We start from the raw sequence: 56,657 nt of genomic DNA on the forward strand, positions 1-56,657 counted from the left end.
TCAGCTTCTCGTCCAGGTGCAGCGGGCCCTCGGCCGACGCCGTGATGTACGGCAGGTTGATCGAGGTCTCGGTGGACGAGGACAGCTCGATCTTCGCCTTCTCGGCGGCCTCGCGCAGGCGCTGGAGCGCCATCTTGTCCTTGGAGAGGTCCACGCCGTGGCCGGACTGGAACTGCTTCACCAGGTAGTCGACGACGCGCTGGTCCCAGTCGTCACCACCGAGGTGGTTGTCACCGTTGGTGGCCTTCACCTCGACGACGCCGTCACCGATCTCCAGGAGGGACACGTCGAAGGTGCCGCCGCCGAGGTCGAAGACGAGGATCGTCTGGTCGTCCTTGTCCAGGCCGTACGCCAGGGCCGCCGCGGTCGGCTCGTTGACGATGCGCAGGACGTTGAGGCCCGCGATCTCGCCGGCCTCCTTCGTCGCCTGACGCTCGGAGTCGTTGAAGTACGCCGGGACGGTGATGACCGCGTCGGTGACCTTCTCGCCGAGGTAGGCCTCCGCGTCCCGCTTCAGCTTCTGCAGGATGAAGGCGCTCATCTGCTGCGGGTTGAAGGTCTTGCCGTCGAGGTCGATCTTCCAGTCGGTGCCCATGTGGCGCTTGACCGAGCGGATGGTCCGGTCCACGTTGGTGACGGCCTGCCGCTTGGCGACCTCACCGACGAGGACTTCGCCGTTCTTGGCGAAGGCGACGACGGACGGCGTGGTCCTGGCGCCTTCGGCGTTGGTGATGACGGTGGGCTCGCCGCCTTCGAGAACGCTGACGACGGAGTTAGTCGTGCCCAGGTCGATGCCGACCGCACGTGCCATTTTCGATTCCTCCAACTGACATCTTGAGTGGAACTGACTCAAGGATGCATGACTCGCCCCGAGCAGTCAACAGAGCTGAGTCGAGGAGGCTCAACTTTTATGTGCGGCTTATGTTGGCGCCCGGTCTCCGACCGCAGGTGGGCGGGCTTCTCACGGCCTCCGGGGGCGTCAGTCGGCGGGTGCCGTCTGGGGCGGGACCTGCTCCGACGGGGCCGGGGCGTCCTCCCGGAGCAGGATCAGCTCGCACTGGAGCAGGCGGCCGTCCCGAGGGTCCACGAGCCCCGGCCGCACCGACATGAGCGAGAGCCCGAGCTCCTCGCGCGCGTGGGCCAGCACGTCGTCGAAGCCCGCGCCCCCCTCGTACAGCGGCACCAGCGCCGCCCCCGCCTGGAGCCCGACGATCTCGTCCGCGTACGCCCCCGCACCGCGCAGCACCTCGTGCTCGTACCCCTGCACCGCGAGCCGTACGAAGACCCGCTCGCCGGGCGCGGTGACGCCCTCCCACAGGGCGTCCAGACGGTGCGCGTCGACGCTGCGCCTGCCGGTGTACGCGGTGTGCGGCGCGGCGGCGCGATGGCGGGGCAGCATCGGCAGCGCCGAGCTGCTCACGCCCGCGTCGCCCGCGATGTTCAGCGTGAGCGGCCCACTGCGGTCACCGAGCGCGTACGGCAGCACCGACCAGAAGGGGTCCTCCGCGGCCCGCAGCCGCAGCTCGGCGCGGGGCTCGCGCAGCGGCTCGAAGGAGACGATCCGCCCCTCGTAGCCGCAGCGCCGCAGCATCGTGCCGTACGCCCCGCTGTAGGCGCCCACGTCCAGCACGAGGTCGATCTCGTACCGCCGCAGCAGCCGCACCAGGCGCGCGCCGTCGTCGTCGGCGGACCGGCCGGGCGCGCCGAGCGGGCGGGCGAGGCGGCGCAGGGCCGTACGGGCGCGGTCGCCCATCGCGATCATGTCGATGCTCACGCCGGTGCTCCTTCGCGGGCGGCCCCGGGGGCCGGTTCGGTACGCAGGGCCGCGTCGCCGTAGACCGGCACCCGCAGCAGGGCCACCACCGCGACCGCCGTGCCGAGCACCAGCGGCAGCACGGCGGGCGGGGCGAGGCGGCCGTCGTGGACGAGCAGCGAGGTGACGGTCCCGACCAGCGCGCCGAGCCCGAGGACGACGGCCGTGCCCTGCACGGTCAGACCGCCCCGGCGCAGCCGGTGCGCGATGTGGTCGGCCGCGCCCTCGGCCAGCGACCGCCCGGCCAGCCGGCGCGACACCAGGACCAGCACCGCGTCGGCCAGGACCACGGCGGTGAGGGCGAACAGCGAGGCGGTGGCCCGGGCCGGTTCGGCCTCGGTGTGGACCAGTACGGCGGCGCAGGCGAGCAGGAACCCCGTGAAGAGCGAGCCGCAGTGGCCGAGGACGATCCGGGCGGGGTGCCAGTTGTGCACCAGGAACCCGGTGAGGGAGGCGGCCAGCACGCTGAGCAGCAGCGCGAGCCCGGGGAGCGCGTCCTCGATGGCGCAGACGGCGAGTCCGAGCGCGATGACCGCGGCCACCGTCCCCATCGCCCCGTCGGAGGCGTCCAGCAGGCTGAAGGCGTTGGTGACGAGCACGATCCACAGCACGGCGAGGGTGCCGGGCCCCGGTGAGAGCCCCGACGCCAGGGCGACCACCACGGTGGCGGCGGCGGTCTGCACCCCGATCATGACCCGGGCGCCCAGCGGGCGCAGATCCCCGGCGAGCCCCAGCAGCGCCACGGCCCCCGCGGCCCCGATCAGCGGCCCCACGCCGTCCCCGAGCTCGGCGAGCCCGAGCACCGGCCCGCCCCCGACCGCGGCGAGCGTGCCCACCGCGACGGCGATCCCGCCGATGTGCGGGGTCCGGGCGGGGTGCGGGGTCCGGGTGGGATGCGGGGTGCGGGCGGGGTGCGTGCCCCCGGCCCCGGCGCGCAGGACGGCCGCGCGGACCACCGCTGCCAGCAGGGCGGTGCAGAGCAGGGCGGCGACGGCGGCGGTGAGCCCGGAGATCATGCGAACCAAGTTAGATTGTTATGTCCGTGTATGGGCTGAATAACACGATGGACATTTCAAAAGAACCGAAACCCCGTCCAGACTGAGGGCCGCCTGAGCGACACAGATCACCGCGTGCGCGGCTACAGCGCCGCCGGATAAATGGGTACGCTCAGACGAGCTCGATAAGTTACTGCTTAGTAATCCCTGGCAGGCCCGAGGAGCCCCCACATGCAACTCGCCGCGATCATCGTGTCGCTGGTCCTAATCGCGGTCGGCGTAGCGCTGTTCGGCCGTGCAATCTGGCAGATCTACCGGTTCGTGCGGCTGGGCCAGCCGGTTCCCGCGGGCACCCGGACCGACGAACCCGTGCAGCGCACCGTGACCGTGGTCAAGGAGTTCCTCGGCCACACCCGGATGAACCGCTGGGGCATCGTCGGCGTCGCGCACTGGTTCGTGGCGGTGGGCTTCTTCTCGCTGCTGCTGACGATCGTCAACGCGGTGGGCCAGCTCTTCCAGGCCGACTGGCTGATCCCCGTCATCGGCGACTGGCTGCCGTACGAGATCTTCGTCGAGTTCCTCGGCCTGATGACGACGCTCGGCATCCTCACGCTGATCACCGTCCGCCAGCTGAGCAAGGCCGACAGGCCGGGCCGCAAGTCCCGGTTCGCCGGCTCCAACACCGGCCAGGCGTACTTCGTCGAGACGATCATCCTCATCGTCGGCGTCTGCATCATGACCCTGCGCGCCCTGGAGGGCGTCCAGCACGGCGTGGACAGCTACGAGCCCGGGTTCTTCGCCTCGTACCCGCTCATCCTGGCCCTCAAGGGCCTGAGCCTGACGACGATCCAGAACCTGACCTACGCGGTCGCGGGCCTGAAGATCGCCGCCTCCTTCATCTGGATGATCACGGTCTCCCTCAAGACCGACATGGGCGTGGCCTGGCACCGCTTCCTCGGCTTCCCCAACATCTGGTTCAAGCGCGAGGCGGACGGCTCCACGGCCCTGGGCGCGCTCCAGCCGATGACCTCGGGCGGCAAGGCGATCGACTTCGAGGAGCCGGGCGACGACGACGTCTACGGCGTCTCCCAGATCGAGCACTTCTCCTGGAAGGGCATCCTCGACTTCTCCACCTGCACCGAGTGCGGGCGCTGCCAGTCGCAGTGCCCCGCCTGGAACACCGGCAAGCCGCTCTCCCCCAAGCTCCTGATCATGTCGCTGCGCGACCACGCGCACGCCAAGGCGCCGTACCTGCTCGCGGGCGGCGGCAAGGACATGGAGGGCAACGAGAAGGCGACGCCCGAGCAGCTCAAGGACGTCCCGGCCGCCGCCATCGCCGAGGCCGAGCGCCCGCTGATCGGCACGCTGGAGGAGAACGGCGTCATCGACCCGGACGTCCTGTGGTCCTGCACCACCTGCGGCGCCTGTGTCGAGCAGTGCCCGGTCGACATCGAGCACATCGACCACATCGTCGACATGCGCCGCTACCAGGTCATGATCGAGTCGGCGTTCCCGTCCGAGGCGGGCACGATGCTCAAGAACCTGGAGAAGAAGGGCAACCCCTGGGGGCTCGCCAAGAAGCAGCGCGTGGAGTGGACCAAGGAGGTCGACTTCGAGGTCCCGATCGTCGGCAAGGACATCGAGGACCTCAGCGAGGTCGACTACCTCTACTGGGTCGGCTGCGCCGGCGCCCTGGAGGACCGCGCCAAGAAGACCACCAAGGCCTTCGCGGAGCTGCTGCACATGGCGGGCGTCAAGTTCGCGATCATGGGCGGCGACGAGAAGTGCACCGGTGACTCGCCGCGCCGCCTGGGCAACGAGCCGCTGTTCCAGCAGCTCGGCCAGGAGAACGTCGCGATGCTGAACATGGCGTTCGGCGAGACCCTCGACGAGGACGGCGGCGTCGAGCCGGAGACGAAGAAGCCCAAGTCGTCGAAGAAGATCGTCGCGACCTGCCCGCACTGCTTCAACACGATCGCCAACGAGTACCCGCAGCTCGGCGGCGAGTACGAGGTCATCCACCACACCCAGCTGCTCCAGCACCTCATCGACGAGGGCAAGCTGATCCCGGTGACCCCGGTGGAGGGTCTGATCACGTACCACGACCCGTGCTACCTGGGCCGTCACAACAAGGTCTACACGCCCCCGCGCGAGATCATGGACAAGGTCCCGGGCCTGCGCCAGCAGGAGATGCACCGCCACAAGGAGCGCGGCTTCTGCTGCGGCGCCGGCGGCGCGCGGATGTGGATGGAGGAGCGGATCGGCAAGCGCATCAACAACGAGCGCGTCGACGAGGCCCTCTCCCTCAACCCGGACATCGTCTCCACGGCCTGCCCGTTCTGCCTGGTCATGCTGACCGACTCGGTCAACGGCAAGAAGAACGACGGCCAGGCGAAGGAGTCCGTCCAGGTCGTGGACGTGGCGCAGCTGCTGCTCGACTCGGTGAAGACGCCGGCGGACCCGACGGCCTCCGAGGACGCGGAGTCGGCCCCGGAGCCCGAGCCGGTGAAGTGACCGGCCCGAGCCGGTGAGGAACCGCCCCGAGCCGGTGAGGTAACCGGCCCGCGACGGCCCGCACCACAGCGCCACCCACAGCGGCCGGTCTCCGCCCCCGAGGCGGGAACCGGCCGCTGTCGTGTACGCGAGGACGCCGCTGTGGCGGTCCGCGTCCACCTGGGCGAGACGCGCGACCTGGTGGCGGTGTACGCGGGAGGAGACCCCGGCGTACGGGAGAAACCCCTGGTCACGTTCACGACGGGCGGCTGGGGCTGAGCCCGCCGGGCCGCCCGCCCGCCTCCCCTCCGGGACCCCCTAGGGGATGTCACAGCTCAGCCGCAAAGACGCCCCGTTCCCCCCGCCCCGGCTTGGCGCCCCGTCAGAACAGGTACGTTCGAAAGCGTGGCAGGATTCAGGATGGGGCGCGGCCGGGACGACCGGAACCCGCGACGGCGACCGCAGCAGGGGCAGGGACAGGGACACGGCCAGGGAGGCCAGTGGCCCGGCTCTCCGCAGCAGCGCGCACAGCAGCAGTACGGATACGGGCAGCAGCGACAGCAGCCGTACCCGCAGCAGGGCGAGCCGGAGTACTTCGGCGACCCGTACGGCGGGCAGGGCCAGGGCGGGCAGGGCCAGGGCGGCCACGGCCCGAACGGGTACGGCCCGAACGGATACGGCCAGGGCGCACCCCAGGGGTACACGCCCGCCCAGGACCCGTACGCCAACAACCCGGGCCACACCCAGGCCTTCAGCATCGACGAGGACCCGTACGGCCAGGGGGCGACCTATCGCGCCGGCGCCGCCGCGGCACCCCCGTCCGGCCCCCGGCTGCGCTGGAAGGAACTGCTGCACGGCATCGTGACGCGGCCGGGCCCGACGTTCTGGCAGATGCGCGACTACCCCGTCTGGGGCCCGGCGCTGATCATCACGTTCCTCTACGGAATGCTGGCGATCTTCGGCTTCGACAAGGCCCGCGAGGACGTCATCAACACGACGCTGAGCAAGGCCGTCCCGGTGGTCCTCACCACGGGCGTGGTCTTCGTGCTCGGCGGCATGATCCTGGGCGCGGTGACCCACACGATGGCCCGCCAGCTCGGCGGCGACGGCTCCTGGCAGCCGACCGTGGGCCTCTCCATGCTGATCATGTCCCTCACGGACGCGCCCCGGCTGCTGCTGGCGCTGTTCCTGAGCGGGGACAACGGCCTGGTGCAGGTGGTCGGCTGGATGACCTGGCTGGCGGCGGGCGCGCTGTTCACGTCGATGGTGAGCAAGTCGCACGACCTGCCGTGGCCCAAGGCACTGGGCGCGAGCGCGATCCAGCTGGTGGCGCTGCTCAGCCTGATCAAGCTGGGCACGATCTAGCGGTACGCGGGTACGCGGGTACGCGTGTTCAGCGGGTACGGGAAGGGGCCCGGGGTTCTGTGAACCCCGGGCCCCTTCGCCATACGCACTGCCGGCCCAGCGGCTGCTCTACGCGTCGAGGACCTGGCCCTCACGGCGCACGACGGGCGGCTCGACGCTCCACGGGAAGTTGATCCACTCGTCGGTGCGCTTCCAGACGTACTCGCACTTCACGAGCGAGTGCGACTTCTCGTAGATGACCGCGCTGCGGACCTCGGCGACGTGGTCGACGCAGAAGTCGTGGACGAGCTTGAGGGTCTTGCCGGTGTCGGCGACGTCGTCCGTGATCAGGACCTTCTTGCCGGAGAAGTCGATCGCGTTGGGGACGGGCGCGAGCATGACCGGCATCTCCAGGGTGGTGCCGACGCCGGTGTAGAACTCCACGTTCACGAGGTGGATGTTCTTGCAGTCCAGGGCGTAGGCGAGACCGCCCGCGACGAAGACGCCGCCGCGCGCGATGGAGACGACGATGTCGGGCTCGTAGCCGTCGTCCGCGATGGTCTGCGCGAGGTCGCGGATGGCGCCCCCGAACTTCTCGTAGGTCAGGTTCTCGCGTACGTCGCTCATGTCACTCACACCTGGGTCCGATGGAAATTGAGGAAGGACCGCGAGGCGGTCGGTCCGCGCTGGCCCTGGTACCGGGAGCCGTACCGCTCCGAGCCGTACGGCGACTCGGCGGAGGAGGTCAGCCGGAAGAGGCACAGCTGCCCGATCTTCATGCCCGGCCAGAGCTTGATCGGGAGGGTCGCGAGGTTGGAGAGCTCCAGCGTCACGTGCCCGGAGAAACCGGGGTCGATGAAGCCGGCCGTGGAGTGCGTGACGAGGCCGAGCCGACCGAGCGAGCTCTTGCCCTCCAGCCGGGAGGCGAGGTCGTCGGGGAGGGAGATGACCTCGTAGGTCGAGGCGAGCACGAACTCGCCCGGGTGCAGGATGAAGGCGTCGTCGCCGTCGGGCTCGACGAGCCTCGTCAGGTCCGCCTGCTCGACCGCGGGGTCGATGTGCGGGTACCGGTGATTCTCGAACACCCGGAAATAGCGGTCGAGCCGTACGTCGATGCTGGACGGCTGGACCATGGATTCGTCATACGGATCGATACGGACGCGACCCGCGTCGATCTCGGCCCGGATGTCCTTGTCTGAGAGAAGCACGTCCCGAGGATACGCAGGGTGCGCGGGCCTGCCGTAATCGGACAGACCCGCGCGCGCCACGGCACCCGCCGGGCAGGCCCTACCTCTGCTCGCCCGCCACGGGGACGGCGTGCCGCAGCCGGGCGCAGCGGGGGCACCGGAGCAGCCGGCCGGGCCCGATCCGCTCGGCCCCGAGCTGCTGCATCGGGAACATATCGGTGGTGAAGACGTGCCCCTCGGCACAGCGGACGACGGTGCGCTCCAGCGAGTCCATCAAGTGGCTCAAGTCCCTTCCCCAACAACAAGCATGGACGGAGAAACCACCACATTAAGGGATGAACGGGACGCCACTCCAAGCGGCACTCCGACACCGCCCCGGCCCACCCGGACCCCCAGCACCGTACGCCCCAACTCCGGCCCCCGGCACCCGAATCCCGCCACACGGCACACGAGAAGCCCCCGGGCGGATACGCCTGGGGGCGGGGATGGGGTAAGGTGAGCAACGATGCGAGTCCCCCTCGGGGGGTCGTTGCGCGAGTGTAGTTTAATGGTAGAACATGAGCTTCCCAAGCTCAGAGCGCGGGTTCGATTCCCGTCACTCGCTCCATGAGAAAGCCCCAGGCCATCGGCCCGGGGCTTTTGCGGTTCAGTTGTGCTGCCGCCCCCGCTCGAACCGCTCCCGCGCCTCCCCCAGATCGACCAGCGGACCGGGGTACCCCGTGGCCGCCGCCTCCGGCGAGGGGAGTTTCCAGGGCTCGTGGACGTGGCGGTCCGCCACCCCCGCGAGTTCGGGGATCCAGCGGCGTACGTACGTACCGCGTGGGTCGAGGCGTTTGCCCTGGGTCACAGGGTTGAGGATGCGATTCGGACGGGTGTCGGTTCCCGTTCCCGCCGCCCATTGCCAGTTCATCTGGTTGTTGGCGACGTCCCCGTCGACCAGGAGGTCGAGGAAGTGGCGGGCGCCGATGCGCCAGTCCGCGTACAGCGTCTTGGTGAGGAAGCTCGCCGCCAGCAGCCGGCCCCGGTTGTGCATCCAGCCCTCGTGGGCGAGTTGGCGCATCGCCGCGTCCACGAGGGGATAGCCGGTGCGGCCCGTCCGCCACGCCTCGATTTCGCGCTCGTCGTCGCGCCAGCGGTCGCCCCGGGGGCGGTAGTCCCTGCTCGCTGTCTCGGGGCGGGCCGCGAGGACCTGGTAGTGGAAGTCCCGCCACGCCAACTGCCGTACGAACGCCTCCGCGCCCGGCGAGGGCCGGCTCCTCGCCAAATGGACCAGCTCCGCCGCCGACACCGCGCCGAAGTGCAGGAACGGGGAGAGGCGGGAGGTGGTGTCGGCCGCCAGGTCGTCGTGGCCGTCCTCGTAGCCGTCGAGGCCGGACGCCAGCCACGACCGCAGCCGCTCGCGGCCGGCCCGCTCGCCGCCCCGGGCCAGTCCCGGCGAGGTCCCGCTCACCTCCCTACGCGGACGCAGACGCTCGGAGCCGACCTCCGGGACCGGCACCCGGCGAGGCAGCGGAACCACGTCCCGTACGCCCTCCTGGGTCCAGCGGCGCAGGTACGGGGTGAATACGGCGTAGTGGTCGGCGCCCGCCGGGGTCACCGCGCCGGGGGCGAGCGCCGTCACCACCGCGTCGTGGACCACCAGCGCGCCCCCGGGCAGCGCGTCGCGCAGCGCCGTCTCGCGGCGTACGGCGTACCGGCTCGGGCCGCCCGCCAGGTGCACCCGGCGCGCGCCCGTCTCGGCCACCACCGCGCACACCTGCTCCACCACGTCCCCCGAGCGCACCACCAGGCGCCCGCCGCGCTCGCGCAGGCCGGTGTCCAGGTCGGCCAGGCAGTCGGCGAGGAAGGCCCGGCGGTTGGGCGCGTCGAAGCCCACGGCGCGCACGCCGTCGTCGTACACGAACAGCGGCACGACCTCGTCGGCCTCGCGCACGGCGGCGTGCAGGGCGGGGTTGTCGTGCAGCCGCAGGTCGGCGGTGAACAGCACCACGGAGACGGTCATCCGTTCATCCTCCGCGAGGGCCGCCCCGGAGCAGCGCAGGCGCGACCGGAGGCACCCAGGCACGGCCGGTGGGCCGAACGGGGGCCGCCCGTCCCCCTCGAAGGAGCGCAGGCGCGGCCGGTGGCCCGCACCGCACCACGGTCGGTCTCAGCCGCGCCGCCCCACGACCCGCCTCAACTCCGCCCCGCCTCCCTCACCCCCGCCACCCCTGCTCGCGCAGCACCGCCGACACGTCCGGCGCCCGGTAGTTCTCGCCCTTGAGTACCTTGCCGTCGGCGCGCAGCACGGGGCGGCCGTCGGGTCCCAGCTTGGTCATGTTGGCGCGGTGGATCTCCGCGATCACCGCGTCGAGGTCGATGCCGTGGACCAGGGCGGTGCCGTACGCCACGTACACCACGTCCGCCAGCTCATGGGCCAGGTGGTTCAGGGGACCCGCCACCGAGACCTCCGCCGCCTCGGCCGCCTCCTCCATGAGGAGGTCGCGGCGGTGGGCGGCCAGGTCCGCCGGGATCTCGGTCGGGGTGGTGCGGGCGTCCAGGCCGAAGGTGGTGTGGAATTCCCGGACGAGGGACGCGGGGCTCGGCACGGTGGCGGAAGCGGAGGCTTCGGTTCGTTGTACGGGGGTGCTCATTCGCCCCACTTTACGTTCCCCGTCCGGCCCCAACCCGCCCTGCCCGTACGCCCGTTACCGCCTGGCCAGGGACGAGTGGATCTGTGCATCTGCTATCGGTGCGGGGCGCCCCGCACCGTCCGCCGATGCCCGGGTCGGTGGGCGGGGGAAAAGGACGGCCACGTACACACGTGCGCATGCGCTATCGGCGGGGCGACTGTTCCTGACGCCTGACTCGGTGTCATAATGTATGGGTAGCCCTTCGTGCATCCCCCGTCGCGAAGGGCTACATCCCTGTCCGGGCCCGTCCGGACCCCTCCGAGCACGGCCGCGGGCGCCCCTGCCCGGCCCCGGGCGCCCCCCTGCCCGGTTGCGGGCATGGCGTGGCCTTCACACGGGCAAGGGACTCCCCTCGTGGCCCCCTGCCCGTGTTTTTTCGAGTTAACAGTGACGTAGAGTGTTTGTGCAAGCCCAGTTCCGACCAGACGGGGTGGGGGAACAGATGGAAGACCACACGCCTGAGCTGACGACCCTGCAGCAGAAGGTCGCCTACATGGTGGAGAAGACCTTCCCCGGCGAGAACGTCTCCGGGCGGGCGTTCTCCGACCTGGTGAAGGAGCGCGGCGGACAGCTGTCGCACAGCTACTTCTCCAACATCCTCGCGGGCAAGGTCACCCACCCTTCCGAGGACATCCTCAAGGCGCTCGGGCTCGGCTTCGGAGTCGACTGGCGCTTCTTCAAGGAAGAGTCCGAGGTCGTGGACGACGTGGTGGCCGGACTCCAGTTCCTGGCCAAACGGCGTACGGGCGAGATCAGCGGCCTCGCGGGGCGCGGGCTCGACGACGACGGCCTCTCCGCCGAGCTCCTCCAGTTCGCCCTCTCCCTCCTTGAGGAGACCAAGGAGGGCAAGGACGGTAAGGACGCTGAGCACGGCAGAGAGGGCTGAGGGGGCTGAGGGGCTGAGGGTGTCCCACAGGGGGTAAGGGGCCGCGTCGGCCCCGGGGTCAACCGGACGCGGAAGCGCCGGGGGCGCACGTCCGGCCGGCCCTGCCGCAGCCGCCCCACCCTCCCGCGAAGACTTACCTCCGGTCACCTCGTCCTGGCCGTGGCCGTGTTCACGCCCGTTCGTTAAGATGCGCCGATCCATCGATCCATCGCATGCCAGACGACCGCGTGACCACGCCCCAGAGGGACCCAGAGGCACACATGTCCATGCGCGCGTTGCGGAGAGAGTGCGAAGCCGGGCTGGCGGATCTGCCGATCCCCGCCCCGTTCAGCATCCCCGCCCTCGTCGCGAACATGGAGGAGGCCCGGGGCCGGACCATCGTGCTGCGGGAGCTGCCCGAACGCCTCGCGCGCGTGAACGCCGCCTGCGGACTCCGGCTCAAGGCCGGCGGGACCAGTCTCGTCCTCTACCGGCGCCGCCCCACCGACTACCAGACGCAGCACGTCATCCTGCACGAGCTGTGCCACGAGTGGTTCGACCACGGCACGTCCCTCGACGCCGACCAGCTCGCCGCACTGCTCCCGGTCTTCGACAGTTCGCTCGTCGGCCGGATGCTGCAGTCCGGCGCCACCGTCCAGGCGCGCGCCCAGTACGACACCCACGACGAGCGCGTGGCCGAGTTCGGCGCCTCCCTCATCCCACGGATGGCCCTGGACGTGACCAGCGACGACATGGTCGGACGGCTCTCGGACTCGCTCTCACGGCCGGTCGCCCACCGCCGCCGGGGCTTCTTCCGCCGCGACTGACCCGCCGATTGACCCGATACCGGCCCCGCGACGGCTCTCCCCCGCCCGTCCCCCCACGAAGGAACCCGTGAGCCCCCTCGACCTCGCCGGCTACCTCATAGCCGCGCTGATGACCGCCGTCGCCCTGTGGCGTATGCCAGCCGCCCTCTGGGGCGACGAGGAGGACAAGCGCCGACGCGCCCTGTGGGGCTGTTACGCCGGGTTCGCCGTCGCCCTGTGGACGAAGACGAAGTTCGTACGGATCACGCTCAACGACAGCGAGGTCACCGATCTCGCCGTCCTCATCAAGCACTACACCGCCACCATCGCGATCCTCGCCATCCTCAGCTACATCGTGGCGATCTACGGCCACTTCCCGGACGAGGGCGCCGTCCCCCGCCACGTGCGGTTCGCGCGGACCGTGCAGCGGGTCGCCGCCAAGGCGTCGGCGGCCACGCTGGTCCTGCTGACGGTGCTGTTCTTCACGGTCGTCGACCGGTCCGTGCCCTCCGACCGGTTCGTCTCCGACCACGCCGGCCAGTGGGGCGCGACGCTGTACATGAGCGTGTTCTACCTGTACTTGGGCGCCTCCTCGGCCGTCTGCGCCTACCAGTGGGCGCTGGCCACCGGCAACGCCAAGGTGCGCCATCTGCGCCTGGGGCTCGGCATGATGACGTTCGCCATGTTCATCGGCGTCGCCTACACCCTGAGCCGGACGCTGTTCCTCTGGGTGAGCGTGGCCGATCAGCCGAGCAAGTCCTTCGCGCTGGAATTCGACGAGATCACCGAGGCCTCGCAGATCGTGCTGTTCGCGTTCTTCGCGCTCGGCGCGTCCATCCCGGCCTTCAGCAAGGGCTGGCGACGGGTGCGGCTGTGGCGGGCGCAGGCGCGGCTGCACCCGCTCTGGTACGAGCTGATGACGGCCTTCCCGGACCAGCCGTTCGAGCCGCCCAGGTCCCTGGCGCGGGAGCTGACGCGCTTCGACGCCCCGGCCGACCTGCGGATCGACCGGTGGGCCGCGGACATCGCGGACGCGGTGGAGAAGCTGCGCCATTACGTGCCGGACGAGCTCCTGGAGGCCGCCAAGCGGGCCGCGGGGAGCGAGAGAGTGGGGAGCGAGGCGGCCGGGTACGAAGTGACCGGGAGCGAGGCCGCCGGGCCGCTCGCCGACGCGCACTGGATCAAGGCGGCGCTCGCCGCCAAGGCCGAGGGCGCCCCGGCCGGCCGGGCCGCCGCCATCGAACCGCAGCACGCCACCGACCAGGACGGCGAGGTCGCCTGGCTGGTACGGGTGGCCGCCGCGTACCAGACGATTCCGCACGGCCGGGCCCGCGAGGTCCTGGCGTCGGCGCGGACCGAGGCCCGGGAGACCACAGCGTGACCAGCACCACCCAGAACCGCACCACCCAGAACCGCACCACCCAGAACCGCACCACCGAGAACCGCACCAGCGGCCTCGACGACCCGACCCGGCGGCCCGTCGCCCTCGCCGTCACCAACGTCCTCCAGCCCCGCAACTGCCTGCTCGCCGGCATGCTCGGCATCGGTTTCGCGGCGACGGGCGACTGGACCGGGCTGCTGTGGGGGTTCCTGGGCGCGCTGTGCGCGGGGCTGATCCCGGCCGGGTACATCGAGTGGGAGCGCGGGCGCGGCACCTGGGGCGACCGGCACGTCGTCGACCGTACGAAACGGGCGCCGATCTTCTTCGTCATCCTCGGCTCGATCGGCACCGGCTCCCTGGTCATGGTCCTCGGGAACGCACCCCTCGGCATCCTCGCGTCGATGCTCGCGCTGTGGGTGATGACGATCGGGCTGCTCGCGGTGAACACGGTCTGGAAGATCTCGGTGGACGCGTCCGTGGCGTCCGCGGTGGTGGCGCTGCTCGCCGCCGTCACGCACCAGCCCCTGTGGCTGCTCGGCTACGCGCTGACCATCGCCGTGTGCTGGTCGCGGGTGGCCCTGAGCTACCACACCGTGGCCCAGACGGTCGCGGGCGCGGCGCTGGGGGCGGCGACGGCGACGGCGTTCCTGTTCGTCTGAGCCGCCGGGCACCCCGGTGGCTCGGAGGCCCGGGGCGCCCCGGGCGGTTCCGAGCCTTCCGGGGCGCCCGCCCCTTCGCCCTCACATGTGGATCGGGCCCGCGTCCGCGCCGTCCGTCGGGGGCGGCCGGGGCGGGCCCTTGCGGTAGAGGATCACGGTGACCAGCAGGCCGAGGGCGAAGAAACCGGCCGACCACCAGTAGGCGGTGGCGTAGCTGTGCAGCTGGGCCTTGGCGAGGACCTGCGGCGTCGGCCGCCTGCCGACCAGGTAGTGGGTGGCGGCGCTGGTGGCCAGGGTGTTCAGGAGCGAGGTGCCCACCGAACCGCCCACCTGCTGGCTGGTGTTGACCATCGCGGAGGCCACGCCCGCGTCGTGGGCGGCGACCCCGGCCGTGGCCAGGTTCATCGCCGGGGCGAAGATCAGGCCCATGCCGCAGCCCATCACCAGCAGCGGCGGCAGGACGTGCGGCGCGTACGTACTGTCCACGTCCAGCGCCGTCATCCACACCAGCCCCGCCGCGCCCAGACCCATGCCCAGCGGCACGATCGGTTTGGCGCCCAGTCGGGGCACGAACCGGTTCTGCGCGATCACCGAGGACGCGATCATGATCACGACCATGGGGATGAAGGCGAGTCCGGTCTTCACCGGCGAGTAGCGCAGCACCTGCTGCAGGTAGTACGTGAGGAAGAGGAACACCCCGAACATCCCGGCACCGGAGATGAACATCGCCAGGAACGAGGCGCCCCGGTCCCGGTCGAGGACGACACGCAACGGCAGCAGCGGGTGCGCGGCGCGCCGCTGCCACAGGACGAACGCCACCAGCAGGACGCCGCCCGCCGCCAGGAAGCCCCAGGTCTGCGGGGAACTCCAGGAGTGCTTCTCGGCGTTGGAGAAACCGAAGACGATGCAGAACAGGCCCGCCGAGACGAGGAGCGTGCCGGGGATGTCGAGCTTGGGACGGTCGGCCGGGGCTCCCGGGTGCAGCAGCCGCAGGGCGCCGAGGAAGGCGATGGCCGCGAAGATGAGGTTCACGTACAGGCACCAGCGCCAGTTGAGGTACTCGGTGAGCAGACCGCCGAGCAGCAGACCCACCGCGCCGCCGGTGCCCGCGATCGCGCCGTAGATCCCGAAGGCCTTGGCGCGCTCCTTCGGGTCGGTGAACGTCGTGGTGAGCAGGGAGAGCGCGGCCGGTGCGAGCAGCGCGCCGAACACGCCCTGGAGGGCGCGGGCGAGGACGAGCACGGTGAAGCTGGGCGCGGCGCCACCGATCGCGGAGGCCACCGCGAAGCCGACCAGACCGGTCAGGAAGACGGCCTTGCGGCCCACGAGGTCCGCGACGCGCCCGCCGAGCAGCAGCAGCGAGCCGAAGGCGAGGGCGTACGCGGTGACGATCCACTGACGGTTGCCGTCGCTGAAGCCGAGATCGCTCTGCGCGGAGGGCAGAGCGATGTTCACGATGGTGGCGTCGAGCACCACCATGAGCTGGGCGAGGCCGATGACGGCGAGGACCAGCCAGCGGTGTTCATGGGCGGCGCCCTGGTGGCCGGTGCGCCCGGCAGCGGCGGCTGCGGCCGTGGCCGCGCCCGCACCGCGCCGGGGCGGCTCGCCGGGACTCGCCCCCGCCGCCGCTCCGGCACTCTCCTCCGGTGCCGAAGCGGCGGCGATGCGCTCCGCCCTGCCCTCTTCGACGGCGTCCTTGGTGTGACGTCCCATGGCGTACGTCTCCTTACGAGGGGATACGCGCCCTTCATCACGCTAAGGGGAGGTACGGGGTTCCGCCACGCGAGTGACGCGTGGGGCCGGAAGGGTGAACGCTGCGCGGACGGGGTTTCTGGCGTGGGGCGACGACGGGGCGACCTCGGGGGCCACGGGGACGTTACGGCGTCGACTGTGGACGGGTGCCCTGCACGCCCGAGTCTGAGCCGGAGCCGGAGCCCAGGCCTACCGCTCCCGAACCCGGACCCGGACCCGCCGGTCCCGAACCCAGGGAGAGCGGTCCCGAACCCGGACCCGCCGGTCCCGAACCCAGGGAGAGCGGTCCCGAACCCGGACCCGCCGGTCCCGAGCCCCCGGAACCCGACCCCGGGCCCAACAACCTTGCCCGCAAAGCCACTTCGAGCTCAAAGCGCGCGTCCGGGTCGTCGAGCGCGGACCCGAAGAGCTGCTCGATCCGGCGCAGCCGCTGGCGTACGGTCTGCGGGTGCAGCTCCAGCCGTTCCGCCACCTCGGGAGCGCTGCCCCGGTGGCACTGGAGCCACACCAGGAGGGTGGTGGCGAGCCGGGTGGCCTGCTTGGGCGTGAGGTCGTCCAGCGGGCGGAGCCGGCGGGCGCCGAAGAGCCCGACCAGCGCCCGGTCCCCGAGGAGCAGCAGCTCCGAGAGCCGCTCCTCGCAGCGCACGATCCCCTCGGGCCGTTCCAGACGCGCCAGCAGGGTGCGCGCCCAGCGCAGCGAGTCCGCCGCCATCGCGAGCGGCACGGTCGGCCCGACCACCGCGCCGCGTCCGGCCAGCGCCGCCGCGAACACCTGGTCCCGAAAGGCCGTCCCCGGCTCCGGGACCAGCAGGAACGGCTCGGGCCCTTCCAGGTCCGCGAGGACGGCGGGCGGCAGCCTGCGGTGGATGCGGTCACGTTCGGCGGGCGGCCCGAGCGCGACGCACGCCACCGTGCCGGGCAGCGTCCACCCGGCCGCCACGGCCGCCTGTTCGAGCGCGGGGCCGGTGGCACGGGAGACGATCAGCTCCAGCAGATGGTGGCGCCGCCGTCCGAGCGCGCCCGCCTTGTCGGCCTGGGCCTCCGCGTAGCCGCGCACGGAGACGGCGGAGATCTCGTCGATGTGCGCGAACACCGCTTCGGCGAGCAGGACGACCTGGTCGGCCCCGACCCCGGCGCGCCGGGCGGCCCGCGCGTACCGGCGCCAGGCGACGCGGGCCCCGAGCCGGTACGCGGCCTGGAGCGCGTCCAGGCTGCGGCCCTCCGCGAACTCGCCGCGCCCCAGCACCCAGTAGACCCGCCACCGCTCGCCGCCCCGGTCGGCGGACGCGCTGTCGCCGCCCTCCACCAGGTCCGCGAATTCGGCGAGAGCGGTTTCCACGCCCATCTGGATTCCGTGCCCGAATTTACCGTGCAGCGGCCTGGAGAATTCCGGCACGTGCTGTCTTATCTGCCGGATTACCTCGGCCGCCGTGGAGTGCTGTTCCTTTCGCAGCTCCGCGGCGAGAGTACGCGGCAGAGCGGCCCATGGCCCGGCCATGCGTGCGAGTATGAGCGGTTGTTACTCACCAGTCAATGGTGGCGGCTTGGGCGCCCTGGGCGCCGTTGACGCCTTTCCACAGTGCGACTTCACGGGGGTGGAATTCCGGAATCAGCAGGTGAATGCCTGTCCACTAGCGGAAACCGCCCATGGCGGCGCGTACCTCGTCGAGGGTGGCCTCGGCGACGGCGTTGGCGCGTTTGTTGCCCTCGTGCAGGACCTCACGTACGTACGAGAGGTCGCGCGCGTACTCGGTCCGGCGGGCCCGGATGGGGGCCAGACGGGTGTTGACGGCTTCGGTGACGGTCCGCTTGAGCGCGGCGGCGCCGCCGTCACCGATCTCGGCGGCGACGGCGTGCGGATCGCGGTCCTGGCAGAGCGCGGCGAGCTGGAGCAGCCCGGAGACGCCGGGACGGGCCGAGGGGTCGTAGGTGATACGGCGGTCCGCGTCGGTGGTGGCACGGCGGATGAGGGCAGCGGTCTCGTCGGCGGTGGCGGAGAGGGGGATGGAGTTGGAACGGGACTTGCTCATCTTCGTACCGTCGGTGCCGAGGAGGACGGGGGCGGCGGAGAGCATGGCCTCGGGCTCGGGGAAGACGGACCCGTAACGGTCGTTGAAACGGCGGGCGATGGTGCGGGTGACTTCGAGGTGGGGGACCTGGTCCTGGCCGACCGGGACTACATCGGCCTTGCAGAAGAGGATGTCGGCGGCCTGGTGGGCCGGATACGTGAACATCAGCCCGCTCACGGCCGACTGTCGGGAGTGCGCGATCTCGTCCTTGACGGTGGGATTGCGGCCGAGCTCGGCGACGGAGACCAGGCTGAGGAAGGGCAGGAGCAGCTGGTTGAGGGCCGGCACGGCGCTGTGGGTGAAGACGGTGGCGCGGGCGGGGTCGATACCGGCGGCGAGGTAGTCGAGGACGAGGCCGTGGGTGTGGCCGAGGAGGTCGTCGGCGATGTCGCGGTCGGTGATCACCTGGTAGTCCGCGATGACGACGAAGATCTCGGCGCCGCTGTTCTGGAGGCGGACGCGGTTCTGGAGGGTGCCGAAGTAGTGGCCGAGGTGGAGGGGGCCGGTGGGGCGGTCACCGGTGAGCATGCGGGTCATGGGTCCGGGCCCTTCTGGGGAGGTGGGTGGAGGCCGTCGTCCGGGGCGGACGGCCGTCTCCCTGCCTCCCTGCCTGCCTCCCTCCGGCGGGGGGGGAGAGGCGAGCGGGGCGGGACATGCGAAAGGGCCGTCCGATGTCGAACGGCCCTTGGGGATCGCGCGTGCGCGCAGGTCTGGTGGCCGCTCCTAGGAGGAGCGCCACCAGGTGGAGTGCTGCGCGGAAGTCATGGGGGGAGTGTAACGGGGGCGGCGCCTGATGGGTAAGGCCTTCCGGCTCCGCCCGCCGCTTCACTTCCTGGGCGCCACGGGGGGGGCGGCCCGTGCCCGGATCGCACTGTCCTTCGGCTGCGGGCCGTGGAGGGTTGCTCGCGCAGTTCCCCGCGCCCCTGGGGGGGACGTGGCCGAGCCGGGTATTCCGGTTGCGGCGGAGCCCCCTCAGGGGCGCGGGGAACTGCGCGGATGCCCCCCCCACCGGCCCGCAGCCGGAGGACAGTCCGATCCGCGCAGCGGAGCCGACGCCGACGGTGGCGCGCCAGAGGGGAGAGGCCGGTGGTTGCCCAACCCCGCCGAACGGGCGGGCGGGTGGGTAATTTGGGCGCACCACCCACCGGCGGACCGACGCCCGTGGCGCGGGGCACCCGACAGAGGCCCGGGGCTCCCCAACCCCGCCGAACGGGCGGGCGGGTGGGCCCTAACCCCCCGGCGAAGCAATCGCGCGAGCCGCTCGGACCTCCTGGCGCAGGGGGCCGAGCACGCTCTCCTCCGGGCCCGTCAGCGATGCCCGGACCTCCACCAGCGTGGACGACGCCCGCAGCCCGGCCGCCAGGCCGCGCAACTCCCGTACCGCTGCCGCCACTTCCGGCGCCGAAGGGGGCTCCGCGCCGTGGTTCACCCGTACCCGCGCCGCCGTCGTCGCGTCCACGATCCGCTCCACCGCCACCACCAGCGGCCACCACGCCGCCGCCCGCGCCCCCATCGGCGGCGGCTCGGTCAGCGCGCGCTGGAACTCGGAGCGGACCACCGACAGGTCGCGGTAGATGCGGCGGCGCCGCCGGACGCGTTCCGCCTGGTCCCGGCCCTCCCCCGCGAACGCGCACTCCACGTACCCCGCCGCGTCCTCCACCGCGTCCGCCAGCCGGTCCCCGATCCGGGTGTGCCAGCTCTCCGGCCACAGCAGATAGCCCGCCACCAGCGAGATCCCGCAGCCGATCAGGCTGTCCCACAGGCGCGGCAGCACCAGGCCGAAGCCCTGGTGGTTGAGGAGGTCCGACAGGAGCAGGATCACCGGGGTGATCGCCGCCGTCTGGAAGACGTACCCCTTCGCCGAGAACGCCGGGATCAGCGCGGCCAGCACCACCATCACCGGCACGTCCCACCACCCGCGCGGCACCTCCGCAAGCACGGCCGCGGCCGTCACCAGGCCCACCGCCGTGCCCAGCGCGCGCAGCACCGCCCGCGAGAACACCGAACCGAAGTCCGGCTTCAGGACGAACGTCACGGTCAGCGCCACCCAGTACGAACGCTCCACCGCCACCAGCGACACCAGCGCCTGCGCCAGCCCGATACAGAGCGCGAGCCGCAGCCCGTACCGCCAGGACGCCTGGGAGAACAGCACGTTGCGCGCGCCGCGCCGCAGCCGTATGCGCAGCGCCGCCGGGCGTCCGAGGCGGTCGTCGACGTTGTACGGGTCGGGGTCCGGCTTGTGGACCACCACGGCGGCGTGCCGCAGCGCCGCGTCCACCGCCCGCTCCGACGGCCTGGCCGCCTCCGGGAGCGCCAGGTCCGGCACCGGTCCGGTGTGCGCCCGCTCCACCGCCGTCGCCAGCTCCCGTACGGCCGAGGGGATCTCGGCCGGCAGGGTGCGCCCGCTCAGATGTGCCGCCGGGGCGGCCTCCACCAGCGGGATCACCACGTTCAGCTGGGCCAGCAGCCGTACCAGCGGGCTGCGCCGTCCGTGGTCGCGGGTGCGGCGGGCGAGGACCAGGTCGTACGCCGTGTTGAGCGACTGCGTGACCGCCTGGCGTCTGGCGTCGTACGCGGGTGTGCCCGCCGCTTCGAGGAGGTCGGCCACCGCCCGGTAGGTGGCGGCGACGGCCGTCCGCTCCGGGACGCGGTTGCGCAGCGGCCAGCCGAGCAGGGTGAGCAGGAGGACGAAGAGCCCGCCGAGGGAGAGCAGCAGGGGCGCCTTCCACCACGGCGAGGGCATCGGGAGTCCGGCGCCGACCACGGTGTTCAGCAGGAGCAGCAGCCCGGACACGGACGCCACCGCGCCGATGGACGAGATCATTCCGGAGACGAGGGCGACCAGGGTGAGCGCGGCGACCGCGAACCAGCCCTCGCCGTACACCAGGGTGCCCAGCGTGACGCCGATCGCGCCGAAGAGCTGCGGCACGGCGATGTTGAAGACCCGCATCCGGTACGCGTCGGCGGTGTCGCCGATGACTCCGGAGAGGGCGCCCATGGACACCAGCGCACCGTACGCCGGCTGGTCGGTGGCGAAGCCCACGGCGAGCGGGGCCGCGAGCGCGGCGCCGGCCCGGGCGACGCCCGGCCACACGATCGGGGTGCTCTGCGGGCGCAACCCGCCGACCAGCCACTGCGGCGGCGCGAGCCGCACCCGTCCCCGGCCGCCCGGGCCCTTGTCCACGTCATCCACGTCGAGCTGTGCACCCATGGCATCAGTATGCGATCACGGCGAATCGAACCTTTTGGGTGGGTCTACCCCGCCGGGAGAGAACCGAGGGCCATGTAGCCGTGGCGCGGGGCCTCCGTGCCGCGGTGTCTCCGTGCTGCCGCGCCTCCGTGTTGCCGAATATTTATCCACACCCTGTGGACAAACTTTTCCGTTCACACCGAGGAAACGGACATCTACGGCACGAACAGCGTTTTCCCCCGCGCCCCGCCCGCCCGGTTCCGCTGCATCGCCTCCGGCACCTTCTCCAACGGGTATTCCGCCTCCACGGGCACGTGCACCTCACCCGCCAGTGCGGCGGCGGCCAGCGCGTCGAGCAGCGCACCCGACGCCGTGAGCTGGAAGTTCACGCCCTTTCCGGTCGGCGCCGCGCCCCGGGTGCTCAGCGCCGCGCCACCCGGACGCATCAGCCGCGCATACGCGTCGAAGGCCTCCGCGTCCGCCGACACCAGGTCCACCACCGCGTCCACCCCGCCCGGCACGGCCCGTTCGCACGCCTCGCGCACCGACTGCTCGGTGGAGTCGATCGCCAGGGCCGCGCCCAGCGCCCGCATCCGCTCCCGCTCGTCGCCCCGCACCACCGCCACCACCCGGATGTCCCGCGCCGCGGCCAACTGGGTCAGCGCGCTGCCGACCCCGCCCGCCGCGCCCACCACGAGCATCGAGTCGCCCGGTTCCAGGGCCACGCCGGTGCGCAGGATCTGGAGCGCGGTCATCCCGGCCGTGGGCAGCGCCGCGGCGGCCCGCAGCGCGAGCCCGTCGGGCACCCCGGCGATGGTCGAGTCGTGCGGCACCGTCACGTACTCCGCGTACGTACCGGTCCCCACCGGCGGCCGGGCCGCCTGGCCGTACACCGCGTCGCCCACCACGAACCGGTTCTCGCCGGGCCCGACCACGTCCACGCGGCCGGCGAAGTCGACGCCGAGGACCAGGGGGAAGACGTGCGGGGCGCGGCCGTCGAGGAGGCCGTCCGCGACCTGCCAGTCGAACGGGTTGAGAGCCGCGTACGCGACCTTCACCAGCACTTCGCCGGGGCCGGGCTCCGGCTTGGGGACGTGGACGACCTCCGGCATGGCCCTGAAGGCCTGGACCGCGACAGCGCGCATACCTTGACGCCTCCTGCTCGGCCCCCCTGCAACCGGGCTTCCGGACGGTCCGATCCTCACCCAGGAGCGCGCCGCCCGCACCCCGGGAAACCCGCCCCGCCCCTCGAAGGGATCCTCCCGGCCGACCGGTTCGCCGGTACGGCCGACGCGTTCGCCGGTACGGCCGACGCCGGCCCGCGTCCGCCGCCGGGGGGCAACGCGCTCAGCCCGTCAGAAGGGCGCGCAGGGCCGCGTTGAACTCCTCGGGCCGCTCCAGATTGGGCAGATGGGCCGCCCCCTCCACGACCACCAGGGCGGATCCGGGGACCGCGGCGTGCATCGCCTCGGCGTCGGCGACCGGGGTGTACGTGTCGTCGCGGCCCACCACGATCAGGGTGGGCACGGTGACGGTGGTGAGCAGTTCACGGTAGTCGGGCCGCTCGGCGCGCCCGCGCAGCGCGGCGGCGGCGCCCTCGGGGTCGGTCGCGGTCATCATCCGGTGCACCTGCGCCTTGACCGCCGCGTCCGCGCACGGCGCCACCATCTTCTCCAGGACCTCGTCGGCGTACGGCCCCATGCCCTCGCGTACGAGCCGGTCGGCCGTGTCGCGGCGGGCGGTGCGGCCGGCCGGGGTCTCGGCGGCCGGGAGGGTGTCCGCCAGGAGCAGAGCGCTGATCCGCTCGGGGAAGAGGCGGTAGCACTCCATGACGATCTGACCGCCCATGGAGAGGCCGCCGAGGGCGAAGCGCGCGATGCCGAGCCGGTCGGCGAGCGCCCGGACGTCCTGCGCGAAGTCCGAGAGGAGGGTGGTGCCGGGGGTGACGGGCGCGCTGCCGTAGCCGCGCAGATCGGGGGCGACGACCCGGTGCGTCCGCGCGAACTCCTCGATCTGGGGGCCCCACATCGTGCGGTCGAAGGGGTGGCCGTGGACCAGGAGCAGGGCGTCGCCCGTGCCCCGGTCGGTGTAGGTGGTGGGCATGTCAGGAGGCTAGGCGGGCCCAACTGCTCGGTGCAATAAGATCTTTGCTCTCGGTGCAATGTGGCGCGGTGGGGCTCTGGAGGCGGGGATGGACTACCTGCGGCTGGCGGACGGCGTCGCGGCGGCGATAGCCGAGGGAAGGCTGCGGCCGGGCGACCGGCTGCCGCCCCAGCGGACGTTCGCACGCCGCCACCAGGTGGCGGTCTCCACCGCGATCCGGGCGTACGGGGAGCTGGTGCGGCGGGGCCTGGTGGTGGGCGAGGTCGGGCGCGGCACGTTCGTCCGGGCCGCTCCGCCGCACCCCGGGTCGGTGCTGGCCGAGGACAGTGGCCGCACCCCGGTGAACCTGGAGCTCAACTACCCGGTGGCGGACGGGCAGTCGGAGCTGATGGGGCGCGCTCTCCTGGGCCTGGCCCGCCCGGACGTCCTGCTGGAGGCCACCCGCCCGGCGGCGGCCGACGGCACGCCCGGGGCGCGGGCGGCGGCGGCACGGATGCTGGCCCGCCCCGGCTGGCGTCCGGACCCGGACCGGCTGCTGTTCGCGGGCAACGGCCGCCAGGCGATCGCGGCTGCACTCTCCTCGCTGGCCGGGCCGGGGGCCCGGGTGGGCGTGGAGGAGCTGACGTATCCGCTGGTCAAGGCAGTGGCGGAGCGGCTGGGGATCTCCCTGGTGCCGATCGCGACGGACGGGTCGGGGATGCTGCCGACGGCACTGGAGGCGGTCCACCGGCGTACGCCGCTGAGCGCGGTGTACGTACAGCCCACGCTCCACAACCCGCTGTCGCTGACGATGCCGGGGGCGCGGCGGGCGGAACTGGCGGTGGCGCTGCGGGAGTCGGGGCTTGCCGCCATCGAGGACACGACCTGGGCGTTCCTGGCGGACGGACCCGGGACGCCCGCACCACTGGCGGCGTACGCGCCGGAGCGGACCCTCCTCGTCGACAGCCTCTCCAAGCGGCTGGCGCCCGGCCTGACGGTGGGATTCCTGAGCGTGCCCGAGGCGTACGGCGAGAAGGCCGCGCGGGCGCTGCGCTCGGGGGCGTGGACGGCGGGCCGGTTCAATCTGGAGGCGGCGGCGCGGTGGGTGGACGACGGGACGGTCGAGACCGTGGCGGCGGCGAAGCGGGCGGAGGCGGCGGCGCGGCAGGCGCTGGTCGCGCGCCACCTGGGCGCTTTCTCCGTCGTCACGGACCCCCGGTCCTTCTACTGCTGGTGGCAACTGCCCGAGCCGTGGCGGGCGGAGACCTTCACGGCGGCGGCAGGGGAGCTGGGGATCGCGGTGACGCCCGGGTCCGCGTTCGCGGTGGGCGCGGGGTCGGCGCCGGACGCGGTCAGGGTGGGTCTGGCGTCGCCGCCACGGCCGGTGCTGGATGCGGCGCTTCGTCGGCTGGCGGAGCTCGCCGCAGGCGACCGCTGAGCCACGCCGTCAGCGCCAGGGCGAGACCGGCGGCGACGGCGGCCCAGGAGGTGGTGCGCAGGAGGGCGGTGAGCGCGTCGTACACGCCCGCCGCCGTACCGGGGTCGGCGCGGGGCGGGAGGTCGGCGAGGGTCAGGATCCGGCCGAGGGCGACGAGCGCGCGCAGCCCGAGCCCGCCTGCGGCGATGCCGAGGCCGACGGCGGTGACATGGGAGCGCACGGGTCCAGCCAACCCCGGGTTGCCGGGCGGGGCGCGCGGGTGTGGGCTGTATGGGGGAAGTGTCGTGGAAGGAGTCCGCCATGTCCTCACACGCAGCGATGCCGAGGAGGCAGCCCTCGTCGAGGCCGAGCCACGTCTCCGGCCGGCCGACCCGGCTCGGCCTGCCGGCCGCCCTGATCGCCCTGCCGATCGTGATCGGCGTCTTCTACGGCTTCTGGGCCGCGTCCATCAGCCGCAGGGGCGGCGAGGTGACGGGCGGGAACATCGCGCTGGGCCTGGTGTCCGGGGCGGTCATCGCCGCGCTGGGCCTCGGCCTGCTGCTGATCCAGGGCCGCCTGCCCCGGGAGCTGCGGGCGCTGGCCTTCGGAACGCTGTTCGGCGCGGGCACGGGGTTCCTGTACGCCCAGTCGGGCGAGAGTGTGCTGGGGGCGTCGGGGATGGGGGCGGTGCTGGGGGCTGCGATGGGGCTGGCGGCGTTCTACGTGTTCTACACGCGGGAGTAGGGGCGGCTGCCCTTGGCCCGGGGTTCGTCTGCGGGCCGGTGGGGGCGCCTGCCCTTTGGCCCGAGGCTCGTCTGCGGGCCGGTGGGGGCGCCTGCCCTTTGGCCCGAGGCTCGTCTGCGGGCCGGTGGGGGCCGGTCGCGCAGTTCCCCGCGCCCCTTGGGGGGTCCTGGTCAGCCGGGAAACAGAGCTCGGCCACAGCTCCCAGGGGCGCGGGGAACTGCGCGACCAGCCACCCCCGCCCCGCGGAAGAGCGGCGGCCGAAACCGCCCCCCCTCAGAACAGGGGCAGCTGCCCCGGGAACGGGGCGACCTCGTAGCCGTCCAGGGTGGCCTGGCCCACCCCCGGCGGCGCCGCCCGCTTCGACCCCGGGCACAGCGTCAGCTCCCCCCCGCCCGCCACCCGCGCACGCGGATCATGGCGTACGTACCGTCCCGCCACCACGGCCACGGCACGGCCGCACGACGGACACGAACGGCGGGGAGAGACACTCGGCATGCGGCCATGCTGCCAGAGGGGTACGACACCCGGGGCGCACCCGGGTCCTACCCGCCCGCCCGGCCGCATGCCGGCCCGAAGAACCTACGCCGCGGGCTTGAACGCCGACGCCAGCCCGTTGCGCCACAGGCTGTTCACCCGGGACCGCTCCGTGCTGTTCGGGTACGCGTTCCGGCACGACGTGCCCGGCCCGCCGCCGGACATCAGCTCGCTGCACGGACCCGAGTAGTGGTCCGGCAGCCCGAGGACGTGGCCGGTCTCGTGCGCGACGACACGGACCGAGTAGTACTGCTGGTTCTGCTGGTAGTCCAGGAAGATGTACCCGCCGCCGTGCCCGTCCGTGGACGCGTACGAGCCCTGCGGGTCGTTGCCCTCGTAGTACGAGAAGTCCGCGCCGGAGGACGACTCGGCGAGGCGTACGTTCTGCACCGAGGAGTTCCAGATCTGCGCGGACTGCGATATCTGCGAACGGAAGCTCGGCGCGTTACGGGTGCTGTAGTAGACGGTGACGGAGGCCGCCAGCGGGTTCGCCGCCCGCTTCTTGGCCACGGACTTCATCACGGCGTCGTAGAACGCCTTGTTGTTGGCCGCCTCCTTGGCGGACCCGGCGTACGACGCGCCGTGCACGTACGCGGAAGCGGCGGAGGGGGCGGAAGAGGAAGCGGAGGGGGCGGCGGCCGTGGCGGGGATCGCGCCCAGGCCGGCGAGCGCCAGACCCAGGGCGGTGGACAGGACGACAGTCCTCTGGTGTCTCATGGGGGGCTCCTGCTCGTTCATTCGTGGGGGTGTCCCCGGTGGGTTGCCGGGGGCAAGGGCGAGTGTCGGGGAGCCGGATACGCCCGGGGATGATGACAACCGGCGATAACTCCGCGTTATCGGCGGGGAATCGGCCGTCTAGTGCGGGACATGACAAGCCCTTTACCCTCGGGCCATGGAGCTCGACGTGAGGCACCTCCGCGCCCTCTGCGCGATCGCCGACACCGGCAGTCTGCACAGGGCCGCGCGGCAGCTCGGAACCAGCCAGCCGGCCCTGACCAACCAGCTCCGGCGGATCGAGCACTCACTGGGCGGCCTGCTCTTCTCCCGGGAGCGCACCGGCTGCCGTCCGACACCGCTCGGCCGGACCGTCCTCAGCCGCGCCCGGCCGCTGCTCGCGGGGATGGACGCGCTGGTCACGGAGGTACGGGCGGCTGTCGACGGGGTCGACGGGCGGCCCCGGCTGCGGATCGGGTCCACCGCCAGCCGGGCCATTCCGGGGTGGCTGCGGCGGCTGCGGGAAAGGCTCCCGGGCATGGAGACACAGCTCCATGTCGACGTCTCCGCCCACGCGTTGCTCGGCCTGGTCGCGGCGGGGGAGCTCGATGTGGCCTTCGTCCACCAGGTGGAGGGGTGCCCGCTGCGGGTGCCGGAGGGGCTCGATGTGCGGGTGCTCGTCGAGCGCGAGCCGCAGTTCATCTCGCTGGCGGCGGACCACCCGGCGGCCGGGGAGGACGTGGTGGATCTGGCCGATCTGGCGGGGGACCGGTGGATGGTCGATCCCAGTGTGGACGGGGAGTGGGACGGTTTGCGGCGGGTGTTCGCGGCGGCGGGGGTCAACCCCCGGGTGCTGCACGGGGATTACCTGACGGCGGCGTCCCTGGTGGCGTCCGGCGAGGTCGTCACCCCCTGCCAGCCGACGTCCCGGCCCCGGGCGGACATGGCGATCCGCCCGCTGCGGGGGGACCCGCTGGCGGTACGGCTCCTGCTGGCGGCGCGGGCGGGGGCGTACGAGTCGGGGGTGTACGGGACGGTGCACTCCGCGCTGGACTCGGCGTACTGGGAGGCGGCGCGGCAGTCCGCGCCGTACCGCACCTGGCTGTCGGGCCCGCTGGCCCTGCGCCCCTGACGGTGCCCGCGGTTCCCGCGCTCCACGGGCGCCCGCCGGGCCGGTCCCGGGGGTGTGCGCGGGCGATCCGGGGCAGCAGATCATCCGGTGACGGATCCGTCCGGGGCGTAAGCGGTACGGCGTCGTCCGCCCCCTGCCGAGGTTGACCGGATCGGATCGCTAACCTTACGTGTCCACGCTCGTGCTCCCGCTCACGCGGCGTGGGTACGCAACGCCCTGCACCACCCTGCACCGCACATCGCACCCAACTCATGCGAAAGGCCTCGCCCATGGGCATTCGGAGCTTGCTGCGCAAAGTGTTCGGACGCGATCGCGACGCGGAGAGCGCCGACCTGACGGCGGCTCCGACGGAGGAGTCGGCCCCGGCCGCGGCGGCCGTACCGGCCCCCGCCGACGAGTCGGCGCCCGCCGCGTCCACGACCCCGACCGTTCCGGCGCCCGCCCGGCGCGATCTGTCCCCCGCGGAGGAACTGGTCGCGGCGGCGTTCGACGCGACCCCGCGGGCCGCCGTGCCGGCGCCGACGCGACCGGTGGAGGACGTGTCCCCGGCCGAGCCGTCGGCGCCGGAACCGGAACCGGAGCCGGAGCCGGAATCGGCCGCCTCCGAGGTGCCGCAGCCGCGCGCGGAGTCCCCGCTGACGGAGAAGACCGCGAAGCCGGAGCCGGCCCCGGAGACCGAGTCGGAGCCGGCGACAAAGGCCCCTGCCCCGGAGCCGGAGCCGGAGGCCGCCGAGGCGAAGCCGAAGGCTGTCGAGCCGGAACCGGAGACCGCCGAGGCGGAGAAGCCCGAGCCGGAGGCGAAGGCCGTCCAGCCCGAGGCGCAGGCCGCCGAGCCCGAGCCCGACCCCGAGCCCAAGGCCGCCGAGCCCGACCCCGAGCCCGTACAGGCCGAAGCCGACCCCGAGCCGCAGCCCGAGCCCGAGCCCGCTGCCAAGGCCGCCCCCGCCGTCACCCTCGCCCGTCTCAAGTCCCGCGCGCCCGGTCTCGTCGACCACTACAAGGCCGCCGGCGCCCAGCTGCGCAAGGCCGGGCTGAACGGGGCGCGGGCCACCGTGTACCTCGTGCTGGACCGGTCCGGGTCGATGCGGCCGTACTACAAGGACGGCAGCGCCCAGCACCTCGCCGAGCGGGTGCTCGCGCTCGCGGCGCACCTCGACGAGGACGCCGCCGTGCACACCGTGTTCTTCTCCACCGAGCTCGACGGCACCGCCGACCTCTCCCTCACCTCGTACGAGGGCGTCGTCGACGAGACGCACGCGGCGCTCGGCCACATGGGGCGCACCAGCTACCAGTGCGCCGTCGAGGCGGTCGTGGAGCACTACGAGAAGAGCGACGGCGACGGCCCCGCGCTGGTGGTCTTCCAGACCGACGGCGCCCCGGACGCCAAGGTGGCGGCCCGGGAGGCGCTCGCCGACGCGTCCGGCAAGGACCTGTTCTGGCAGTTCGTGGCGTTCGGCGAGGACGACAGCAAGGCGTTCGACTTCCTGAGGAAGCTGGACGCGCCGAACGCGGCGTTCCTGCACGCGGGGCCCGCGCCCAGTGACGTGCCCGACACCGCGTTCTACAAGGGTCTCCTCGCCGGGTTCGCCCAGCGGGACTGATCCCCGCGGCCCGGGAGCGCGGGAGGACCGGTCGCACGGTCCCCCGCGCCCCGAGGCCGGCCCCCGCCCGCCCCCGGCGTTCACGCGGGTGAGTGGATCTTCCCGTGGCCGTTAGGATTTCGACCATGGCGGCCACTGGATCCGAGAAGCAGGGGGCGAACGACGTGAAGTCCTTCTACGTATCGACCCCCATCTACTACGTCAACGACGCTCCTCACCTGGGCCACGCCTACACGACCGTCGCAGGCGACGTGCTCACGCGCTGGCACCGTCAGCGCGGCGAGAAGGTGTGGTACCTCACCGGCACGGACGAGCACGGTCAGAAGATCATGCGCACGGCCGACGCGAACGGGGTCACCCCGCAGGAGTGGTGCGACAAGCTCGTCGAGGAGGCCTGGAAGCCCCTCTGGGAGCACCTGGAGATCGCGAACGACGACTTCATCCGTACGACGGAGAAGCGGCACACCGACCGGGTGCAGGAGTTCGTGCAGGACCTGTACGACAAGGGCGAGATCTACAAGGGCGGCTACGAGGGCCCGTACTGCGTGGGCTGCGAGGAGTACAAGCTCCCCGGGGACCTCATCGAGGCCGAGGACGGCACCAAGCTGTGCCCCGTCCACAAGAAGCCGGTGGAGATCCTCAAGGAGGAGAACTACTTCTTCAAGCTGTCCGAGTACGGCCCGAAGCTCCTGGAGTTCTACGAGGCGAACCCGGGCTTCATCCAGCCCGAGTCGGCCCGCAACGAGGTCCTGAACTTCGTGAAGCAGGGCCTCCAGGATCTGTCGATCTCCCGGTCGGCCTTCGACTGGGGCGTCCCGATCCCGTGGGACGACAAGCACGTCATCTACGTGTGGGTCGACGCGCTCCTGAACTACGCCACGGCCGTCGGCTACGGCGCCAACCAGGAGAAGTTCGAGCAGACCTTCCCGGCCAACGTGCACCTGGTCGGAAAGGACATCCTCCGCTTCCACGCGGTCATCTGGCCCGCGATGCTGATGGCCAACGGCCTGCCCGTGCCCGGCCAGGTCTTCGGGCACGGCTGGCTGATGGTCGGCGGCGAGAAGATGTCCAAGTCGAGCCTCACCGGCATCAAGCCGCAGGACCTGACCTCGCACTTCGGCGTGGACGCCTACCGCTGGTACTTCCTGCGCGCCATCGCCTTCGGCCAGGACGGCTCGTTCTCCTGGGAGGACTTCACCGCCCGGTACACCTCGGAGCTCGCCAACGACTACGGCAACCTCGCCTCGCGCGTGGCGGCCATGGTCGGCAAGTACTTCGGGGGCACGCTGCCCGCGGCGACCGCCGCCGGCGAGGCCGAGCGGGCCATCGCCGACGGCCTGGTGAAGGCCGTGACCGTGGCGGACCGGAAGATCGGCGAGGAGCTGGACTTCCAGGGCGGCATCCTGGCCGTCTTCGACTTCGTGAAGCAGGTCAACGGCTACATCACGGAGCAGGAGCCGTGGAAGGTGGCCAAGGACGAGTCGGAGGAGGGCCGGGCGCGCCTGGCGACCATCCTCTACACCGCCGCCGAGGCGCTGCGCGCGGTCGCGGTCCTGCTGAACCCGGTCATGCCGGACACCTCGCAGAAGCTGTGGGACTCGCTGGGCGCCGAGGCGGCCGGTCTGGGCGCGCTGGCCGACCAGCGGGTGCAGGACGCCGGCGACTGGGGCCGGCTGCCGGTCGGCGCGACGGTGACGAAGGGCGCGGTGCTGTTCCCGCGTCTGGAGGAGAAGCCCGCGTAACGCGCGCGTGAAGGCCCGGAACCCCTCCCCCGCGCTCCCAGGAGCGGACGGGAGCCCGTGGTTCCGGGCCTTTCCGCTGCCCTCCCCGGGTTGCGGGCCGCGCCGTGGGCGCGCACGCTGCGCACATGGAGTACGTACTGAGGGGGTGCCCGCAGTGACGAGGAGTACCGACCAGCAGCAGGCGGAGGAGGAACGCCGGCGCGAGGAGCTCCTGGCCAAGGTCCGCGAGGCGAACCGGCAGAGCACCAGCCGCCCGTGCGGCCCGCCGTCGCCGGACCCGGTGGGCCCGGCCGACGACTGACCCGGGGGCGGGCTCAGCGGGCCGGGGCCGCCGCGTCCCCCATCACGACCACCGGAGTGCGCGCCGGGTCCAGGGCGCGCGGGCGCTGCCGCGGCCGTACGGTTGCCCCGCATCCGAACCCGTATCCGAGCCCGTATCCGAGCCGGTAGACGTACCCGGTAACGCGCCCGGACACGGCGAAGGGCCCGGATCCACGGGGGATCCGGGCCCTTCGCCCTACGAAGCGGACCGCTCCGGCGCGTCTACTTCTCCGCGCCCTTGGGGGCGACCGGCTTGCGCAGCTGGATGTTCAGCTCACGCAGCCGGGACTCCTCCAGCTCGCTGGGCGCGCCCATCATCAGGTCCTGCGCGTTGCCGTTGAGCGGGAACGCGATGGTCTCGCGGATGTTGGGCTCGTCGGCCAGCAGCATCACGATGCGGTCGACGCCCGGGGCGATACCGCCGTGCGGCGGGGCGCCGAGGCGGAACGCCCGCAGCATGCCCGCGAACTCGCGCTCGACGGTCTCCGCCTCGTACCCCGCGATCTCGAACGCCTTCAGCATGATGTCGGGCTCGTGGTTGCGGATCGCGCCGGAGGACAGCTCGATGCCGTTGCAGACGATGTCGTACTGCCACGCGAGGATGTCCAACGGGTCCTTCTCCTCCAGGTCCTTCATGCCGCCCTGCGGCATCGAGAAGGGGTTGTGGGAGAAGTCGATCTTCCCGGTCTCCTCGTCCTTCTCGTACATCGGGAAGTCGACGATCCAGCAGAACCGGAAGACGCCCTCCTCGAAGTGGCCGGAGCGCTTGGCGGCCTCGACGCGGACCGCGCCCATGATCTTGGAGACCTCGTCGTACTCGCCCGCGCCGAAGAAGACGGCGTGCCCGGCGGCCAGCGACAGGCGCTTGGTCAGCTCGGCGACGTTCTCCTCGGTGAGGAACTTGGCGATCGGGCCGGTGAAGGCGCCGTCCTCGCCGACACGGATCCAGGCCAGGCCCTTGGCGCCGTGCTCCACCGCGTACTCACCGAGGCCGTCGAAGAACTTGCGGGACTGGCCCGCGACGTCCGGCACCGGCAGCGCGCGCACGTGCTTGCCGGCGAACGCCTTGAACTCCGAGCCCTCGAAGACATCGGTGATGTCGACGAGCTCCAGCCGGGCGCGCAGGTCAGGCTTGTCGTTGCCGTACTTCAGCATCGACTCGCGGAACGGGATGCGCGGGAACGGCGAGGTGACGTGGCGTCCGCCGCCGAACTCCTCGAACAGCTCGGTCATGAGCTTCTCGATCGGCTGGAAGACGTCCTCCTGCTCGACGAAGCTCATCTCGACGTCGAGCTGGTAGAACTCGCCGGGCGAGCGGTCCGCGCGGGCGTCCTCGTCGCGGAAGCAGGGCGCGATCTGGAAGTAGCGGTCGAAGCCGGAGATCATCAGCAGCTGCTTGAACTGCTGCGGGGCCTGCGGCAGGGCGTAGAACTTGCCGGGGTTCAGCCGGGAGGGGACGACGAAGTCGCGGGCGCCCTCGGGGGAGGTCGCGGCGAGGATCGGGGTCGCCATCTCGTTGAAGCCGAGCGCGGTCATCTTGTGGCGCATCGCCGAGATGACGGCCGAGCGCAGCATGATGTTGCGGTGCATGCGCTCGCGGCGCAGGTCGAGGAAGCGGTACTCAAGGCGCCGCTCCTCGTTGACGCCGTCCTCGGCGTTGATCGTGAACGGCAGCGGGCCGGCCGCGCCGAGCACCTCGACCTCGCCGACCTCGATCTCGATCTCACCGGTCGGCAGGTCCGCGTTCACGTTCTCCGCGCCGCGCGAAACGACCTTGCCGTCGATCCGGACGACGGTCTCCTTGGAGAGCTTGTCCAGGACCTCCGCGCCGGCCGTGCCGGGGCGGGCGACCAGCTGGGTGATGCCGTAGTGGTCGCGCAGATCGATGAAGAGGATGCCGCCCAGGTCTCGGCGATTGTGCAGCCAGCCGCTCAGCCGGACGTCGGTGCCGACGTCGGAGGCGCGGAGCTCGCCGCAGGTGTGGGACCTGTACCGGTGCATTTCTTCATCCAGTTCTTCGCGTGACAGGCGGGAAACAGTCCCTCCAGGTTACCGGCCGGGCCCAGCAGCTCTCGCCGGTATAAAACGGGCTGCCTAGAGTGGGGATCATGCGCACCGAGGACGTCCTGGCTGCGATCGCCACCGGGCTGTGGCGCTGGGACAACGCGTCCGGAACGGTCACGCTCGACGCCGAGGCCGCCCGCCTCCTCGGCCTGCCCCCCGAGCGGGTGGCGCTCACCGAGGCCGCCGTGCGCTCCCGCTTCCACCCGGTCGACTGGAACGAGGTCGACCAGATCGTGGCCCTGGCCGTCGCGGAGGGCACCCTCGCCGAGGCCCGGATGCGGATCATGGACGAGAACGGGCGGGTGCTGCGGACCGTACGCAGCCGCTCCAAGCCGCTGCGCAAGGAGACCGCCGACGGCGTGGACTACGTCCTGGTAGGCACCCTCCAGGAGGTCGCGGAACCGCAGCCCTCCATCGCCGCGCACACCCCCATCACCGGCGACTGGCGCCGCTCCCGGGAGGCGTTCCTGCTGGACGCGGGCCGGGCGCTGGCCGAGGCCCGCTCCACGGCCGAGGTGCTGCGGGTGGCGGCCTCGCTCTCCATGCCGGGCTTCTCCCCGGACGGTCTCGCCGTCTTCGGGGTCGCGGGCGACCGGCTGTCGATCATCGGCCACCACGGGCACAACCCCGGCGACGACGGACCCTTCGCGGACATGCCGCTGGACACCGACTACCCGGCGGCGGACGTCGTACGGAACGGGCGGGCCATCTACCTCTCCAGCCCCGAGGAGTACCGCCGCCGCTACCCGGCCACCTGGCCGCTCGCCCGGCGCTTCGACCGCAGGTCCTGGGCGTTCCTGCCGCTGATCGTGGCGGGGCGGACCATGGGCACCTGGATGGCGGCCTTCAAGCACCCCGTGGCGTTCACCCCCGACGAGCGGTCGGTGCTCACCACGGTGGCGCGGATGCTGGCCCAGGCACTGGCCCGCGCGGGCGAGGCGGAGTCCGAGCGCGAGCTGTCGCTGGGGCTCCAGCGCTCGATGATGCCGACCCTGGGCCCCGACATCCCGGGCATGACGGTCGCCGCCCGCTATGTGCCGACCGGCGGCGGCCTCCAGGTGGGCGGTGACTGGTACGACATGATCCCCCTGCCGTCCGGCCGGTTCGCCCTGGTCATCGGGGACGTCCAGGGCCATGACGTACGGGCCGCGGGGCTGATGGGCCAGCTGCGCATCGCGCTGCGGGCGTACGCGAGCGAGGGCCACCGCCCCGACGCGGTCCTCTCGCGCGCCTCGCGCTTCCTGTACGGGATCACCGAGTCGTACGGGGAGTCCTACGAGACGGGCGACGAGCATCCGCGCTTCGCGACCTGCCTCTACATCGAGGTCGACCCCGCCACGGGCACCCTCGACATCGCCCGGGCCGGCCACCCCGACCCCGTCATCCGTACGGCCGAAGGCACCGCACTGATCCGCCAGACCTCCGGCGGGCTGCCCCTGGGGATCGAGGCGGACTCGGACTATCCGACCACCCGGCTCGTCCTGGAGCCGGGCGAGACGATGATGCTCTGCACGGACGGGCTGATCGAGACCGGCGGCCACGACATGGGCTCGGGCTGGACCCGGCTGCGGCCGGTGCTGGAGGAGGACACCGGGGACGGTCTGGAGAAGCTGGCGGACGCGCTGGTCCAGGCGGTGCACGGCCCCTCCTCGCACCACACGGTGGGGCCGCTGGCCGACCGCCGCGAGGACGACATCGCGGTACTGCTGCTGTGCCGCAACAGCGACGTGTGCGGCTGCGGTACGGGCCCGGGCACCCGAACAATCCCGGCCCGCCGCACCGCCGTGACCGTCGCCCAGGCCGAGCCGCACCGGATCGCCGGGGTCCGCCGCCAGCTGCGTGAGCTGCTGCACGACTGGGCCGACGACGAGCAGGTTGACTCGGCCGTCCTGATGGTCTCCGAGATGGTCACCAACGTCCTGGTCCACACGGACGGCGACGCGCTCCTGGTCGCGGAGGCCACCGGCACGCCCGGCACCCGCTGTCTGCGCGTGGAGGTGGCCGACACCAGCGACGACCTGCCGCACAAGCGCCGCCCCGGCGAGATGGCGTCCAGCGGGCGGGGCCTGGTGCTGATGGAGATGCTGGCGGACCGGTGGGGGGTGGACCCCCGGGGCGAGGGGAAGTCGATCTGGTTCGAGCTCTACGAGGGACCGGACGGGGACTCCCCCGCGGAGTAACGCCCGCGCAGCTCGCCGAGGACACCGAAGGCGGCAGCCGCGACGGGCACGGCGAGCAGCATCCCGAGCAGCCCCGCGACGCTCGCCCCCGCCGTGATGGCGATCATGACCATGGCCGGGTGCATCTGCACGGTCCGGCTCTGAATCACCGGCTGGAGGATGTGCCCCTCCAGCTGCTGTACGGCCAGGACGACCCCGAGCGTCCACAGCGCGATCCCGAACCCCCGGTCGGCGAGCGCCACCAGGACGGCGACCGCGCCGGAGACGAAGGCGCCGAGGTAGGGGATGTACGCGCCGATGAAGACGAGGGCGCCGAGCCCCACCGCGCCGGGCACGCGCAGCACGAGCAGCCCGACGGTGATGCACAGGGCGTCGATGAGGGCGATGATCGTGGTCCCCCGCATGAACCCCTCGACGGCCTCGAAGGCCCGCCGGGCCATGGCCTCCACGACGGGCCCGGTGCCGCGCGGGGCGAGGGAGTGGGCCAGGTGGACGGCCCGGTCGGAGTCCTTCAGGAAGAAGAAGGTCAGCAGCAGCGACAGCACCCCGGTCGCGATGAGCGAGCCGACGATGCTGAGGCCGGTGAGCAGCCCCGAGGCGGCGGTGGCGCCGAACTTGCCGAGCAGCGGCTTGGCGTTGTCGGCGAGGCTGGAGACGCCGTCGCCGCCGGCGACCCCGAAGTGGTCGGCGAGCCAGCGGCCGGCCTGCCGCAGCGACTCGATGATCTGGTCCCCGGTGTCGATGAGGGCGCCGGCGACGACGTATCCGGCGCCGCCGACCACCGCCACGAGCGCGACGCAGGTGAGCCCCGCGGCGAGCGACCGCCTCATCCGCAGCTTCAGCAGCTGCCGGAAGACGGGCCCGAGCAGGGCCGTGCCCAGCAGGGCGAGCAGGACGGGGGTGACGGCGGTCTTGAACACGACGCAGAGCCAGACGGCGACGGCGGCGACCCCGGTGACGAGCAGCACGACGACACACCAGGCGGCGAGGCGCCGCGCGGACTCGGGGAGGAGGGGGGTTCCGTGCTGCACGCCTCCACGCCACCACGCCCCACCCCCACGCGCGCCCGGGGTACACCCGCCCGGGTCCCCCATCCCCCGTGCTCCGCCCCGGCCCGCACTCACCTGCGGGGGGCGAGGGCTGATCGCGCAGTTCCCCGCGCCCCTAAAACCCGTACTCGTCTGCGGCCCGGTGGGGGCTGATCGCGCAGTTCCCCGCGCCCCTAAAAACCCCGTGTCCGTCTGCGGCCCGGTGGGGGCTGGTCGCGCAGTTCCCCGCGCCCCTGAACACCCGTGCCTGTCCGCGGCTGCGGGGGGGGCGGCCGGGCCCCCAAGCGGGTGTGGCTGAGCTTTGGGTTCCGGGTGTGGGAGACCCCCAGGGGGCGCGGGGAACTGCGCGAGCGGCCGACCACGGTCCGCAGACGAAAGGCGGCAGGCGGGGTGCAGGGGGCGCAGCCCCCGCCCGGGGGTGCAGGGGGCGCAGCCCCCCGCCCGGGGTCATCACATCCCGTGAACCGCCGGCACCGTCCCCAACCGCCCCTTCTGAAAGTCCTCGAACGCCTGCTGCAACTCATCCCGCGTGTTCATCACGAACGGCCCGTAGTGCGCCATCGGCTCCCGGATGGGCCGCCCACCCAGCAGCACGACCTCCAGGTCGGGCGTGTTCCCGTCCTGCCGCTCGTCCGCCCGGACCGTCAGCGACCCGCCGTCACCGAAGACGGCGGTCTGCCCCATCCGCACGGGCCGGCGCCCCGCACCCACGGACCCCCGCCCGGCCAGCACGTACGCCAGCCCGTTGAAGTCCGAGCGCCATGGCAGCGTGACCTCCGCCCCGGGCCGGATCGTCGCGTGGATCATCGTGATCGGGGTGTGCGTGATCCCCGGCCCCTCGTGGCCGTCCAGCGCCCCCGCGATCACCCGCAGCAGCGCGCCCCCGTCCGGCGAGGTCAGCAGCTGGACCTGGCCGCCCCGGATGTCCTGGTAGCGCGGGTCCATCATCTTGTCGGCGGCGGGGAGGTTCACCCACAGCTGGAGACCGTGGAAGAGGCCGCCCGAGGTGACCAGGGACTCCGGCGGCGCCTCGATGTGGAGCAGACCGGACCCGGCCGTCATCCACTGGGTGTCGCCGTTCATGATCGTGCCGCCGCCACCGTTGCTGTCCTGGTGGACGAAGGTGCCGTCGATCAGGTAGGTCACCGTCTCGAAGCCCCGGTGCGGGTGCCACGGCGTGCCCTTGGGCTCGCCCGGCGCGTACTCCACCTCACCCATCTGGTCCATCATGATGAACGGGTCCAGGTACTGGTAGTTGATCCCGGCGAACGCGCGCCGCACCGGGAACCCCTCCCCCTCGAAGCCGGCCGGCGCCGTGCTCACGGCGAGCACGGGACGCGGCACCGCACCCTCCGGCGCGGTCACGCGCGGCAGGGTGAGCGGGTTTTCGACGGTCACAGCTGGCATGGGACGGCCCTCCTCGGGGGATGCTCAGCATCCAAAGTAGTTGAATGGTGAACAGTCGGCAAGGCGCACTGATTCCCGAGGGGGGCGTGAGGGGGAGCAGGGAGGTACGAAGGAGGCGAGGAGGCAGGAAAGCGGGGCCCTCAGCCGTACATCCGCCGCATCGCGAAGTCCACCATCTGCTCGACCGCCTTCGCGTCGAACACCATCCGGTGGTCCCCCTCCATGTCGAGGACGAAGCCGTACCCGGTCGGCAGCAGATCGATCACCTCCGCGCCGGTGATCACGAAGTACTTGGACTCCTTGCCCGCGTACCTGCGCAGCTCCTTGAGCGAGGTGAACATCGGGATGACCGGCTGCTGCGTGTTGTGCAGCGCCAGGAACCCGGGGTTGTCGCCGCGCGGGCAGTACACCTTGGAGCCCGCGAAGATCTGCTGGAAGTCCTCGGCCGAGAGCGAGCCCGTGGTGAACGCCCGCACCGCGTCCGCGAGCGAGGGCGGTGACGGCTCGGGGTACAGCGGCTGCTCTCCGTAGGAGGGCTGCGGCTGGGAGTACTGCGCTTGAGCACCCTGGTTCTGGTCGTAGCCGTACATGGGCGCAAGAGTAGTGCGCCACATATGTGCCCAGAGGGGTTGCGTCTTATTACCGACGGGTAGCATCATCGTAGCTACTTGCTGGTAGAGATGTAACCGATCTGCTTACGGAGCCGTCGCCATGGGGCACTACAAGTCGAATCTCCGCGACATCGAGTTCAACCTCTTCGAGGTCCTCGGACGCGACAAGCTGTACGGCACCGGCCCGTTCGCCGAGATGGACGTCGACACCGCCAAGACCATCCTCGACGAGATCGCGCGTCTCGCCGAGAACGAGCTGGCCGACTCCTTCGCGGACGCCGACCGCAACCCGCCGGTGTTCGACCCGGAGACCAACACCGCGCCCGTCCCGGCGTCCTTCAAGAAGTCCTACAAGGCCTTCATGGACAGCGAGTACTGGCGTCTGGGCCTGCCGGAGGAGATCGGCGGAACCGTTTCCCCCCGCTCCCTGATCTGGGCGTACGCGGAGCTGCTGCTCGGCGCGAACCCGGCCGTCTGGATGTACTCCTCGGGTCCGGCCTTCGCCGGCATCCTCTTCGAGGAGGGCAACGAGGCGCAGAAGAAGATCGCCGAGATCGCCGTCGAGAAGCGCTGGGGCTCGACGATGGTCCTGACCGAGCCGGACGCCGGCTCGGACGTGGGCGCCGGCCGCACCAAGGCCGTCGAGCAGCCCGACGGCTCGTGGCACATCGAGGGCGTGAAGCGCTTCATCACCTCCGGTGAGCACGACATGGAGGAGAACATCCTCCACTACGTCCTCGCCCGCCCCGAGGGCCACGGCCCCGGCACCAAGGGCCTCTCCCTCTTCCTGGTCCCGAAGTTCCACTTCGACTGGGAGACCGGCGAGCTGGGCGAGCGCAACGGCGTGTACGCCACGAACGTCGAGCACAAGATGGGCCTCAAGGCGTCCAACACGTGCGAGATGACCTTCGGCGACAAGCACCCCGCCAAGGGCTGGCTGATCGGCGACAAGCACGACGGCATCCGCCAGATGTTCATGATCATCGAGTTCGCCCGCATGATGGTCGGCACGAAGGCCATCGCGACGCTCTCCACGGGCTACCTCAACGCGCTGGAGTACGCCAAGGAGCGCGTCCAGGGCAGCGACCTCTCGCAGTTCATGGACAAGACCGCGCCCAAGGTGACGATCACCCACCACCCGGACGTGCGCCGCTCCCTGATGACGCAGAAGGCGTACGCCGAGGGCATGCGCTCCCTCGTCCTCTACACCGCCGCCGTCCAGGACGCGATCCAGGTCAAGGAGGCAGCGGGCGAGGACGCGAAGGCGCTCGTCGGCCTCAACGACCTCCTCCTGCCCATCGTGAAGGGCTACGGCTCGGAGAAGTCGTACGAGAAGCTCTCGCACGAGTCGCTCCAGACCTTCGGCGGCTCCGGGTACCTCCAGGAGTACCCGATCGAGCAGTACATCCGCGACGCCAAGATCGACACCCTCTACGAGGGCACCACCGCGATCCAGGGCCAGGACTTCTTCTTCCGGAAGATCGTCCGCGACCAGGGCGCCTCGCTCAACCTCCTCTCCGAGGAGATCAAGAAGTTCCTCGCCGAGCAGTCGGGCCACGAGGAGCTGGGCGGTGCGCTCGACTCGCTCGCCAAGGCCGCGGTGGACCTGGAGGCGATCGTCGGCACGATGATCACCGACCTGACCGCCACCGGTGAGGACGTCAAGAACATCTACAAGGTGGGCCTCAACACCACCCGCCTGCTGATGGCCTCCGGTGACGTCGTCGTCGGCTACCTGCTCCTCAAGAGCGCGGCCGTCGCCGCCGAGAAGCTGCCGACCGCCTCCCCCAAGGACGTCGCGTTCTACACCGGCAAGATCGCCGCCGCGAAGTTCTTCGCCGCGAACGTCCTGCCGGGCGTCGGCACCGCCCGCGCGCTGGCCGAGACCGTCGACAACTCCCTGATGGAGCTCGACGAGGCCGCCTTCTGAGCGACGCGTCACCGACGCCTCGAACCGTCCGGCGGCCTCCTTCCAGGCCGCCGGACCAAGGGCCCGCTTCCCGCCCGGGGAGCGGGCCCTTGTCTGTCGGCACCCCTGGTTAAGGTGAACGTATGAGCACACCCTCCCGCTTCGACCGCGGACACACCGACGACCTGATGTCCTTCCTCGCGGCGAGCCCGTCGCCGTACCACGCGGTGGCGAACGCAGCCGCGCGGCTGGAGAAGGCCGGCTTCCAGCAGGTGCGGGAGACGGACGCGTGGGACGGGTCGGCGGGCGGGAAGTTCGTGCTGCGCGGCGGCGCGATCATCGCGTGGTTCGTACCGGAGGGCGCGGCGGCGCACACCCCGTTCCGGATCGTCGGCGCGCACACCGACTCACCGAACCTGCGGGTCAAGCCGCTGCCGGACACCGGCGCGTTCGGCTGGCGCCAGGTCGCGGTGGAGGTCTACGGCGGGACGCTCCTGAACACCTGGCTCGACCGCGACCTGGGCCTCGCGGGCCGGCTCACCCTGCGCGACGGGTCGCACGTCCTGGTCAACGTGGACCGCGCCCTGCTGCGCGTCCCGCAGCTGGCCATCCACCTGGACCGGTCGGCCAACGACGGCCTCAAGCTGGACCGCCAGAAGCACCTCCAGCCGATCTGGGGCCTCGGCGACGTGGCCGAGGGCGATCTGATCCGCTTCCTGGAACAGGAGGCGGGCCTTGCCGAGGACGAGGTCACCGGCTGGGACCTGATGGTCCACTCGATCGAACCGCCCTCCTACCTGGGCCGCGACGAGGAGCTGCTGGCCGGCCCGAGGATGGACAACCTCATCTCCGTGCACGCGGGCACGGCGGCGCTGGCGGCGGCCTCCACGGACGCGGACCTCTCCTTCATCCCCGTCCTGGCCGCCTTCGACCACGAGGAGAACGGCTCCCAGGCCGACACGGGCGCGGACGGCCCCCTGCTCGGAACGGTCCTGGAACGCTCGGTGTTCGCACGCGGCGGTACGTACGAGGACAGGGCACGGGCCTTCGCGGGCACCGTCTGCCTCTCCTCCGACACGGGCCACGCGATCCACCCCAACTACGCCGAGCGCCACGACCCCACCCACCACCCGCGCGCCAACGGCGGCCCGATCCTGAAGGTCAACGTCAACCAGCGGTACGCGACGGACGGTGCGGGCCGGGCGGTCTTCGCGGCGGCGTGCGAGCGGGCGGGAGTGCCGTGGCAGCACTTCGTCTCCAACAACGCGATGCCATGCGGCACGACGATCGGACCGATCACGGCGGCCCGCCACGGCATCCAGACGGTGGACATCGGGGTGGCGATCCTGTCGATGCACAGCGCGCGCGAGCTGTGCGGGGCGGACGACCCGTATCTGCTGGCGAACGCGCTGCTGTCGTTCCTGCGGGGCTAGCCGTCGGCCCCGGCGGGGGCAGCCGGGGCAACCGGCTTCCCCCGGGGCCACGGCCCCGGGCGCCCCAATTCCCCTTCAGCTGCGGCCCGGTGAGGGCTGGTCGCGCCAGGGCCGTCGTCTGCCTGCGGCCCTCAAGGGGGCGTGGCCGAGCTGGGGTTCCCGCCAGGGAGGACCACCCCAGGGGCGCGGGGAACTGCGCGACCAGCCCACCACCGACCGGCACACGAACACAGGGCCGGGGGCGCAGCCCCGTCAAGCCCGCCCCCGGCCCCCCGGCCCCCCCGGCCCCCCGACGGGGCTACCCGTCCAACCCCGCCAGCACCAGCGGCAACCGCCCCACCCCCGTCGAAACGACCCGCACCGGCACCCCCCAGTCCTGCTGATGCACATGGCACGCCGGATACTCGTTCGCCGGGTCGTCGTCGCACGACGCCGCCATCGCGGAGACGTGCAGAACCCCCTCCGCCACCTCCGGGTTGAGCTCCAGCGACCGCGACAGGTCCGTCCCCGTCCCCTCCCCGGACACCAGCAGCTCCGCCGGCGTCGACGAGACGATCAGACGCGTCGACGGACCGTAGCGGGTGTCGAGCTTCTGGCCCGCCGGGGCCTGGAAGACCACGTCCAGCCGGAGCGCCCCCGGGGCGACCTCGGTCGCCTCCCGCTGCGTACGGTGCGCCACCGCGTCCACCCGTACCGCCTCCTCCGGCAGCCGCAGCCGCGTCAGCCGGTGCCGCGCCGACTCCACCACCACGATGTCGTCCCCGACGAGCACCGCGTCACTGGGCTCGCGCAGGTCCGTGGCCAGCGTGGTGACCTCACCCGACGCCGGGTCGTAACGGCGCAGCGCGTGGTTGTACGTGTCGGACACCGCCACCGAACCGTCCGGCAGCGCCGTCACCCCCAGCGGATGCTGGAGCAGCGCCTGCCCGGCCTCGCCGTCCCGGTGCCCGAAGTCGAAGAGCCCGGTCCCGACGGCCGTCCCCACGACGTATCCGGCATCCGAGCGCTCCACGTACCGCAGCGCCGAGTTCTCCGCGTCCGCGACCCACAGCCGGTCCTCGGTCGCCGCCAGCCCGGACGGCTGCGCGAACCAGGCCTCGGCGGCCGGACCGTCGACCAGCCCCTCCTGCGTCGTCCCGGCCGCGACCTCGACGGTCCCGCTCTCGGGGTCGTACGTCCACAGCTGGTGCACCCCGGCCATGGCGATCCACACCCGGCCCTGCCACCAGGCGACGTCCCACGGCGAGGAGAGGTCGACCTCCAGGGCGGGCCCGGACGTGGGCGAGCCCTGCCACCACTGCCTGCCGGTACCGGCGACCCGCTCCACGGCCCCGCTCACCGGGTCGAAGACCCGCAGCGCGTGGTTGACGGTGTCCGCGACGACCACGCGCCCGTCCGGGAGCAGCGCGAGCCCCTGCGGCTCCTTGAAGGCACCACCGCCGACGCGCCGTACGACGCTCTCGCCGTCCGGCTCCAGCTCGACCAGCTCGTGCCGCGTCGAGTCCGACACCAGGAAGTTCCCGCTGCCCGGCAGCACGACCGCCTTGCCCGGGAAGCGCAGATCGCTCGCCACCGGCACCGGCGGCACATACGGCCCGTCCCCGCGCCGCAGCGTCCCCTTCGCCCCGTGCTCCGCCTCCAGCTCCTCCACCAGCTTCGCGATGGCGTGGGCATGGCCCTCACCGGCGTGCTGGGCGACGATGTACCCCTCGGGGTCGATCACGACGAGCGTGGGCCAGGCCCGCACGGCGTACTGCTTCCAGGTCGCGAGCTCGGGGTCGTCCAGGACCGGGTGGTGCACCTGATACCGCTCCACGGCGTCCACCACGGCCTGGTGCTCGGCCTCGTGCACGAACTTCGGCGAGTGCACCCCGACGATCACCACGGTGTCCCGGTGCTTCTCCTCCAGCTCTCGGAGCTCGTCCAGGACGTGGAGACAGTTGATGCAGCAGAAGGTCCAGAAATCGAGGATGACGATCCTTCCCCGCAGGTCGGCGAGGGTGTACTCCTGATCACCGGTGTTCAGCCAGCCCCCCTTGCCGATCAGCTCGGGGGCACGGACACGGGCACGGCGTCGGGGCGCGGGCGCGGGGGTGGGCGCCGGAGCAGCATCGTTCATCCTTCAAGCTTGCCATCCGCTTGTGAACGCAGGATCACGCCCGTACGAAGTGCCTGATCAGGGCACTCGTTCCACCACGGCGACCGACTTGGGAGAACTCGTCCGGCCCTTGCCGGCCGCGGCTGCTGGCCCGAACGCGTGCACGTGTGGCCGTACCCCCATCAACCCCATAAGCAGGGGTACGCATTCGCCATGAAATATCTGGTGCGCGACAAGATCTTCGCGATCGGGGACGACTACTGGATCGAGACCGAGGACGGCCGGCAGGCCTTTCTCGTCGACGGCAAGGCGCTGCGGCTGCGGGACACCCTGGAGCTGAAGGACCCGGGCGGCCGGGTGCTGGTCACCCTGCGCAAGAAGATGTTCGCGCTGCGGGACGCGATGACCATCGAGCGCGACGACCGGCCGCTCGCCACCGTCCGCCGCAAACGGCTCTCGCTGCTGCGCAACCACTACCGCGTCAGCCTGGTCGAGGGCACCGAGCTCGACGTCTCGGGGAGGATCTTCGACCGCGAGTTCACCGTCGAGTACGACGGGGAGCTGCTCGCGCACGTCTCGCGCCGCTGGTTCCACGTCCGCGAGACGTACGCGGTGAACGTCGTCCGTGAGGACGCCGACGCGGCGCTGCTCATCGCCGTGGTGGTGTGCGTGATCCGGATGGACGAGCGGGAGCGGGAGCACGACGACGAGGACTAGGGGGAATAGGGGAACCAGGAGGGGACTGGAGGAACAGGGGAGGGGCCGCTGGGGGCGGGCCGGGCGCCTCAGCGCAGGCGGCGGTCCTTCAGTGCCGGGAACTGCTCCCGCGTCGCCGCCACCTTCTGCGGGTCCAGCTCCACCGTCAGGACCTCCTCGCCGTCGCCCGCCTCTCCCAGGACCTCGCCCCACGGGTCGACCACGATGCTGTGGCCCGCCTGCGGGACGCCCGCGTGGGTGCCGCCGGTGCCGCAGGCCAGGACGTACGCCTGGTTCTCGACCGCGCGCGCCCGGGCGAGCAGCGTCCAGTGGGCCAGGCGCCTGGCGGGCCAGCCGGCCGGGACGACGAAGGTCTGGGCGCCCGCGTCGACCAGGCCCCGGAACAGTTCGGGGAAGCGCAGGTCGTAACAGGTCGCCAGGCCCAGGGTGGTCTGCGGGTGCGGGACGGTCACCAGGTCGGTGCCCGCGCTCATCAGGACCGCCTCTCCCTGGTCGAAACCGAAGCGGTGGATCTTGCGGTAGACGGCCGCGAGTTCGCCGTCGGGGGAGAAGACCAGGGAGGTGTTGTAGAGGCCGCCGTCCTCGCCGCGCTCGGGGATCGAGCCCGCGTGCAGCCAGACACCCGCGTCCCGCGCAGCCTCTGACATGGCCTCATACGTCGGCCCGTCAGCCGCCTTCTCCGACTCGGCCGCGAAGCTCTCGTACGCGAACGCCCCCACCGTCCACAGCTCCGGCAGCACGACGAGGTCACTGCCCGTCTGCTCCCGTACCAGCGACGCCGCTCGCCGCCTTCGGGAATCCGCCGATTCCTGGGGGTCTACACCGAATTGGATGAGGGAGGCGCGCACACTACCACCGTCCTGGCATTCGAGTTGTCAACACGGGCCTACGATCGTCACACGAAAGCACTGCCGGGGTGCCTGCGGGCAGCGTAACTTAACTGCCACAGCGCCCAGCCCGCGTACGTACAGAACCGCCGAGGGGTCCCGTGACCGTCCATCCCAGCCTCCAGACCTACGCCGATGCCTGGACCCATTCCATCGAGGCGATATCCGAGCTGGTGATGCCGCTCGTCGAGGGGGAGTGGAACCGTGCCACGCCGTGTCCGGCGTGGTCGGTGCGCGACATCGTGTCGCACATCATCGGGATGGAGTGCGAACAGCTCGGTGATCCACGGCCGATCCACACCCTGCCGCGCGATCTCTACCATGTGCAGAGTGAGTTCGCGCGCTACATGGAGATGCAGGTCGATGTGCGCCGGCACCACACCGCGCCGGAGATGACCTCGGAGCTGGAGTACACGGTCATCCGCCGGGCGCGTCAGCTGCGCAACGAGACCCGCGATCCCGCCACCCTGGTCCGCGCGCCGCTCGGCACCGAGCAGACCCTGGAACTGGCGCTGCGGATGCGGGCGTTCGACGTGTGGGTGCACGAGCAGGACCTGCGGTGGGCGCTGGGCCGGCCGGGCAACCTGGACTCGCCGGGCGCGTACGTCGCCCGCGACATCCTGCTGCACACCCTGCCGAAGGTCGTCGCCAAGGACGCGGGCGCCCCGCCGAACTCGGCGGTCGTCTTCGACATCCACGGACCGGTGGAGTTCCTGCGTACGGTACGGGTCGACGCCGAGGGCCACGGCACGATCGACGGCGCGCCCTCGCTCGGTCCGCTGGTGACGATCGCGATGGACTGGGAGACGTTCGTGCGTCTCGCCTGTGGCCGGGTGCGCCCGCACGCGGTGGCGGACCGGGTGAAGACCGAGGGCGACCAGGAGCTGGCGGCGGCGATCCTGCGGAACTTCGCGGTCACGCCGTAGGCACGCAGGCGGGGCGCCGCCCAGCACGCCTTCGCGGGTACGGCGTAGACACGCACGCGGGCCGCTGCCCAGCACGCCCTCGCGGGTGCCGTAGGGCGCACGCCGGCCGGCCGGCACGCCTTCGCACGCGCGGGCGCCGTGGTCGCGCGCCGGGGCCTCCGGCGCGTCACGCCGGTACGTGTACCGCCTCCACCCGGCTCGCGACCAGCCGCTCCCGCTCGCGGTGTGCCGCCCGGCCGCGCAGCCGCAGGATCTGGGCCACGCCGAGGGCCTGGAGGACGAACACCGAGGCGAACGCGATCCGGTAGTTGTCGCCGGTGGCGTCGAGGAGCACGCCGATCGCCAGCAGCGTCGTCATCGAGGCCGTGAAGCCGCCCATGTTGACGATGCCCGAGGCCGTGCCCTGCCGCTCCGGCGGGTTGGCCGGGCGGGCGAAGTCGAACCCGATCATCGAGGCCGGGCCGCACGCGCCGAGCACCACGCACAGGACGATCAGCAGCCACATCGGTGTGTGCGGGGCAGGGTAGGCGACGGCGGCGGCCCACAGGGCGGCGGTCGCCCCGACCGTGCCGAGGGCGAGCGGCGCGCGGGCGGCGTGGTGGCGGGCGATGACCTGCCCGTACACCAGGCCCACCACCATGTTGGAGAGCACCACGAGGGTCAGCAGCTCGCCGGCGGTCCCCCGTGAGTGCCCCTGCGCCTCGACCAGGTACGGCATCCCCCACAGCAGCAGGAACACCATGCCGGGGAACTGGGTGGTGAAGTGCACCCACATGCCGAGGCGGGTGCCCGGCTCGCGCCAGGACTCGGCGATCTGGCGGCGTACGTAGGCGGCGCCGGCGTGGGTGGCGGGCGGGGGCTCGTGGCCCTCGGGGTGGTCGCGCAGGAAGAGCAGCAGCAGGATCAGCACGGCCACGCCCGCGACCGCGCTGCCCGCGAAGGTGGCGGTCCAGCCGATCCCGTGGAGCGTACGGGAGATGACGATGGTGGAGACGAGGTTGCCCGCCACCCCGAAGAGCGCCGCGACCTGGGCGATCAGCGGTCCGCGCCGGACGGGGAACCAGCGCGAGCCGAGCCGCAGGACGCTGATGAAGGTCATCGCGTCGCCGCAGCCGAGCAGGGCGCGGGAGGCGAGGGCGGTGCCGTAGGTGGGCGAGAGGGCGAAGCCGAGCTGCCCGGCCGTGAAGAGCACGACGCCGAGGGTGAGCACCTTCTTGGTGCCGAGGCGGTCGACCATGAGGCCGACGGGTATCTGCATCCCCGCGTACACGAGCAGTTGGAGTATGGAGAAGGTGGAGAGCGCGGAGGCGTTGACGCCGAAGCGGTCGGCGGCGTCGAGCCCGGCGACGCCGAGGCTGGTACGGAAGATGACGGCGACGAAGTAGACGCTGACGCCGATGCCCCACACGAGGGCGGCGCGGCGCCCGCCGAGGGGCTCGCGCTCGGGCTCGGCGGAAGAGGAGGCGGAGGCGGAGGACCCGGCGGAGGCGGAGCTCATCGTTCCTCACCCCGGACCAGGACCTTGACCCAGCTGAGGTGCTGGCGTACGCAGTGCGCGGCGCGCTCGGCGTCCCCGGCCCTGATGGCGTCCAGCATCTCCTGGTGCTCGGTGATGTTCTTGGCGATCCGGTCGGGCTGGGCGTGCATCACGGCGACCCCCATCCGCAGCTGGCGGTCGCGCATCTGGTCGTAGAGGCGCGAGAGGATCTCGTTGCCGGCGTTGCGGACGATCTCGGCGTGGAAGCAGCGGTCGGTGACGGCGACGGCCGCGAGGTCGCCGGTGGCCGCGTTCTCCTTCTGCTCCGCGAGGAGCTCCTCCAGGCGCGCGATCAGCCGAGCGGGGGCGGGCACCGCCCGGCGGACGGCGAACTCCTCGACCAGCAGCCGCGTCTCGACCACGTCGGCGGTCTCCTGCGCGGAGACGGCGAGGACGAGGGCACCCTTCTTGGGGTAGAGCCGGATGAGCCCTTCGACTTCGAGCTTGAGCAGCGCCTCGCGCACGGGTGTCCGCGACACTCCGACGGCCTCGGCCAGTTCGCCTTCGGTAAGGAGTGTGCCGCCTTCGTAGCGCCGCTCCAGGACGGCCTGCTTGACGTGCATGTACACACGGTCGGCGGCGGGCGGCTGCTTGACGGGGACGGGCACGGGCGGGAGGGCGGAGGCGGGGGCGGACGGCATGCGCACAGGATAGATACAACAGGTGTACGTGAGAAAGGGGCGTCCGGATGGCGGAACGCCTCTCCTTGGCTGCCCGCCCGCCGGACGGCACGGCCGTGCCGCCGCACCACCCATCACCGCACGGCCGCACCCACCGCACCACCAAACAACCGTGCCCCCGGGCGCCGAAGCGGCCGGGGGCACGGGTGCGCGCGCAGGGCGGTTACGCCCAGGTGATCAGCCGCTTGGGCTGCTCCAGGATCGCCGCCACATCGGCCAGTACCTTGGAGCCCAGCTCGCCGTCGACCAGGCGGTGGTCGAACGACAGGGCCAGGGTGGTGACCTGGCGGGGCTTCACCTTGCCCTTGTGGACCCAGGGCTGGAGCTTGATCGCACCGATCGCGAGGATCGCCGACTCGCCGGGGTTGAGGATCGGCGTGCCGGTGTCGACGCCGAAGACGCCGACGTTGGTGATGGTGACCGTGCCGCCCTGCATGGCCGCCGGGGAGGTCTTGCCCTCGCGGGCCGTGGAGACCAGGTCACCCAGCGCCGCCGCCAGTTGCGGCAGCGTCTTGTCGTGCGCGTCCTTGATGTTCGGGACGATCAGTCCGCGCGGGGTGGCGGCGGCGATGCCCAGGTTCACATAGTGCTTGAGGACGATCTCCTGCGCCGCCTCGTCCCACGACGCGTTGACGTCGGGGTTGCGCTTGATGGCGACGAGCAGCGCCTTGGCGATGATCAGGAGCGGGTTGACCCGCAGGCCCGCCATCTCCTTGTCGCCCTTGAGCTCCTCGACCAGCTTCATCGTGCGCGTCACGTCCACCGTGACGAACTCGGTGACGTGCGGCGCGGTGAACGCCGAGCCGATCATCGCCTGCGCGGTCGCCTTGCGTACGCCCTTAATGGGGATACGGGTCTCGCGTGCGTCCGAGGAGACAGAGGAGACAACGGCCGCGGCGGGCGCGGGAGTTGTTTCACGTGAAACACCGGTCGGCACGGCCTGCTCGGCGGCCGGGGCAGCCGCCGCGTGGACGTCCTCACGGGTGATGACCCCGTCCGGGCCGGTCGGGACCACGTTCGCCAGGTCGATGCCCAGGTCCTTGGCCAGCTTGCGGACCGGGGGCTTGGCCAGCGGCCGGGCGACGGGCGCGGAGCCGTGGCCGTTGAGCTCGGCCTGCACCGCGGCCGTGGCCTGCCCGGGCACCGGGGCGCCCTTGCGCGGACGGCGCTTGGTCGAGGACTCGGCGACGCCGTAGCCGACGAGAACGGGCTGACGGCCCTTGGGCTTCTCGGGCTCGGCTGGCGCCTCGGCGACCGGGGTCTGGGCGGGGGTGACGGCCTCGGGGGCCGGCTCGCCGGAGCCCGGGGCCACGTCCACCGAGATGATCACCTCGCCGACGTCCACCGTGGTGCCCTCGGGGAAGCGCAGCTCGTGCACCACCCCGTCGAACGGGATCGGCAGCTCGACGGCCGCCTTCGCCGTCTCCACCTCGCAGACGACCTGGCCGTCGGTGACGGTGTCACCGGGCTGGACGTACCACTTGAGGATCTCCGCCTCGGTGAGTCCCTCGCCGACGTCCGGCATCTTGAACTCGCGGAAGCGGGCGGAAGTTTCAGTCATGGTCACGGGACTCCTCAGTACGCCAGCGAGCGGTCGACGGCGTCGAGCACCCGGTCCAGACCCGGCAGGTACTCCTCCTCCAGGCGCGCCGGCGGGTACGGGGCGTGGTAGCCGCCGACCCGGAGCACCGGTGCCTCCAGGTGGTAGAAGCTGCGCTCGGTGATCCGCGCGGCGATCTCCGCGCCGGCGCCGTAGAACACCGGCGCCTCGTGGACCACGACCAGACGGCCGGTCTTCTCCACCGACGCCTGCACCGCGTCGAAGTCGATCGGGGACATCGAGCGCAGGTCCAGGACCTCGATCGACTTGCCCTCCTCGGCGGCTGCCGCGGCGGCCTCCACGCAGACCTTCACCATCGGACCGTACGCCACGAGGGTGAGGTCCGACCCCTCCACGACCGTGGTGGCCTTGTGGAGCGGGCCCGGGATGGCCTCGGTGTCGACCTCGCTCTTGTCCCAGTAGCGGCGCTTGGGCTCGAAGTAGATGACGGGGTCGTCGGACTGGATGGCCTGCTGCATCATCCAGTACGCGTCGGAGGCGTTGGAGGGCGAGACCACCTTGAGGCCCGGCACATGCGCGAAGAGCGCCTCGGGGGACTCGCTGTGGTGCTCGACCGCGCCGATGCCGCCGCCGTAGGGGATACGCACGACGACCGGCAGCTTGATCTTGCCGAGCGCGCGGGCGTGCATCTTCGCGAGCTGGGTGACGATCTGGTCGTACGCCGGGAAGACGAACCCGTCGAACTGGATCTCCACGACCGGGCGGTAGCCGCGCAGGGCCAGACCGATCGCGGTGCCGACGATGCCGGACTCGGCGAGCGGGGTGTCGATGACCCGGCCCTCGCCGAAGTCCTTCTGCAGCCCGTCGGTGACCCGGAAGACACCGCCGAGCTTGCCGACGTCCTCGCCCATGATGAGGACCTTGGGGTCGGTCTCCATCGCCTTGCGCAGCGACTCGTTGATCGCCTTGGCGATGGGAAGCTTCTGTACGGTCATGGCTACTTGCCCTCCCCGTCGGCGAAGGACGCCTGGTAGGCCGCGAACTGGGCCCGCTCCTCGTCGACGAGCGCGTGCCCGTCGGCGTAGATGTTCTCGAAGATGGCCATCCGGTCCGGGTCGGGCATGGCGCGGACCGCCTCGCGGACCCGCTTGCCGAGCGTCTCGGACTCCTCCTCCAGGGAGGTGAAGAACGCCTCGTCGGCGTGGCCCTCGTTCTCCAGGTAGGTCCTCAGACGCAGGATCGGGTCCTTGGCCTCCCAGGCCTCGCGCTCCTCGTCGGCCCGGTACTTCGTCGGGTCGTCGGAGGTGGTGTGCGCGCCCATCCGGTACGTGAAGGCCTCGACCAGGGTCGGGCCCTCGCCGCGCCGGGCGCGCTCCAGGGCGGACCGGGTCACCGCCAGACAGGCGAGCACGTCGTTGCCGTCGACGCGGATGCCGGGGAAGCCGTAGCCCTGGGCGCGCTGGTAGAGCGGGACCCGGGTCTGCTTCTCGGTCGGCTCCGAGATCGCCCACTGGTTGTTCTGGCAGAAGAACACGACCGGGGCGTTGTAGACCGCGGAGAAGGTGAACGACTCCGCGACATCGCCCTGGCTGGAGGCCCCGTCGCCGAAGTACGCGATCACGGCCGAGTCCGCGCCGTCCTTGGCCACGCCCATGGCGTAGCCGGTCGCGTGGAGCGTCTGCGAGCCGATGACGATCGTGTACAGATGGAAATTGTTGGTGTTGGGGTCCCAGCCGCCGTGGTTGACGCCACGGAACATGCCGAGCAGGTTGGTGGGGTCGACCCCCCGGCACCAGGCGACACCGTGCTCCCGGTAGGTGGGGAAGACGTAGTCGTCGTCGCGCAGGGCGCGGCCGGAGCCGATCTGGGCGGCCTCCTGGCCGAGCAGCGAGGCCCACAGGCCCAGCTCGCCCTGGCGCTGCAGTGCGGTGGCCTCGGCGTCGAAGCGCCGGGTCAGCACCATGTCGCGGTAGAGCCCGCGCAGCTCTTCGGGGGTCAGGTCAACGTCGTAGTCAGGGTGCTCGACCCGCTGGCCCTCGGGCGTCAGCAGCTGTACGAGCTGAGGGTCGGCCACAGCCTTCCCGGCGCTGCTACCGGTGCGCTTGCTGCTGCGTCGCGGTTTGCGCGCGGCAGTGCTCTCCACGGTCACGTGCGTGCTCCTCCGTCTGTCCGGCCCCCGGGTTCGCCGGTGTGGCCAGTTGCGGCTCCTCGCCTGCTTCCGTTCGCGGTGCACGGGGGTGGGTGCGCCTCACCGGGAATCAGGCGTGACAGGTGCCCCGGCGAGCGCCCTGTCATAGGCACGTTACCCAGTGCTGCGCATTCCTGCGAAACCCCATTTGACCTGCGATTTTGCTTGGATTTCCAAGTAAATCGAGAAAGTGGGGAACAACCACTGGTCACAGCACTGATGACAGCCTTGCAGGCCGCCGGAACAACGGCACGTTATCCCGGTCACCTACGGCACGGGAAGAGTGAATGTGTGAAACTGATTCCGTGCGCGAACCAGGCAAAATCACCGTATTCCTGCTCGACGACCACGAAGTGGTCCGCCGTGGCGTCCACGAAATGCTCTCCGTCGAGGACGATATCGAGGTGGTCGGAGAGGCCGGTACGGCGGCGGACGCCCTGGTCAGGATCCCGGCGACCCGTCCGGACGTGGCCGTCCTGGACGTCCGGCTGCCGGACGGCAGCGGTGTGGAGGTCTGCCGCGAGATCCGCTCGCAGGACGAGGACATCAAATGCCTGATGCTGACCTCGTTCGCGGATGACGAAGCCCTGTTCGACGCGATCATGGCGGGTGCGTCCGGATATGTCCTGAAGGCGATCCGGGGCAGTGAGCTGCTCTCGGCGGTACGGGACGTGGCGGCGGGCAAGTCCCTGCTCGACCCGGTCGCGACCGCCCGGGTCCTGGAGCGGCTGCGCGACGGCGGCGCGAACCGGGGCGACGCCCGGCTGGCGAGCCTCACGGAGCAGGAGCGCAAGATCCTCGACCTGATCGGCGAGGGGCTCACGAACCGGGTGATCGGCGAGCGCCTGCATCTGGCGGAGAAGACGATCAAGAACTACGTCTCCTCGCTCCTGTCCAAACTGGGGATGGAACGCCGCTCCCAGGCAGCGGCATACGTGGCCCGCCTCCAGGCGGAACGCCACTAGCGACACCGGAGCACCCCGGGCTACCCTCCCCGGCTTCCCCGGCCCCCCAAGGGGCGCGGGGAACTGCGCGACAAGCCCCCACCGGCCGTCAGACGAACAACAAGCCCCCGGAGGCGCTGCCCACCCGAGCCACGCAACCCCCATAGGGGCGCGGGGAACTGCGCGACCAGCCCCCACCGGCCCGCAGCCCACAACCAAGCCCCGCCACCCCGCCCCCTCCCACCGCCCCCAGAGCCACGCAGTGGCCCCTACCACCACTCCCACCCCCACCACCACCCGAATCCCCAGAGCCACACCCCCACCACTCCCCGTGATCTAACATCTGGCGCGTGCCGCGCTCATATGCAAGCCCGCCCGTGAGGAACCTGCTGCGCCGATACGCGTCCCTCGGCGAGCCCCTCACCTGCGAACCCGTCGCCCAGGGTCTCCTCAACCGCGGCTACCGCCTCGCCACCACCCGCGGCGAGTTCTTCCTCAAGCACCACCTCGACGGGGACCGCGAGGCCATCGTCCGCCAGCACGACGCCACCCGCAGCCTCCAGGCGCTCGGCGTCCCCGTCGCACCCCCCGTACCGGACGCCGACGGCGACACCGTCACCGTCCTCGGTGGCCGCTGCTACGCCCTGCACCCCTGGGTCCACGGCCGCCACCGCGACGGCGCCCAGCTGGGCGCCGTCGGCTCGGGGCGGCTCGGCGCGCTGCTCGGGCTCGTCCACATCTGCCTGGAACAGGTCATGGAGGGACGCGGCCCCACCGCCGACCACCCCAGCGCCGACCCCGCCGACACCTTCGCCCTCATCGACGACCTGCTCACCCTCGCTCGCCGCAGCCGCCCCCGCGACTGCTTCGACGAACTCGCCGAGCACCGGCTGCGCGAGCGCCGCCACCTCATCGAGCAGCACGCCCACCGCCGCCCGCCCCCGCAGAAGGCCGGCGCCTGGGTGCACGGCGACTTCCACCCGCTGAACCTGCTCTACCGCGGCAAGGAGCCCGCCGCGATCGTCGACTGGGACCGCCTGGGCGTCCAGCCCCGGGCGGAGGAGGCGGTACGGGCCGCGGTCATCTTCTTCGTACGCCCGGCGGGAGAGCTGGAGCTCGACAAGGTGCGCGCGTACGCGCGCGCGTACCGGCAGGCCACCGGCGCGGACCCGGCCGAACTCGCCGCCGCCGTCCACCGCGTGTGGTGGGAGCGGCTCAACGACTTCTGGATCCTGCGCTGGCGCTATCTGCTCCACGACCGAAGGGCCGACCCGCAGTTCCCTGCGGCGTCGGCCCTGGCGGTCTGGTGGACCCGCGAGTACGAGGCGGTGTGCGAGGCGTTCGCGGACTAGCCCCGCCCGCCCGCCGCGCCCCGGTCAGGTCTTCGGGGAGGGGCCGCCCGTCGTCGCGCCGGTCGTCGTGCCCTTGGTGTCGCCCGTCCCGCCGTCGGTCGTACCGGCGGTCGTTCCCTGGCTCGTCCCGGTGGTGGTCCCGGTCGTCGCGCCCGTGCTCGTCCCGGACGTCGTGCCCGACGTCGTGCCCTGATCCGTCCCCGAGGTCGTCCCGGACGTCGTGCCCTGGTCCGTGCCCGAGGTCGTCCCCTGGTCCGTCCCGGACGTCGTGCCCTGGTCGGTGCCCGAGGTCGTGCCCTGGCTCGTCCCGGACGTGCTGCCCTGGTTGGTGCCGGGCGACGGCGAGTGCTTCTTGGTGTGCTTGGGCGACGGCGTGTACGGCGGCGGGTAGTTGCCGCCGCTCGTCGACGTCTGGTCCTGGCCGCGGCTGGCCTGGTCGTCGGGCGACGGCGACGTCTTCGACTCGTCGGAAGGCGACGGGGAGTGGGAGACCGCCGGCTTCTTCGGCGTCTGGTCGCCGTCCTTCTTGTCCCCCGCCTTCATCGCGAACGCCACACCCGCCGCGATCGCGATGATCGCGAGCACCACGAACAGGATGACCTTGCCCCGACCGCCGCCCGAGCGCGGTCCGCTGCCGTTGTAGCCGCCGTTGTTGTAGCCGCCGGAGCCGTAACCCCCGTCGTAGCCGCCGTCGTCCGGGTTCATCGGCGGCAGGATCGGGCCGCGGAACTGCGAGGTCTCCCCGTGCCCGGGGTGGCCCATGGCCGTGGTCGGCGCGGTCATGCCCATCGCGGCGGTCCGGCCGACGTCGTGCATGACCTCGACCGGGCCGGTGTTCCAGGTGCCGGTGTGGCCGCCCTGCGCCTGGAGCATTTGCAGTCCGTACTGGACCAGGCCGCGCATCTCCTCGGCGGACTGGAAACGGTCGTCCGGGTCCTTGGCGAGAGAACGCATGACGAGGCCGTCGAGTTCCGGCGGCGCCACGGAAGCCACCTGCGACGGCGGCACCGGGGTGTCCTGCACGTGCTGGTAGACCACCGACAACGGTGTCTCGCCGGTGAAGGGCGGGCGCAGCGCGAGCAGTTCGTACAGCAGGCAGCCCGTGGCGTACAGGTCGGAGCGGTGGTCGACGGCCTTGCCGAGCGCCTGCTCCGGCGACAGGTACTGCGGGGTGCCCATGACCATGCCGGTCTGCGTCATCGTCGACTGGGCGCCGTGCAGGGCGCGCGCGATGCCGAAGTCCATCACCTTCACGGCACCGGTGTGCGTGATGATCACGTTCGCGGGCTTGATGTCGCGGTGCACGATGCCGTGCTGGTGCGAGTACGCCAGCGCCTCCAGCACTCCGGAGACGATGATCAGCGCCTGCTCCGTCGGCGGCGCCTCCGCCTGCACCAGCAGATCGCGGATGGTGCGGCCCTCGACCAGCTCCATCACGATGTAGGGGACGGTCTGGCCGCCCACCACGTCCTCGCCGGAGTCGTAGACCGCCACCACCGCGTGGTGGTTGAGCCCGGCCACCGACTGCGCCTCGCGCGTGAAGCGGGCCTTGGAGACCGGGTCCTCGGCGAGGTCGGCGCGCAGCAGCTTCACCGCGACCG

General features: G+C 71.8%; 49 protein-coding genes and 1 tRNA gene (2 of these 50 running past the window's edge). 20 read left to right on the plus strand and 30 right to left on the minus strand.

Translation table 11 applies throughout. The annotated features are described in order from the left end of the window. The 3 genes from dnaK to ACZ5ID_RS05570 form a co-directional block, all read right to left on the minus strand. Positions 1-811 carry the start of a molecular chaperone DnaK gene (gene dnaK / locus ACZ5ID_RS05560; RefSeq protein ID WP_468893705.1) on the minus strand. 1,043 nt of this gene lie to the left of the window's left edge, so only the first 811 of its 1,854 coding nucleotides appear in the window; its start codon is at positions 809-811; its stop codon lies off the left edge, out of view. 168 nt (positions 812-979) lie between these two features. After that, complete coding sequence (locus ACZ5ID_RS05565; protein WP_468893707.1) at positions 980-1,774, minus strand: FkbM family methyltransferase; 795 nt, start codon at positions 1,772-1,774, stop codon at positions 980-982. Next, positions 1,771-2,829, minus strand: coding sequence for an MraY family glycosyltransferase (locus ACZ5ID_RS05570; protein WP_468893710.1), 1,059 nt, complete (start codon positions 2,827-2,829; stop codon positions 1,771-1,773). Before ACZ5ID_RS05570 ends, ACZ5ID_RS05565 begins: the two co-directional genes overlap by 4 nt. 210 nt (positions 2,830-3,039) lie before the next feature. Between ACZ5ID_RS05570 and ACZ5ID_RS05575 the strand changes: the two genes are divergently transcribed. Next, entirely contained in the window at positions 3,040-5,322 is a 2,283-nt protein-coding gene (locus ACZ5ID_RS05575) for a (Fe-S)-binding protein (RefSeq protein ID WP_468893712.1), read from the plus strand. 384 nt (positions 5,323-5,706) lie between these two features. Next, complete coding sequence (locus ACZ5ID_RS05580) at positions 5,707-6,666, plus strand: Yip1 family protein (protein WP_468893715.1); 960 nt, start codon at positions 5,707-5,709, stop codon at positions 6,664-6,666. Between the two features lie 108 nt (positions 6,667-6,774). On the opposite strand, the gene ACZ5ID_RS05585 is transcribed toward ACZ5ID_RS05580, so the two are convergent. The 3 genes from ACZ5ID_RS05585 to ACZ5ID_RS05595 all read right to left on the minus strand — a co-directional run bounded on the left by ACZ5ID_RS05585 (position 6,775) and on the right by ACZ5ID_RS05595 (position 8,118). Continuing rightward, positions 6,775-7,272, minus strand: a complete 498-nt coding sequence (locus ACZ5ID_RS05585; protein ID WP_101392481.1) for a phosphoribosyltransferase — start codon at positions 7,270-7,272, stop codon at positions 6,775-6,777. Between the two features lie 5 nt (positions 7,273-7,277). Further along, positions 7,278-7,853, minus strand: a complete 576-nt coding sequence (dcd, locus tag ACZ5ID_RS05590) for a dCTP deaminase (RefSeq protein ID WP_406556015.1) — start codon at positions 7,851-7,853, stop codon at positions 7,278-7,280. A 79-nt stretch (positions 7,854-7,932) separates the two neighbouring features. Next, the gene (locus ACZ5ID_RS05595) at positions 7,933-8,118 is read right to left on the minus strand and encodes a hypothetical protein (RefSeq protein WP_406556018.1); all 186 of its coding nucleotides are present in this window, start codon (positions 8,116-8,118) and stop codon (positions 7,933-7,935) included. Positions 8,119-8,365: 247 nt separating this feature from the next. On the opposite strand from ACZ5ID_RS05595, the gene ACZ5ID_RS05600 reads away from it, so the two are divergent. After that, positions 8,366-8,439: transfer RNA gene (locus ACZ5ID_RS05600), tRNA-Gly, on the plus strand. Between the two features lie 39 nt (positions 8,440-8,478). Here ACZ5ID_RS05600 and ACZ5ID_RS05605 read toward each other — a convergent pair. After that, a complete protein-coding gene (locus tag ACZ5ID_RS05605; protein ID WP_468893717.1) occupies positions 8,479-9,834 on the minus strand; it encodes a cryptochrome/photolyase family protein in 1,356 nt (451 codons plus the stop codon). A 193-nt stretch (positions 9,835-10,027) separates the two neighbouring features. Then, positions 10,028-10,465, minus strand: a complete 438-nt coding sequence (locus ACZ5ID_RS05610) for a pyrophosphohydrolase domain-containing protein (RefSeq protein WP_468893719.1) — start codon at positions 10,463-10,465, stop codon at positions 10,028-10,030. Positions 10,466-10,946: 481 nt separating this feature from the next. On the opposite strand from ACZ5ID_RS05610, the gene ACZ5ID_RS05615 reads away from it, so the two are divergent. The 4 genes from ACZ5ID_RS05615 (at position 10,947) to ACZ5ID_RS05630 (ending at position 14,215) form a co-directional block, all read left to right on the plus strand. Further along, positions 10,947-11,390: a hypothetical protein gene (locus ACZ5ID_RS05615; RefSeq protein WP_468893721.1), complete on the plus strand. Its 444-nt coding sequence runs from the start codon at positions 10,947-10,949 to the stop codon at positions 11,388-11,390. A 260-nt stretch (positions 11,391-11,650) separates the two neighbouring features. Beyond that, the gene (locus ACZ5ID_RS05620; RefSeq protein WP_468893723.1) at positions 11,651-12,196 is read left to right on the plus strand and encodes a toxin; all 546 of its coding nucleotides are present in this window, start codon (positions 11,651-11,653) and stop codon (positions 12,194-12,196) included. A 67-nt stretch (positions 12,197-12,263) separates the two neighbouring features. Then, positions 12,264-13,556, plus strand: a complete 1,293-nt coding sequence (locus ACZ5ID_RS05625) for an MAB_1171c family putative transporter (RefSeq protein ID WP_468893725.1) — start codon at positions 12,264-12,266, stop codon at positions 13,554-13,556. Between the two features lie 152 nt (positions 13,557-13,708). Next, positions 13,709-14,215, plus strand: coding sequence for a hypothetical protein (locus tag ACZ5ID_RS05630; RefSeq protein WP_468894204.1), 507 nt, complete (start codon positions 13,709-13,711; stop codon positions 14,213-14,215). A gap of 81 nt (positions 14,216-14,296) precedes the next feature. Here the strand turns inward: ACZ5ID_RS05630 and ACZ5ID_RS05635 are convergent, their stop codons facing one another. The 6 genes from ACZ5ID_RS05635 to ACZ5ID_RS05660 all read right to left on the minus strand — a co-directional run bounded on the left by ACZ5ID_RS05635 (position 14,297) and on the right by ACZ5ID_RS05660 (position 23,329). Then, entirely contained in the window at positions 14,297-15,928 is a 1,632-nt protein-coding gene (locus ACZ5ID_RS05635; protein ID WP_468893727.1) for an MFS transporter, read from the minus strand. A gap of 163 nt (positions 15,929-16,091) precedes the next feature. Continuing rightward, positions 16,092-17,465, minus strand: a complete 1,374-nt coding sequence (locus tag ACZ5ID_RS05640) for a PucR-like N-terminal domain-containing protein (RefSeq protein ID WP_468893729.1) — start codon at positions 17,463-17,465, stop codon at positions 16,092-16,094. A gap of 133 nt (positions 17,466-17,598) precedes the next feature. Beyond that, the gene (gene trpS / locus ACZ5ID_RS05645) at positions 17,599-18,729 is read right to left on the minus strand and encodes a tryptophan--tRNA ligase (protein WP_468894206.1); all 1,131 of its coding nucleotides are present in this window, start codon (positions 18,727-18,729) and stop codon (positions 17,599-17,601) included. Between the two features lie 535 nt (positions 18,730-19,264). Next, positions 19,265-21,247 carry an FUSC family protein gene (locus tag ACZ5ID_RS05650; RefSeq protein ID WP_468893731.1) on the minus strand — a complete coding sequence of 661 codons (1,983 nt, stop codon included), beginning with the start codon at positions 21,245-21,247 and terminating at the stop codon, positions 19,265-19,267. A 194-nt stretch (positions 21,248-21,441) separates the two neighbouring features. Next, positions 21,442-22,371 (minus strand): NADP-dependent oxidoreductase, encoded by a 930-nt coding sequence (locus ACZ5ID_RS05655; protein ID WP_468893732.1) that lies wholly within the window; start codon positions 22,369-22,371, stop codon positions 21,442-21,444. Between the two features lie 202 nt (positions 22,372-22,573). Next, positions 22,574-23,329 (minus strand): alpha/beta fold hydrolase, encoded by a 756-nt coding sequence (locus ACZ5ID_RS05660; protein WP_468893734.1) that lies wholly within the window; start codon positions 23,327-23,329, stop codon positions 22,574-22,576. 88 nt (positions 23,330-23,417) lie between these two features. Between ACZ5ID_RS05660 and ACZ5ID_RS05665 the strand changes: the two genes are divergently transcribed. Then, the gene (locus ACZ5ID_RS05665) at positions 23,418-24,746 is read left to right on the plus strand and encodes an aminotransferase-like domain-containing protein (RefSeq protein ID WP_468893736.1); all 1,329 of its coding nucleotides are present in this window, start codon (positions 23,418-23,420) and stop codon (positions 24,744-24,746) included. Here ACZ5ID_RS05665 and ACZ5ID_RS05670 read toward each other — a convergent pair. After that, entirely contained in the window at positions 24,661-24,966 is a 306-nt protein-coding gene (locus tag ACZ5ID_RS05670) for a hypothetical protein (protein WP_468893738.1), read from the minus strand. The genes ACZ5ID_RS05665 and ACZ5ID_RS05670 overlap by 86 nt on opposite strands. An 80-nt stretch (positions 24,967-25,046) precedes the next feature. On the opposite strand from ACZ5ID_RS05670, the gene ACZ5ID_RS05675 reads away from it, so the two are divergent. Next, positions 25,047-25,469, plus strand: a complete 423-nt coding sequence (locus ACZ5ID_RS05675) for a hypothetical protein (protein WP_468893740.1) — start codon at positions 25,047-25,049, stop codon at positions 25,467-25,469. A 273-nt stretch (positions 25,470-25,742) separates the two neighbouring features. Here the strand turns inward: ACZ5ID_RS05675 and ACZ5ID_RS05680 are convergent, their stop codons facing one another. Together ACZ5ID_RS05680 and snpA are read right to left on the minus strand one after the other, a co-directional pair. Continuing rightward, the gene (locus ACZ5ID_RS05680; protein ID WP_468893742.1) at positions 25,743-25,964 is read right to left on the minus strand and encodes a hypothetical protein; all 222 of its coding nucleotides are present in this window, start codon (positions 25,962-25,964) and stop codon (positions 25,743-25,745) included. A gap of 84 nt (positions 25,965-26,048) precedes the next feature. Continuing rightward, positions 26,049-26,720 (minus strand): snapalysin, encoded by a 672-nt coding sequence (snpA, locus tag ACZ5ID_RS05685; RefSeq protein ID WP_406556818.1) that lies wholly within the window; start codon positions 26,718-26,720, stop codon positions 26,049-26,051. Between the two features lie 175 nt (positions 26,721-26,895). Between snpA and ACZ5ID_RS05690 the strand changes: the two genes are divergently transcribed. The 4 genes from ACZ5ID_RS05690 (at position 26,896) to ACZ5ID_RS05705 (ending at position 31,493) form a co-directional block, all read left to right on the plus strand. Next, positions 26,896-27,849, plus strand: a complete 954-nt coding sequence (locus ACZ5ID_RS05690) for a LysR family transcriptional regulator (protein WP_406556817.1) — start codon at positions 26,896-26,898, stop codon at positions 27,847-27,849. A gap of 296 nt (positions 27,850-28,145) precedes the next feature. Continuing rightward, positions 28,146-29,450 (plus strand): VWA domain-containing protein, encoded by a 1,305-nt coding sequence (locus ACZ5ID_RS05695; RefSeq protein WP_468893745.1) that lies wholly within the window; start codon positions 28,146-28,148, stop codon positions 29,448-29,450. Between the two features lie 125 nt (positions 29,451-29,575). After that, positions 29,576-31,192: a methionine--tRNA ligase gene (metG, locus tag ACZ5ID_RS05700; RefSeq protein ID WP_468893747.1), complete on the plus strand. Its 1,617-nt coding sequence runs from the start codon at positions 29,576-29,578 to the stop codon at positions 31,190-31,192. Positions 31,193-31,346: 154 nt separating this feature from the next. Continuing rightward, the gene (locus ACZ5ID_RS05705) at positions 31,347-31,493 is read left to right on the plus strand and encodes a hypothetical protein (protein WP_406557056.1); all 147 of its coding nucleotides are present in this window, start codon (positions 31,347-31,349) and stop codon (positions 31,491-31,493) included. A 13-nt stretch (positions 31,494-31,506) separates the two neighbouring features. Here ACZ5ID_RS05705 and ACZ5ID_RS05710 read toward each other — a convergent pair whose 3' ends face one another. Together ACZ5ID_RS05710 and aspS are read right to left on the minus strand one after the other, a co-directional pair. After that, the gene (locus tag ACZ5ID_RS05710; RefSeq protein ID WP_468893750.1) at positions 31,507-31,668 is read right to left on the minus strand and encodes a hypothetical protein; all 162 of its coding nucleotides are present in this window, start codon (positions 31,666-31,668) and stop codon (positions 31,507-31,509) included. 67 nt (positions 31,669-31,735) lie between these two features. Further along, the gene (gene aspS, locus ACZ5ID_RS05715) at positions 31,736-33,514 is read right to left on the minus strand and encodes an aspartate--tRNA ligase (protein ID WP_468893752.1); all 1,779 of its coding nucleotides are present in this window, start codon (positions 33,512-33,514) and stop codon (positions 31,736-31,738) included. 107 nt (positions 33,515-33,621) lie between these two features. Here aspS and ACZ5ID_RS05720 point away from each other — a divergent pair, with 107 nt between their 5' ends. Next, positions 33,622-35,757, plus strand: a complete 2,136-nt coding sequence (locus ACZ5ID_RS05720; protein ID WP_468893754.1) for a SpoIIE family protein phosphatase — start codon at positions 33,622-33,624, stop codon at positions 35,755-35,757. Here the strand turns inward: ACZ5ID_RS05720 and ACZ5ID_RS05725 are convergent. From ACZ5ID_RS05725 to ACZ5ID_RS05735, 3 genes are all read right to left on the minus strand, one after another. After that, positions 35,721-36,788 carry an AI-2E family transporter gene (locus tag ACZ5ID_RS05725; RefSeq protein WP_468893756.1) on the minus strand — a complete coding sequence of 356 codons (1,068 nt, stop codon included), beginning with the start codon at positions 36,786-36,788 and terminating at the stop codon, positions 35,721-35,723. The two genes, ACZ5ID_RS05720 and ACZ5ID_RS05725, sit on opposite strands and share 37 nt — an antisense overlap. 468 nt (positions 36,789-37,256) lie before the next feature. Beyond that, positions 37,257-38,213, minus strand: a complete 957-nt coding sequence (locus ACZ5ID_RS05730; protein WP_468893758.1) for a pirin family protein — start codon at positions 38,211-38,213, stop codon at positions 37,257-37,259. 140 nt (positions 38,214-38,353) lie between these two features. Next, on the minus strand, positions 38,354-38,803 hold the full coding sequence (locus tag ACZ5ID_RS05735) for an SseB family protein (RefSeq protein WP_358833726.1): 450 nt from the start codon (positions 38,801-38,803) through the stop codon (positions 38,354-38,356). Between the two features lie 121 nt (positions 38,804-38,924). Here ACZ5ID_RS05735 and ACZ5ID_RS05740 point away from each other — a divergent pair, with 121 nt between their 5' ends. Together ACZ5ID_RS05740 and ACZ5ID_RS05745 are read left to right on the plus strand one after the other, a co-directional pair. Beyond that, positions 38,925-40,754 carry an acyl-CoA dehydrogenase gene (locus ACZ5ID_RS05740; protein WP_468893761.1) on the plus strand — a complete coding sequence of 610 codons (1,830 nt, stop codon included), beginning with the start codon at positions 38,925-38,927 and terminating at the stop codon, positions 40,752-40,754. 122 nt (positions 40,755-40,876) lie between these two features. Next, entirely contained in the window at positions 40,877-42,166 is a 1,290-nt protein-coding gene (locus ACZ5ID_RS05745) for a M18 family aminopeptidase (protein ID WP_468893762.1), read from the plus strand. 298 nt (positions 42,167-42,464) lie between these two features. On the opposite strand, the gene ACZ5ID_RS05750 is transcribed toward ACZ5ID_RS05745, so the two are convergent. Next, complete coding sequence (locus ACZ5ID_RS05750) at positions 42,465-44,285, minus strand: NHL domain-containing thioredoxin family protein (RefSeq protein ID WP_468893764.1); 1,821 nt, start codon at positions 44,283-44,285, stop codon at positions 42,465-42,467. A 192-nt stretch (positions 44,286-44,477) separates the two neighbouring features. On the opposite strand from ACZ5ID_RS05750, the gene ACZ5ID_RS05755 reads away from it, so the two are divergent. Beyond that, on the plus strand, positions 44,478-44,981 hold the full coding sequence (locus ACZ5ID_RS05755; protein ID WP_468893766.1) for an LURP-one-related/scramblase family protein: 504 nt from the start codon (positions 44,478-44,480) through the stop codon (positions 44,979-44,981). Positions 44,982-45,049: 68 nt separating this feature from the next. Here ACZ5ID_RS05755 and ACZ5ID_RS05760 read toward each other — a convergent pair whose 3' ends face one another. Further along, positions 45,050-45,829, minus strand: a complete 780-nt coding sequence (locus ACZ5ID_RS05760) for a carbon-nitrogen family hydrolase (protein WP_468893768.1) — start codon at positions 45,827-45,829, stop codon at positions 45,050-45,052. A 140-nt stretch (positions 45,830-45,969) separates the two neighbouring features. On the opposite strand from ACZ5ID_RS05760, the gene ACZ5ID_RS05765 reads away from it, so the two are divergent. Continuing rightward, positions 45,970-46,794 carry a maleylpyruvate isomerase family mycothiol-dependent enzyme gene (locus ACZ5ID_RS05765; protein ID WP_468893770.1) on the plus strand — a complete coding sequence of 275 codons (825 nt, stop codon included), beginning with the start codon at positions 45,970-45,972 and terminating at the stop codon, positions 46,792-46,794. 166 nt (positions 46,795-46,960) lie between these two features. Here ACZ5ID_RS05765 and ACZ5ID_RS05770 read toward each other — a convergent pair whose 3' ends face one another. The 5 genes from ACZ5ID_RS05770 to pdhA all read right to left on the minus strand — a co-directional run bounded on the left by ACZ5ID_RS05770 (position 46,961) and on the right by pdhA (position 52,721). Next, positions 46,961-48,292 (minus strand): MFS transporter, encoded by a 1,332-nt coding sequence (locus ACZ5ID_RS05770; RefSeq protein ID WP_468893772.1) that lies wholly within the window; start codon positions 48,290-48,292, stop codon positions 46,961-46,963. Then, the gene (locus ACZ5ID_RS05775) at positions 48,289-48,972 is read right to left on the minus strand and encodes a GntR family transcriptional regulator (protein WP_468893774.1); all 684 of its coding nucleotides are present in this window, start codon (positions 48,970-48,972) and stop codon (positions 48,289-48,291) included. The genes ACZ5ID_RS05770 and ACZ5ID_RS05775 overlap by 4 nt, the downstream gene beginning before the upstream one ends. A gap of 202 nt (positions 48,973-49,174) precedes the next feature. Next, positions 49,175-50,572, minus strand: a complete 1,398-nt coding sequence (locus tag ACZ5ID_RS05780) for a dihydrolipoamide acetyltransferase family protein (protein ID WP_468893776.1) — start codon at positions 50,570-50,572, stop codon at positions 49,175-49,177. Positions 50,573-50,586: 14 nt separating this feature from the next. Next, entirely contained in the window at positions 50,587-51,567 is a 981-nt protein-coding gene (locus tag ACZ5ID_RS05785; protein ID WP_468893778.1) for an alpha-ketoacid dehydrogenase subunit beta, read from the minus strand. A 2-nt stretch (positions 51,568-51,569) separates the two neighbouring features. Beyond that, positions 51,570-52,721: a pyruvate dehydrogenase (acetyl-transferring) E1 component subunit alpha gene (pdhA, locus tag ACZ5ID_RS05790; protein WP_468893780.1), complete on the minus strand. Its 1,152-nt coding sequence runs from the start codon at positions 52,719-52,721 to the stop codon at positions 51,570-51,572. Positions 52,722-53,065: 344 nt separating this feature from the next. Between pdhA and ACZ5ID_RS05795 the strand changes: the two genes are divergently transcribed. Together ACZ5ID_RS05795 and ACZ5ID_RS05800 are read left to right on the plus strand one after the other, a co-directional pair. Next, on the plus strand, positions 53,066-53,725 hold the full coding sequence (locus ACZ5ID_RS05795; protein ID WP_406556250.1) for a response regulator: 660 nt from the start codon (positions 53,066-53,068) through the stop codon (positions 53,723-53,725). A 329-nt stretch (positions 53,726-54,054) separates the two neighbouring features. Next, a complete protein-coding gene (locus ACZ5ID_RS05800) occupies positions 54,055-55,056 on the plus strand; it encodes a phosphotransferase (protein ID WP_468893783.1) in 1,002 nt (333 codons plus the stop codon). A 24-nt stretch (positions 55,057-55,080) separates the two neighbouring features. Here ACZ5ID_RS05800 and ACZ5ID_RS05805 read toward each other — a convergent pair whose 3' ends face one another. Beyond that, positions 55,081-56,657, minus strand: partial view of a protein kinase domain-containing protein gene (locus tag ACZ5ID_RS05805; RefSeq protein ID WP_468893785.1) — the 3' portion only. Its footprint extends 166 nt past the window's final position; only the last 1,577 of its 1,743 coding nucleotides appear in the window; its start codon lies off the right edge, out of view; its stop codon occupies positions 55,081-55,083.

Source organism: Streptomyces sp. NPDC031670 (assembly GCF_055580545.1).

Excerpts from the sequence above, each read along its gene's own strand:
- ACZ5ID_RS05570 (WP_468893710.1), bottom strand. The coding sequence starts at position 2,829 with ATGATCTCCGGGCTCACCGCCGCCGTCGCCGCCCTGCTCTGCACCGCC.
- ACZ5ID_RS05575 (WP_468893712.1), top strand. The coding sequence starts at position 3,040 with ATGCAACTCGCCGCGATCATCGTGTCGCTGGTCCTAATCGCGGTCGGC.
- ACZ5ID_RS05585 (WP_101392481.1), bottom strand. The coding sequence starts at position 7,272 with ATGAGCGACGTACGCGAGAACCTGACCTACGAGAAGTTCGGGGGCGCC.
- ACZ5ID_RS05605 (WP_468893717.1), bottom strand. The coding sequence starts at position 9,834 with ATGACCGTCTCCGTGGTGCTGTTCACCGCCGACCTGCGGCTGCACGAC.
- ACZ5ID_RS05610 (WP_468893719.1), bottom strand. The coding sequence starts at position 10,465 with ATGAGCACCCCCGTACAACGAACCGAAGCCTCCGCTTCCGCCACCGTG.
- ACZ5ID_RS05615 (WP_468893721.1), top strand. The coding sequence starts at position 10,947 with ATGGAAGACCACACGCCTGAGCTGACGACCCTGCAGCAGAAGGTCGCC.
- ACZ5ID_RS05620 (WP_468893723.1), top strand. The coding sequence starts at position 11,651 with ATGTCCATGCGCGCGTTGCGGAGAGAGTGCGAAGCCGGGCTGGCGGAT.
- ACZ5ID_RS05630 (WP_468894204.1), top strand. The coding sequence starts at position 13,709 with ATGCTCGGCATCGGTTTCGCGGCGACGGGCGACTGGACCGGGCTGCTG.
- ACZ5ID_RS05635 (WP_468893727.1), bottom strand. The coding sequence starts at position 15,928 with ATGGGACGTCACACCAAGGACGCCGTCGAAGAGGGCAGGGCGGAGCGC.
- ACZ5ID_RS05640 (WP_468893729.1), bottom strand. The coding sequence starts at position 17,465 with ATGGCCGGGCCATGGGCCGCTCTGCCGCGTACTCTCGCCGCGGAGCTG.
- ACZ5ID_RS05650 (WP_468893731.1), bottom strand. The coding sequence starts at position 21,247 with ATGGGTGCACAGCTCGACGTGGATGACGTGGACAAGGGCCCGGGCGGC.
- ACZ5ID_RS05655 (WP_468893732.1), bottom strand. The coding sequence starts at position 22,371 with ATGCGCGCTGTCGCGGTCCAGGCCTTCAGGGCCATGCCGGAGGTCGTC.
- ACZ5ID_RS05660 (WP_468893734.1), bottom strand. The coding sequence starts at position 23,329 with ATGCCCACCACCTACACCGACCGGGGCACGGGCGACGCCCTGCTCCTG.
- ACZ5ID_RS05665 (WP_468893736.1), top strand. The coding sequence starts at position 23,418 with ATGGACTACCTGCGGCTGGCGGACGGCGTCGCGGCGGCGATAGCCGAG.
- ACZ5ID_RS05675 (WP_468893740.1), top strand. The coding sequence starts at position 25,047 with ATGTCCTCACACGCAGCGATGCCGAGGAGGCAGCCCTCGTCGAGGCCG.
- ACZ5ID_RS05680 (WP_468893742.1), bottom strand. The coding sequence starts at position 25,964 with ATGCCGAGTGTCTCTCCCCGCCGTTCGTGTCCGTCGTGCGGCCGTGCC.
- snpA (WP_406556818.1), bottom strand. The coding sequence starts at position 26,720 with ATGAGACACCAGAGGACTGTCGTCCTGTCCACCGCCCTGGGTCTGGCG.
- ACZ5ID_RS05690 (WP_406556817.1), top strand. The coding sequence starts at position 26,896 with ATGGAGCTCGACGTGAGGCACCTCCGCGCCCTCTGCGCGATCGCCGAC.
- metG (WP_468893747.1), top strand. The coding sequence starts at position 29,576 with ATGGCGGCCACTGGATCCGAGAAGCAGGGGGCGAACGACGTGAAGTCC.
- aspS (WP_468893752.1), bottom strand. The coding sequence starts at position 33,514 with ATGCACCGGTACAGGTCCCACACCTGCGGCGAGCTCCGCGCCTCCGAC.
- ACZ5ID_RS05720 (WP_468893754.1), top strand. The coding sequence starts at position 33,622 with ATGCGCACCGAGGACGTCCTGGCTGCGATCGCCACCGGGCTGTGGCGC.
- ACZ5ID_RS05730 (WP_468893758.1), bottom strand. The coding sequence starts at position 38,213 with ATGCCAGCTGTGACCGTCGAAAACCCGCTCACCCTGCCGCGCGTGACC.
- ACZ5ID_RS05735 (WP_358833726.1), bottom strand. The coding sequence starts at position 38,803 with ATGTACGGCTACGACCAGAACCAGGGTGCTCAAGCGCAGTACTCCCAG.
- ACZ5ID_RS05740 (WP_468893761.1), top strand. The coding sequence starts at position 38,925 with ATGGGGCACTACAAGTCGAATCTCCGCGACATCGAGTTCAACCTCTTC.
- ACZ5ID_RS05745 (WP_468893762.1), top strand. The coding sequence starts at position 40,877 with ATGAGCACACCCTCCCGCTTCGACCGCGGACACACCGACGACCTGATG.
- ACZ5ID_RS05750 (WP_468893764.1), bottom strand. The coding sequence starts at position 44,285 with ATGAACGATGCTGCTCCGGCGCCCACCCCCGCGCCCGCGCCCCGACGC.
- ACZ5ID_RS05755 (WP_468893766.1), top strand. The coding sequence starts at position 44,478 with ATGAAATATCTGGTGCGCGACAAGATCTTCGCGATCGGGGACGACTAC.
- ACZ5ID_RS05770 (WP_468893772.1), bottom strand. The coding sequence starts at position 48,292 with ATGAGCTCCGCCTCCGCCGGGTCCTCCGCCTCCGCCTCCTCTTCCGCC.
- ACZ5ID_RS05775 (WP_468893774.1), bottom strand. The coding sequence starts at position 48,972 with ATGCCGTCCGCCCCCGCCTCCGCCCTCCCGCCCGTGCCCGTCCCCGTC.
- ACZ5ID_RS05780 (WP_468893776.1), bottom strand. The coding sequence starts at position 50,572 with ATGACTGAAACTTCCGCCCGCTTCCGCGAGTTCAAGATGCCGGACGTC.
- ACZ5ID_RS05785 (WP_468893778.1), bottom strand. The coding sequence starts at position 51,567 with ATGACCGTACAGAAGCTTCCCATCGCCAAGGCGATCAACGAGTCGCTG.